Annotated in this window: 52 protein-coding genes (2 of these 52 running past the window's edge); 25 read left to right on the top strand and 27 right to left on the bottom strand. The window is 65.2% G+C overall.

The genetic code is table 11. The features are described from left to right. The 8 genes from ACM9HJ_RS05835 to ACM9HJ_RS05870 form a co-directional block, all read left to right on the top strand. Positions 1-1,181, top strand: the 3' portion of a protein-coding gene (locus ACM9HJ_RS05835) for a hypothetical protein (protein WP_416570762.1). 301 nt of this gene lie to the left of the window's left edge; the window shows 1,181 of its 1,482 coding nt (coding positions 302-1,482); its start codon lies off the left edge, out of view; the stop codon is at positions 1,179-1,181. A gap of 75 nt (positions 1,182-1,256) precedes the next feature. Beyond that, the gene (locus tag ACM9HJ_RS05840) at positions 1,257-2,942 is read left to right on the top strand and encodes a flavin-containing monooxygenase (RefSeq protein WP_416570763.1); all 1,686 of its coding nucleotides are present in this window, start codon (positions 1,257-1,259) and stop codon (positions 2,940-2,942) included. Then, positions 2,939-4,426 (top strand): aldehyde dehydrogenase family protein, encoded by a 1,488-nt coding sequence (locus tag ACM9HJ_RS05845; protein ID WP_416570764.1) that lies wholly within the window; start codon positions 2,939-2,941, stop codon positions 4,424-4,426. The genes ACM9HJ_RS05840 and ACM9HJ_RS05845 overlap by 4 nt, the downstream gene beginning before the upstream one ends. Continuing rightward, positions 4,419-6,509, top strand: a complete 2,091-nt coding sequence (locus ACM9HJ_RS05850; protein ID WP_416570765.1) for a PQQ-dependent dehydrogenase, methanol/ethanol family — start codon at positions 4,419-4,421, stop codon at positions 6,507-6,509. Before ACM9HJ_RS05845 ends, ACM9HJ_RS05850 begins: the two co-directional genes overlap by 8 nt. 2 nt (positions 6,510-6,511) lie before the next feature. Further along, positions 6,512-7,438, top strand: a complete 927-nt coding sequence (locus tag ACM9HJ_RS05855; protein WP_416570766.1) for an alpha/beta hydrolase — start codon at positions 6,512-6,514, stop codon at positions 7,436-7,438. A 151-nt stretch (positions 7,439-7,589) separates the two neighbouring features. Continuing rightward, positions 7,590-8,756, top strand: coding sequence for an acyl-CoA dehydrogenase family protein (locus ACM9HJ_RS05860; protein ID WP_416570767.1), 1,167 nt, complete (start codon positions 7,590-7,592; stop codon positions 8,754-8,756). A gap of 16 nt (positions 8,757-8,772) precedes the next feature. Beyond that, on the top strand, positions 8,773-10,035 hold the full coding sequence (locus tag ACM9HJ_RS05865; RefSeq protein WP_416570768.1) for a cytochrome P450: 1,263 nt from the start codon (positions 8,773-8,775) through the stop codon (positions 10,033-10,035). A gap of 223 nt (positions 10,036-10,258) precedes the next feature. Then, positions 10,259-11,521: a spinster family MFS transporter gene (locus ACM9HJ_RS05870; RefSeq protein WP_416570769.1), complete on the top strand. Its 1,263-nt coding sequence runs from the start codon at positions 10,259-10,261 to the stop codon at positions 11,519-11,521. A gap of 4 nt (positions 11,522-11,525) precedes the next feature. Here the strand turns inward: ACM9HJ_RS05870 and ACM9HJ_RS05875 are convergent, their stop codons facing one another. Continuing rightward, positions 11,526-12,638: an NADH:flavin oxidoreductase gene (locus tag ACM9HJ_RS05875; protein ID WP_416570770.1), complete on the bottom strand. Its 1,113-nt coding sequence runs from the start codon at positions 12,636-12,638 to the stop codon at positions 11,526-11,528. A gap of 58 nt (positions 12,639-12,696) precedes the next feature. Beyond that, positions 12,697-14,301 carry a class I adenylate-forming enzyme family protein gene (locus tag ACM9HJ_RS05880; RefSeq protein ID WP_416570771.1) on the bottom strand — a complete coding sequence of 535 codons (1,605 nt, stop codon included), beginning with the start codon at positions 14,299-14,301 and terminating at the stop codon, positions 12,697-12,699. Between the two features lie 167 nt (positions 14,302-14,468). Here ACM9HJ_RS05880 and ACM9HJ_RS05885 point away from each other — a divergent pair, with 167 nt between their 5' ends. Next, the gene (locus tag ACM9HJ_RS05885) at positions 14,469-15,254 is read left to right on the top strand and encodes a nuclear transport factor 2 family protein (protein ID WP_416570772.1); all 786 of its coding nucleotides are present in this window, start codon (positions 14,469-14,471) and stop codon (positions 15,252-15,254) included. 36 nt (positions 15,255-15,290) lie between these two features. On the opposite strand, the gene ACM9HJ_RS05890 is transcribed toward ACM9HJ_RS05885, so the two are convergent. Genes ACM9HJ_RS05890 through ACM9HJ_RS05900 form a run of 3 tightly spaced genes read right to left on the bottom strand, consistent with a single transcriptional unit; the run spans position 15,291 to position 19,366 of the window. Next, a complete protein-coding gene (locus ACM9HJ_RS05890; RefSeq protein WP_416570773.1) occupies positions 15,291-17,666 on the bottom strand; it encodes a beta-glucosidase family protein in 2,376 nt (791 codons plus the stop codon). A 33-nt stretch (positions 17,667-17,699) separates the two neighbouring features. After that, positions 17,700-18,260: an NADPH-dependent FMN reductase gene (locus ACM9HJ_RS05895; RefSeq protein ID WP_416570774.1), complete on the bottom strand. Its 561-nt coding sequence runs from the start codon at positions 18,258-18,260 to the stop codon at positions 17,700-17,702. Beyond that, complete coding sequence (locus tag ACM9HJ_RS05900; protein ID WP_416570775.1) at positions 18,257-19,366, bottom strand: LLM class flavin-dependent oxidoreductase; 1,110 nt, start codon at positions 19,364-19,366, stop codon at positions 18,257-18,259. The genes ACM9HJ_RS05895 and ACM9HJ_RS05900 overlap by 4 nt, the downstream gene beginning before the upstream one ends. Before the next feature lie 282 nt (positions 19,367-19,648). Here ACM9HJ_RS05900 and ACM9HJ_RS05905 point away from each other — a divergent pair, with 282 nt between their 5' ends. From ACM9HJ_RS05905 to ACM9HJ_RS05915, 3 genes are all read left to right on the top strand, one after another. Then, on the top strand, positions 19,649-20,884 hold the full coding sequence (locus ACM9HJ_RS05905) for an MFS transporter (protein ID WP_416570776.1): 1,236 nt from the start codon (positions 19,649-19,651) through the stop codon (positions 20,882-20,884). A 111-nt stretch (positions 20,885-20,995) separates the two neighbouring features. Then, positions 20,996-21,763: a hydroxypyruvate isomerase family protein gene (locus ACM9HJ_RS05910; RefSeq protein ID WP_416570777.1), complete on the top strand. Its 768-nt coding sequence runs from the start codon at positions 20,996-20,998 to the stop codon at positions 21,761-21,763. 21 nt (positions 21,764-21,784) lie between these two features. Then, a complete protein-coding gene (locus ACM9HJ_RS05915; RefSeq protein WP_416570778.1) occupies positions 21,785-23,104 on the top strand; it encodes an MFS transporter in 1,320 nt (439 codons plus the stop codon). A 109-nt stretch (positions 23,105-23,213) separates the two neighbouring features. Here ACM9HJ_RS05915 and ACM9HJ_RS05920 read toward each other — a convergent pair whose 3' ends face one another. The 7 genes from ACM9HJ_RS05920 to ACM9HJ_RS05950 form a co-directional block, all read right to left on the bottom strand. Continuing rightward, the gene (locus tag ACM9HJ_RS05920; protein ID WP_416570779.1) at positions 23,214-23,675 is read right to left on the bottom strand and encodes a spore coat protein U domain-containing protein; all 462 of its coding nucleotides are present in this window, start codon (positions 23,673-23,675) and stop codon (positions 23,214-23,216) included. A gap of 353 nt (positions 23,676-24,028) precedes the next feature. Further along, positions 24,029-24,421, bottom strand: a complete 393-nt coding sequence (locus tag ACM9HJ_RS05925) for a C-glycoside deglycosidase beta subunit domain-containing protein (protein WP_416570780.1) — start codon at positions 24,419-24,421, stop codon at positions 24,029-24,031. Between the two features lie 11 nt (positions 24,422-24,432). Then, a complete protein-coding gene (locus tag ACM9HJ_RS05930; protein ID WP_416570781.1) occupies positions 24,433-25,437 on the bottom strand; it encodes a sugar phosphate isomerase/epimerase family protein in 1,005 nt (334 codons plus the stop codon). A gap of 350 nt (positions 25,438-25,787) precedes the next feature. Next, positions 25,788-26,840: a sugar phosphate isomerase/epimerase family protein gene (locus ACM9HJ_RS05935; RefSeq protein ID WP_416570782.1), complete on the bottom strand. Its 1,053-nt coding sequence runs from the start codon at positions 26,838-26,840 to the stop codon at positions 25,788-25,790. A gap of 22 nt (positions 26,841-26,862) precedes the next feature. Further along, complete coding sequence (locus ACM9HJ_RS05940; RefSeq protein ID WP_416570783.1) at positions 26,863-28,008, bottom strand: Gfo/Idh/MocA family protein; 1,146 nt, start codon at positions 28,006-28,008, stop codon at positions 26,863-26,865. 18 nt (positions 28,009-28,026) lie between these two features. Next, a complete protein-coding gene (locus ACM9HJ_RS05945) occupies positions 28,027-29,493 on the bottom strand; it encodes an MFS transporter (RefSeq protein ID WP_416570784.1) in 1,467 nt (488 codons plus the stop codon). Positions 29,494-29,586: 93 nt separating this feature from the next. Continuing rightward, positions 29,587-30,261 carry a TetR/AcrR family transcriptional regulator gene (locus ACM9HJ_RS05950; RefSeq protein WP_416570785.1) on the bottom strand — a complete coding sequence of 225 codons (675 nt, stop codon included), beginning with the start codon at positions 30,259-30,261 and terminating at the stop codon, positions 29,587-29,589. Positions 30,262-30,561: 300 nt separating this feature from the next. Here ACM9HJ_RS05950 and ACM9HJ_RS05955 point away from each other — a divergent pair, with 300 nt between their 5' ends. The 4 genes from ACM9HJ_RS05955 (at position 30,562) to ACM9HJ_RS05970 (ending at position 36,804) form a co-directional block, all read left to right on the top strand. Then, the gene (locus tag ACM9HJ_RS05955; protein WP_416570786.1) at positions 30,562-32,847 is read left to right on the top strand and encodes a TonB-dependent receptor; all 2,286 of its coding nucleotides are present in this window, start codon (positions 30,562-30,564) and stop codon (positions 32,845-32,847) included. A gap of 79 nt (positions 32,848-32,926) precedes the next feature. Continuing rightward, positions 32,927-34,486, top strand: a complete 1,560-nt coding sequence (locus tag ACM9HJ_RS05960; protein ID WP_416570787.1) for a carboxylesterase/lipase family protein — start codon at positions 32,927-32,929, stop codon at positions 34,484-34,486. Positions 34,487-34,513: 27 nt separating this feature from the next. Next, a complete protein-coding gene (locus ACM9HJ_RS05965; RefSeq protein ID WP_416570788.1) occupies positions 34,514-35,128 on the top strand; it encodes a gluconate 2-dehydrogenase subunit 3 family protein in 615 nt (204 codons plus the stop codon). Continuing rightward, a complete protein-coding gene (locus tag ACM9HJ_RS05970) occupies positions 35,125-36,804 on the top strand; it encodes a GMC oxidoreductase (RefSeq protein WP_416570789.1) in 1,680 nt (559 codons plus the stop codon). Before ACM9HJ_RS05965 ends, ACM9HJ_RS05970 begins: the two co-directional genes overlap by 4 nt. A gap of 19 nt (positions 36,805-36,823) precedes the next feature. Here ACM9HJ_RS05970 and ACM9HJ_RS05975 read toward each other — a convergent pair whose 3' ends face one another. After that, positions 36,824-37,537, bottom strand: a complete 714-nt coding sequence (locus ACM9HJ_RS05975; RefSeq protein WP_416570790.1) for a cyclic nucleotide-binding domain-containing protein — start codon at positions 37,535-37,537, stop codon at positions 36,824-36,826. Between the two features lie 141 nt (positions 37,538-37,678). Then, the gene (locus tag ACM9HJ_RS05980; protein WP_416570791.1) at positions 37,679-37,915 is read right to left on the bottom strand and encodes a hypothetical protein; all 237 of its coding nucleotides are present in this window, start codon (positions 37,913-37,915) and stop codon (positions 37,679-37,681) included. A gap of 384 nt (positions 37,916-38,299) precedes the next feature. Here ACM9HJ_RS05980 and napE point away from each other — a divergent pair, with 384 nt between their 5' ends. From napE to ACM9HJ_RS06020, 8 genes are read left to right on the top strand one after another with little or no spacing between them, the layout of a single operon-like run. Continuing rightward, positions 38,300-38,458, top strand: coding sequence for a periplasmic nitrate reductase, NapE protein (gene napE / locus ACM9HJ_RS05985; RefSeq protein ID WP_416570792.1), 159 nt, complete (start codon positions 38,300-38,302; stop codon positions 38,456-38,458). Positions 38,459-38,471: 13 nt separating this feature from the next. Continuing rightward, positions 38,472-38,780: a 4Fe-4S dicluster domain-containing protein gene (locus tag ACM9HJ_RS05990; RefSeq protein ID WP_416570793.1), complete on the top strand. Its 309-nt coding sequence runs from the start codon at positions 38,472-38,474 to the stop codon at positions 38,778-38,780. After that, positions 38,770-39,042, top strand: a complete 273-nt coding sequence (locus tag ACM9HJ_RS05995; protein WP_416570794.1) for a chaperone NapD — start codon at positions 38,770-38,772, stop codon at positions 39,040-39,042. The genes ACM9HJ_RS05990 and ACM9HJ_RS05995 overlap by 11 nt, the downstream gene beginning before the upstream one ends. Continuing rightward, positions 39,039-41,540 carry a nitrate reductase catalytic subunit NapA gene (gene napA / locus ACM9HJ_RS06000; protein WP_416570795.1) on the top strand — a complete coding sequence of 834 codons (2,502 nt, stop codon included), beginning with the start codon at positions 39,039-39,041 and terminating at the stop codon, positions 41,538-41,540. The genes ACM9HJ_RS05995 and napA overlap by 4 nt, the downstream gene beginning before the upstream one ends. A gap of 2 nt (positions 41,541-41,542) precedes the next feature. Further along, entirely contained in the window at positions 41,543-42,064 is a 522-nt protein-coding gene (locus ACM9HJ_RS06005) for a nitrate reductase cytochrome c-type subunit (RefSeq protein ID WP_416570796.1), read from the top strand. Then, the gene (locus ACM9HJ_RS06010) at positions 42,064-42,699 is read left to right on the top strand and encodes a NapC/NirT family cytochrome c (protein WP_416570920.1); all 636 of its coding nucleotides are present in this window, start codon (positions 42,064-42,066) and stop codon (positions 42,697-42,699) included. Before ACM9HJ_RS06005 ends, ACM9HJ_RS06010 begins: the two co-directional genes overlap by 1 nt. 7 nt (positions 42,700-42,706) lie before the next feature. Then, on the top strand, positions 42,707-43,450 hold the full coding sequence (gene gluP / locus ACM9HJ_RS06015; RefSeq protein ID WP_416570797.1) for a glucose/galactose MFS transporter: 744 nt from the start codon (positions 42,707-42,709) through the stop codon (positions 43,448-43,450). Between the two features lie 11 nt (positions 43,451-43,461). Continuing rightward, positions 43,462-44,058: an aspartyl/asparaginyl beta-hydroxylase domain-containing protein gene (locus tag ACM9HJ_RS06020; RefSeq protein WP_416570798.1), complete on the top strand. Its 597-nt coding sequence runs from the start codon at positions 43,462-43,464 to the stop codon at positions 44,056-44,058. Between the two features lie 11 nt (positions 44,059-44,069). Here the strand turns inward: ACM9HJ_RS06020 and ACM9HJ_RS06025 are convergent, their stop codons facing one another. The 8 genes from ACM9HJ_RS06025 to ACM9HJ_RS06060 form a co-directional block, all read right to left on the bottom strand. Next, positions 44,070-44,597: a winged helix-turn-helix transcriptional regulator gene (locus tag ACM9HJ_RS06025; protein WP_416570799.1), complete on the bottom strand. Its 528-nt coding sequence runs from the start codon at positions 44,595-44,597 to the stop codon at positions 44,070-44,072. A gap of 82 nt (positions 44,598-44,679) precedes the next feature. Further along, positions 44,680-46,389, bottom strand: a complete 1,710-nt coding sequence (locus ACM9HJ_RS06030; RefSeq protein ID WP_416570800.1) for a class I adenylate-forming enzyme family protein — start codon at positions 46,387-46,389, stop codon at positions 44,680-44,682. A 71-nt stretch (positions 46,390-46,460) separates the two neighbouring features. Then, positions 46,461-47,351, bottom strand: coding sequence for an alpha/beta hydrolase (locus ACM9HJ_RS06035; RefSeq protein WP_416570801.1), 891 nt, complete (start codon positions 47,349-47,351; stop codon positions 46,461-46,463). 6 nt (positions 47,352-47,357) lie between these two features. Beyond that, complete coding sequence (locus ACM9HJ_RS06040; protein ID WP_416570802.1) at positions 47,358-48,323, bottom strand: enoyl-CoA hydratase/isomerase family protein; 966 nt, start codon at positions 48,321-48,323, stop codon at positions 47,358-47,360. Between the two features lie 109 nt (positions 48,324-48,432). Next, positions 48,433-49,314: a LysR family transcriptional regulator gene (locus tag ACM9HJ_RS06045; protein ID WP_416570803.1), complete on the bottom strand. Its 882-nt coding sequence runs from the start codon at positions 49,312-49,314 to the stop codon at positions 48,433-48,435. Between the two features lie 4 nt (positions 49,315-49,318). Beyond that, positions 49,319-49,717 carry a tautomerase family protein gene (locus tag ACM9HJ_RS06050; RefSeq protein WP_416570804.1) on the bottom strand — a complete coding sequence of 133 codons (399 nt, stop codon included), beginning with the start codon at positions 49,715-49,717 and terminating at the stop codon, positions 49,319-49,321. 20 nt (positions 49,718-49,737) lie between these two features. Then, positions 49,738-50,205 (bottom strand): hypothetical protein, encoded by a 468-nt coding sequence (locus ACM9HJ_RS06055; protein WP_416570805.1) that lies wholly within the window; start codon positions 50,203-50,205, stop codon positions 49,738-49,740. Between the two features lie 110 nt (positions 50,206-50,315). After that, positions 50,316-50,912, bottom strand: coding sequence for a 2-hydroxychromene-2-carboxylate isomerase (locus tag ACM9HJ_RS06060; RefSeq protein WP_416570806.1), 597 nt, complete (start codon positions 50,910-50,912; stop codon positions 50,316-50,318). Between the two features lie 97 nt (positions 50,913-51,009). Between ACM9HJ_RS06060 and ACM9HJ_RS06065 the strand changes: the two genes are divergently transcribed. Next, the gene (locus ACM9HJ_RS06065; protein WP_416570807.1) at positions 51,010-51,747 is read left to right on the top strand and encodes an SDR family oxidoreductase; all 738 of its coding nucleotides are present in this window, start codon (positions 51,010-51,012) and stop codon (positions 51,745-51,747) included. 106 nt (positions 51,748-51,853) lie between these two features. On the opposite strand, the gene ACM9HJ_RS06070 is transcribed toward ACM9HJ_RS06065, so the two are convergent. The 5 genes from ACM9HJ_RS06070 to iolD all read right to left on the bottom strand — a co-directional run. Next, positions 51,854-53,173: a phytase gene (locus ACM9HJ_RS06070; protein ID WP_416570808.1), complete on the bottom strand. Its 1,320-nt coding sequence runs from the start codon at positions 53,171-53,173 to the stop codon at positions 51,854-51,856. 84 nt (positions 53,174-53,257) lie between these two features. Then, positions 53,258-54,769 carry a CoA-acylating methylmalonate-semialdehyde dehydrogenase gene (locus ACM9HJ_RS06075; protein WP_416570809.1) on the bottom strand — a complete coding sequence of 504 codons (1,512 nt, stop codon included), beginning with the start codon at positions 54,767-54,769 and terminating at the stop codon, positions 53,258-53,260. Between the two features lie 103 nt (positions 54,770-54,872). Continuing rightward, positions 54,873-55,676, bottom strand: a complete 804-nt coding sequence (iolB, locus tag ACM9HJ_RS06080; protein WP_416570810.1) for a 5-deoxy-glucuronate isomerase — start codon at positions 55,674-55,676, stop codon at positions 54,873-54,875. Then, positions 55,673-56,581, bottom strand: coding sequence for a myo-inosose-2 dehydratase (iolE, locus tag ACM9HJ_RS06085; protein WP_416570811.1), 909 nt, complete (start codon positions 56,579-56,581; stop codon positions 55,673-55,675). Before iolE ends, iolB begins: the two co-directional genes overlap by 4 nt. A gap of 2 nt (positions 56,582-56,583) precedes the next feature. Continuing rightward, a protein-coding gene (iolD, locus tag ACM9HJ_RS06090; RefSeq protein ID WP_416570812.1) for a 3D-(3,5/4)-trihydroxycyclohexane-1,2-dione acylhydrolase (decyclizing) crosses the window boundary here: on the bottom strand, positions 56,584-56,982 show its final stretch. 1,449 nt of this gene lie beyond the right edge of the window; the window shows 399 of its 1,848 coding nt (coding positions 1,450-1,848); its start codon lies off the right edge, out of view; it ends in the stop codon at positions 56,584-56,586.

Raw genomic sequence — 56,982 nt, forward strand, 5'->3', positions numbered from 1 at the left:
CCGCCAACGCCATCGGCCGGGGAGAGGTGCGCATCGCAGCCATCACCGGCGGGGAGGCCCTGCGCACCGCCGCCAAACGCGCAACGGGCGGAGGCATGGCCAACGCCCTGGCGGCAGCGGCCGAAGCCGGCGCCACGCCCCTTGCCCGCCGCTATGGCCTCGTCACCCCCGCCGATGTCTATCCGCTGTACGAGAACGCCACCCGCGCCGCTTGGCGGCAAAGTCTGGCCGAGGCGCAGACGGAGACCGCCGAAATCTGGTCCGGCCTGTCGAAGACAGCCGCCGAAAACCCTAACGCCTGGCTGCGCGCGCCGCTGACCCCGTCCGATATCCTGGCCGAGGGTCCGGCCAACCGCATGATCAGCTTCCCCTATACCAAGCTGATGGTCGCCAACAGCGCCGTCAACCAGGGTGCGGCCCTGATCCTGGCCAGCCTGGAGACGGCCCTATCCCTGGGCATCCCGCGCGACCGGCTGGTGTTCGTCGGCGCCGGGGCGGCCGCGCACGAGCCGGCGGATTTCCTGCGCCGTGACGGATTCACGGGGTCGGCCAGCCTGAATGCCAGCATCGACAGGACCCTGGCCCTGAACGGCTTGGTCACCGGCGCGCTGGACCATGTCGAGTTTTACAGCTGTTTTCCCTGCGTGCCCAAGATGGCGCGCCGCCGCCTGGGCTGGCCGGCGGATCGCCCGGCCAGTGTCTATGGCGGCCTGACCTTCGGCGGCGGTCCCATCGGCAATTGCATGACCCATGCGGCAGCCGCAATGGTGGAAAAGCTGCGGATGGGGCCGGGCAACGGCCTGATCGTCGCCAATGGCGGCTATGCCACCCATAACCACGCCATCGTCCTGACCAGTCAGGCACCGGGCATCAATCCCTTCCCCCAGGATTTCGACGTCCAGGCCACGGCCGACGCGCTGCGCGGCCCCATCCCGGCGCTGCTGGACGATCATACGGGGCCGGGCACGGTGGAGAGCTTCACCATGCCCTATGGGCGCGAGGGGCGGCCCCTGGGCGCCACCATCGTGGCCCGCACCCAGGACGGCGCCCGCTTCCTGGCAGCCGTGCCGGTGGAGGATGCGCAAACGCTGGCCTGGCTGGCGGGGGTTGATCCGGTGGGCAGCGCCGGCAGCGCGGAACCCATGGTGGATGGTCGCCGCCGGTGGGTCAGGGGCGTTTGACCCTATCCCCGGACAGGCGCCTGTGCCCAGCCCCTGCCCCATGATCTGAAAAAAGAACGGAACAGGGAGGAAGTGATGACGGCCGGCAATACCCGGACTCCGTCCGCCCCGGATGGCACCATCCTGGACGCGATCATCATCGGTGCCGGCTTCGGCGGCCTTTACATGCTGCACCGGCTGCGCCAGTCAGGCCTGAAGGCACATGTGTTCGAGGCAGGCGCCGATGTCGGCGGCACCTGGTACTGGAACCGCTATCCGGGTGCGCGCTGCGACGTGGAAAGCGTGGCCTATTGCTATTCCTTCTCGCCCGAGATCACGGCTGAATGGAACTGGTCGGAGAAGTTCGCGACCCAGCCGGAAATCCTGGACTATCTCCGCTTCGCCGCCGACCGGCTGGATTTGCGCCGTGACATCAGCTTCAACGCCCGTGTCACCGCCGCCCATTATGATGAGGGGGCGAACCTCTGGCGCGTCACCACCGCCAGCGGGCGGACGGTTTCGGCGCGCTACTGCATCGCCGCCACCGGCTGCCTGTCGGCCAGCCGCCTGCCCGACATTCCCGGCATCGATCGGTTCAAGGGTCAGGTGATCCAGTCCGCCAACTGGCCCGAACAGCCCATGGACTTCAAAGGCAAGCGCGTCGGCATCATCGGCACCGGCTCCACCGGCATCCAGATCATCCCCGTGGTCGCGGCCCAGGCCGGTCACACCAGTATCTTCCAGCGCACGCCGGCCTACAGCGTGCCGGCCCGCAACGCCCTGCTGTCGGATCATTACCGCAAGGCGGTGAAGGAACAGGCCCCCGACCTGACCCGCCAACTGCGCGCCGGCCTGATCCATGGCAACAGCGACCTGCGTCTGCGGGATGAGGAGCCTCTGCCCCCGCCGCTGACGGCGTCACAGATGACGACGGTTGAGCAACAGGCGGAACTGGAGCGGCGCTGGCAGCGGGGCGGCGCCTGGTTCATGTTCACCTTCGCCGACCAGGTGTTCGACAGACAAGCCAACGAAGTGGCGGCGGAGTTCATCCGCACCAAGATCCGCCAGATCGTGCGCGACCGCGCCGTGGCGGAGAAACTGTGCCCCGGTTCCTACGCCATCGGGGCAAAGCGCATCTGCGTCGATACCGATTACTACGCCACCTACAACCGCCCCAACGTCACCCTGCTGGACCATGGCACCGCCCCGATCCTGGAGGTGACGGAAGCCGGCATCCGTACCGGTGCCGGCGATGTCGATCTGGACATCATCATTTTCGCCACCGGCTTCGACGCCATGACCGGGGCGCTCCTGTCCATGGACATTCGTGGACGGAATGGGATGCCGCTGGCGGAGAAATGGCGGACTGGCCCGCGCACCTATCTGGGGCTGGGTATGGCGGGGTTCCCCAACCTGTTCACCATCACCGGGCCGGGCAGCCCGTCGGTGTTCAGCAATGTCGTCGTCTCCATCGAACAGCATGTCGAATGGATCGGCGACTGCCTGGACCATCTGCGCGCGCATGGAATGATAAGCATGGAGCCCACCGAACATGCTGAGGACGAATGGGTCAGGCATGTGGGAGAGGTGGCCGGCGCCACCCTGATCCCCACTGCCCGGTCCTGGTATGTCGGGGCCAACATTCCCGGCAAGCCCAATGTCTTCATGATCTATGTGGGTGGTGTCGGCGCCTATCGCGACATCTGCGACAAGGTGGCGGCCGACGGCTATGCCGGCTTCACCCTGCTGCCTACTGACCAGAACCGGGAGGAAGTGGCATGAGCATCATGAACGAGACGGGCGACCGCTTCCTCAAAAAACAGCACCGCCACTTGATTGGCGGGCAATGGGTGGAACCGGCGTCGGGCGGCATGTTCGACGTGCTGGACCCCGCCACCGGGCAGATCATCGCCCAGGCACCCGATGGTGACGCCAGCGATATCGACCGCGCCGTCGCCGCCGCCCGCAAGGCGCATGAAAGTGTGGCTTGGCGCGGCCTAACCGCCGATGCCCGCGCCCGCATCCTGTGGCGCTATGCCGAGCTGATCGAGGCGAACGGCGAGGAGTTGGCCTGGCTGGAGGTTCGCAATAACGGCATGCCGCTGGGCTTCGCCCAATGGGCCATCGGCGCCAGCGCCTCCTGGCTGCGCCATTATGCCGGGCTGACCGGCAACATCATCGGCCAGAACGCATCCGGCCCCGTGTCGGGTGGCGGCGCGCATATCCATGCCTACACAACGCGACAACCGGTGGGCGTGGCGGGCCTGATCCTGCCCTGGAACGGCCCCATCGGCACCTTCATCATCAAGGTCGCCCCCGCGCTCGCCGCCGGATGCTGCCTGGTGGTTAAGCCGGCGGAGAACACGCCGCTGACCGCGCTGCGCCTGGGCGAGCTGGCGATGGAGGCGGGCATACCAGCCGGCGTGTTGAACATCGTCAACGGGCCGGGCGGGGTGGTGGGTGCGGCTTTGGCCAACCATCCCGGCGTCGACAAGGTCTCCTTCACCGGATCGACGGCCGTCGGGCGCCAGATCGTGGCGGCCTCGGCCGGCAATCTGAAACGCGTGACCCTGGAACTGGGCGGCAAGTCGCCCTGCATCGTGCTGGATGATGCCGACATGGACCGCGCCATTCCCGGTGCCGCCATGGCCATCTTCGCCAATAGCGGCCAGGTCTGCTTCGCCGGATCGCGCCTGTTCGTGCAGCGCCGGTCGTTCGACAAGGTGGTGTCCGGCATCGCCGACATCATCAAGAATATGAAGGTCGGTTCCGGCCTGGAGCCCGACACGGCCATCGGCCCCCTGATCTCTGCCAAGCAACGCGAGCGGGTGCGGTCCTATATCGACAATGGCCGCGCCCAAGGGGCGGAAATCCTGGCCGGCGGCGGGGTGCCCGATAATGGCGGCTATTTCCTGCAACCGACCCTGTTCGCCAATGTCCAGGCCGACATGCGCATCGTGCGGGAGGAGATTTTCGGTCCCGTCCTGGTCGCCACCCCCTTCGATGATCTGGACGAGGTGGTCACGGCCGCCAATGACACCCGCTATGGCCTGGGCGCGGGCATCTTCACCAGCAATGTCAACAACGCCCATCTGCTGGCCGACCGGATCGAGGCCGGCAATGTCTGGGTCAATTGCTATGGGGTGATGCACCCGACCATGCCGTTCGGTGGGTTCAAGGAATCCGGCTGGGGCCGGGAGATGGGGGTGGACGGGATGAACGCCTTCCTGGAGACCAAATCCGTCTATGTGCAGCTCCATGGTTAGGCCGCTGCTGCCCCTGCTGCTGGCCGGCGCCCTGCTGGCCGGCGGCCCCGCCGCCGCCAATGACCGCATCAAAGGCGCGGAGGCGGAACCGCAGAACTGGCTGAGCCATGGCCGCACCTATGGCGAACAGCGCTTCTCCCCCCTGGACCAGATCAACCCCGCCAGCATCGGACGGCTGAAACTGGCCTGGTATCACGAGCTGGATACCAACCGGGGACAGGAGGGCACGCCGCTGGTCGTGGATGGGGTGCTGTACGCGACCACGGCCTGGAGCAAGGTCGTGGCCGTGGATGCCGCCACCGGCAAGAAGCTCTGGTCACATGACCCGGAAGTCCCCGGCCGCGCCGCCTTCAACGGCTGCTGCGACGTGGTCAACCGCGGACCGGCCTTCGCCGATGGCAAGCTGTTCCTGGGCACGCTGGACGGGCGGTTGCAGGCGTTGGACGCGAAGACCGGCACGCTGCTCTGGTCGGTGCAGACCACCGATCCCGACCAGCCCTATACCATCACCGGCGCCCCGCGCGTGGCCAAGAGCAAGGTGTTCATCGGCAATGGCGGGGCCGAGTACGGCGTGCGCGGCTATGTCAGCGCCTATGACAGCACCAATGGCAAGCTGGCCTGGCGCTTCTACACCGTCCCCGGCGATCCCGCCCGCAAGGATGGCGCCGCATCCGACGCCATCCTGGAAAAGCTGGGCCGGGCTAGCTGGAGCGGGGAAGATTACTGGAAGAAATATGGCGGCGGCGGGGGCACCGTCTGGGATGCCATCGTCTATGATCCCGACCTGGACCAGCTTTATATCGGGGTGGGCAATGGCTCCCCCCTGAACCATGTCATCCGGTCGGACGGCAAGGGCGACAACCTGTTCCTGTCCTCCATCGTGGCGCTGGACCCCGATACCGGCGCCTATAAATGGCATTATCAGGAGGTGCCGGGCGAAAGCTGGGATTACACCGCCTCGCAGCAGATCATGCTGGCCGATCTGCCCATCGAGGGCGGCAAGCGCAAGGTGATCCTGCACGCGCCCAAGAACGGTTTCTTCTATATCATCGACCGCCAGACGGGAAAGCCGATCTCGGCGGAGAAATACGCCCCCACCAACTGGGCCACGCATATCGACCTGGCCACCGGCCGGCCGGCGATCACGGAAGAGGCGCGGTATCTGGAAAAGCCGTTCGTGGCCACGGTCGGCTCGGCCGGTGCCCATAGCTGGCACCCGATGGCCTTCAGCCCGCAAACGGGTCTGGTCTATATCCCTGTGCAGCTCATCCCCGGCTATTACCACCGCGACCGGGCCTTCACCTATCGCAAGGGCCGCTGGAACCTGGGTTACGACCTGATGCGCCTGCCCATCCCCCGAGACGCGGGTGGACGTAAGGCGATGGAGGACAGCCTGCAGGGCTGGCTTTCCGCCTGGGACCCGGTGACGCAGAAGGAGGTCTGGCGGGCCGATCATGGCATGCCGTGGAATGGCGGCGTGCTGGCCACCGGCGGCGGGCTGGTCTTCCAGGGCACGTTCGGCGGCCGGTTCCAGGCCTATGACGCCCGCACCGGCAAGGAACTCTGGAGCTTTACCGCCCAGACCGGCGTGATGGCCGGCCCCGTCAGCTACAGCGTCAATGGCAGGCAATTCGTGGCCGTGCTGGCCGGCACCGGCGGCGGTGTGCCGCTGGCCCTGCCCAGCTTCGGGGGGCCCCGCGCCCAGCCCAATGGCCGCATCCTGGCCTTCGCCCTGGACGGTACCGCCGCGCTGCCACCGCTGGACGGGATCGTGCCGCCGCCCAGCAAGGCCAGCGTGCCGGCCCCGGCCGAACGGATCGAACAGGGCCGCGTGCTCTATGCCGATAATTGCGGCGGCTGCCACGGCATGGGCACCCTGTCTGGCGGCATCCTGCCCGACCTGCGCCGGTCGCTGGTGCTGGAGGATGCGGATGCCTGGGGCCAGGTGGTGATCGAAGGCGCCTTTCAGGATCGCGGCATGATCAGCTTCCGCCAGTTCCTGAGCACCGACGAGGCCGAAGCCATCCGCGCCTATGTCGCCGATGAAGCGGCCCATCTGCGCCGCGAAGCCAAGGAGCCGTAACCATGGCACTCGACCCCGACGCCCGACGCCTGCTGGACATGGCAGCCTCCATGGGTGCCCCGCCCCTGGATGCCATGTCCGTACCCGAGGCCCGCGCCGCCGTGCAGGCCATGACGGCGATGCTCCAGCCCCCGCCGGTAGCACACCGGATGCGGGCGATCGACCTGGGCGGCGTGCCGGCCCGGATCTACCGCCCGGCGGACGCGGAAAACGCGGCGATCCTGCCCGCTTATATCCACCTGCATGGCGGCGGCTGGGTGCTGGGCGACCTGGATGGATGCCACTCCTTCTGTGCGGAGATCGCGGCGACGGCCGGTATCGCCGTCATCGCCATCGATTACCGGCTGGCCCCGGAACATCCCTTCCCCGCCGGGCTGACGGATAGTCTTACCGCCGTGCGGGTGGTGGTGGAACAGGCCGCAAGCCTAGGGATCGCCCCTTCCCGCCTGTCCATCGGTGGTGACAGTGCCGGCGGCAATCTGGCTGCCGTCACCTGCCTGAGCTTGCGCGATGAAGGCGGGCCGGCATTGCGGGCGCAGGTTCTGCTCTACCCCGTCACCGACCTGCGCATGCAAACCGCCTCCTACGCCATGCCCGATGGCGATGGATTGCTGACCGCCGGCATGATGCGCTGGTTTAGCGACCTTTATGCTGGCGATGCGGCCGACTGGCGTGTCTCCCCGCTTCTGGCCGACAGCAATGCCGGCCTGCCCCCGGCCTATGTCATCACCTGCGGCTTCGATCCGCTGCGTGACGAGGGCCGGGCCTATGCCGCTGCACTGGTACAGGCGGGCGGCGCCGTCACCCATGTCCCCTATCCGGACCAGTTCCACGGCTTCCTGTTCATGGGCGCCGCCATCAGCGCTGCGGGGCCGGCGATCGCGGATGTGGCGGGGTACTTGCGCAGAGTTCTGTGCACCGAGGTTTAGCCCAAACCCCACCGTCACCCCGGCGGACGCCGGGGCCCAGGTCGTAGAGCGAGGCGCTTGTCACTTGGGCCCCGGCCGCAGCATGGGTGACGGTAGTGAGAGTGGCACCGAAAGTGCCCAAGAGCCCCCCAACCCCAACCGGACTTTCCCCATGCTCACCTTCGACGATTGGCGCGCCCGCTCGCCCTTCTATGATGAAACCCACGATGCCGTGGCCCGCTCCGTCGCCAAGTTCGTGGAACGCGAGATCACCCCCCATATCGACCGCTGGGAGGCGGAGGGGGAGCTGCCGCGCGAGCTGCACCGCAAGGCGGCCGCCGCCGGCATCCTGGGCCTGGGCTTTCCGGAGGAATATGGTGGCCTGTCGGAAGGGTTCGACATCTTCCATACGCTTACCCAGGCCGAGGAACTGGCCAAACCCGGTGCCGGCGGCCTGCATGCCTCGCTGATGACCCATTCCATGGCGCTGCTGCCCGTCCTGCAACTGGGGTCGGAGGAGATGAAACGCCGCGTCGCCCCCGCCGTCCTGGCGGGAGACAAGCTGATCGCGCTGGCCATCAGCGAACCATCGGGTGGGTCCGACGTCGCCAACCTGAAGACCACGGCCAAGCGCGTGGGCGACCGCTATGTGGTAAACGGGTCGAAGACCTTCATCACCTCGGGCATGCGATCCGACTATTTCATGACCGCCGTGCGCACCGGCGGGCCGGGCATGGGCGGCATCTCGCTGCTGCTGCTGGAAGCCGACATGCCCGGCTTCGCCCGCACCAAGCTGGACAAGATGGGCTGGCGCTGTTCGGACACCGCCACGCTCTATTTCGACAATGTCGAGGTGCCGGCGGAAAACCTGATCGGGCCCGAGAACCAGGGTTTCCAACGCATCGTGCGCAATTTCAACGATGAACGTCTGCTGATGTCCATGCAGTGCTGTGCCCATTCGCGCGTCTGCCTGCGTGAAGCATCAGAATGGGCGCTGGTGCGGGAGACGTTCGGCAAGCGGCTGGTCGACCACCAGACCATCCGCGTCAAGCTGGCCAATATCGCCCTGATGATCGAGGGCACCCAGGCCTGGGTCGACCAATGCGCCTGGATGCACCGGGAGGGCAAGCTGGCGCCCGCCAGTGCCGCAATGCTGAAGGTGCAGGCCACCCGCACCCTGGAACTGGCGGCGCGCGAGGCGGCCCAGGTGCTGGGCGGTGCCTCCTACATCACCGGATCGAAGGTGGAGCGCATCTATCGCGAGGTGCGGGTCAATGCCATCGGCGGCGGGTCGGAGGAGATCATGCTGGATCTCGCCGGCCGGCAATTGTTCCGCTGAACGGAGGGACCACGCCATGCCGGAAGCCGTCCCCTGCCCCCATGGGCATAGCGTCCTGGATTTCACCGACCGGGACCCGTTCGGCTTCTACACCGAACTCTCATCCCTGCCGTCGCCCGTCTGGGATGAGAAGGCCGAGGCCTGGCTGGTGCATGATTTCCGGCAATGCCTGGATTGCCAGCGCAACGAGCAGCGCTTCGCCAACATGTACATGGATGCCGACCCGATCACCGTGGCCATCAAGGGCGGCGGCGCCAACATCACGCTGAGCCAGGGCGAAGACCATCTGAAGCTCCGCCGGTTTCATTTCCGCCTGCTGTCAGTCGCCAATGTCGAACGGTACCGGAGCGAGCATATCGGGCCGGTCATCGACGGGCTGCTGGACCGGCTGCCCGCCACCAGCCCCGTGGATTTGGCTGCCGATTACGCGGCCCAGATCCCGCCGCGCGTCATCTGCGCCCTGCTGGGCATGCCCACCGACGATGCGACCGTGACTGAAATCCTGGACGCCAACGAGGCCATCGTACGCTTCATCGCGTCCGGATACCGCGACATGGGCCTGCGCGACCTGGCCCTGGCGGCGTCTAAGCGCCTGAACGAGATGCTGCTGCCCTATGTCCACGCCCGGCGCGACAACCCCACCGGCGATTTCATCAGCCGCATCTGGCAGGAGGCGCCGACAGAGGGCATTAATCTGGACGAGGCCGGGGTGATGGGCATCTGCCGGGAAATCTTCTTCGCCGGGTCGGACACGTCGGTGCATGGCATCGCCAACGCGCTGTACCTGATCCTGGCCGAACCGGCGCTCAAGGCCCGCGTGATGGCCGATCAGGACAAGGCACTGTCTTCCCTGGTGGAGGAATCGTTGCGCCTGATGAATGTCGTGCAGTTCCGCCATCGCCGCTGTCTGGCCGATACCCAGATCGGTGACGTCACCGTGCGCCAGGGCCATGTAATCATCCTGCTGCACGCCGCCGCCAACCGCGATGCCGCCCGCTTCCCCTGCCCCAACGCGGTCGATCTGGACCGGCCGGACCCGACGGCACACCTGGCCTTCGGTAAGGGCGTCCGGTCCTGCGTGGGGGCGCAGCTGGCCAGGGTGGAAACGCAGGAGGCATTGGCCCGATTGCTGGCGCGGTATCCGGACGTGGCGCTGAGTGCCGAGGGACCGGCGCCTTACTTCCGGGCGCTGTATATGCGGTCCATGGGGCCGCTGTGGGTGGCGTTGAACTCACCCCTTCCCGCCTCCCAGACTTTTCCGCAAACGTCTGGGCTGTAAGGGTTTTCATCCCCTCTACCGTCACCCCGGCGAAAGCCGGGGCCCAAGTGACAGGCGTTTCGCTCTACGATCTGGGCCCCGGCTTTCGCCGGGGTGACGGTAGAGAGGGTGGGAATGAAAGTGCCCAACATTTTCGCAAGCCCTCGCAAAAGCAACATCGACACAAGCAATTCCAAAGAGTTGACCAAACAACCCCCACCAGCAGTTGGAAGGAAACACCCCCATGGCCCCCACCCCGCATGCCGGCCGATTGCGGCGCTATACCGTCGCCATGATCATGGTCGTGGCCTTCCTTTCCTATGTGGACCGCCAGATCATCACCATCCTGATCCAGTCGATCAAAGCCGACCTGGGCCTCAGCGACACGCAGATCGGCATGCTGACCGGCGTGTTCTTCTCCTTCTTCTACATGGCGGCCGGCGTGCCGCTGGCCCGCATCTCCGACCGGGGCAATCGCCGCAGCCTGATCGCCGCCTGTGTGGGGTTCTGGAGTGCGATGACCATGTTCTGCGGCATGGTCGGCAGCTATGTGCAACTGGCCATCGGCCGCATGCTGGTGGCAACCGGCGAGGCCGGCAGCGCGCCCGCCAGCTATTCCATGCTGGCCGACCTGTTCCCGCCGCAACAGCGCACCCGCGTCATCGCCCTGATGAGTTGCGGCAGCGCGTTCGGCATCGCGTTCGGCATCTATCTGGGCGGCACCTTGAACGAAGTGCTGGGCTGGCGGGCCACCTTCCTGATCGTGGGGGCGCCCGGCATCCTAGTGGCGCTGCTATTCTGGCTGAGCGTGCCGGAACCGGCCCGGCCGGACGCCGGTGGTGGCGCGGCACCGCCCCAGCCCCTGATCGCCAGCATGCTGTCCTTCCTGGGCCTTAAGACCTATCGCGCCCTGATATTCATCGCCATCCTGGCATCCATTTCCGCCTTCGCCATGCTGTCCTGGATGCCGGCCTTCCTGATCCGGGTGCATGGCATGTCCACGGCCGATGTCGGGCTGAAGATGGGTACCGCGTTGGCGCTGGGCCTGCTGCTGGGCAATCTCTGCTGCGGCACCATGGCCGACAAGCTGGGGGCGCGCGATCCGCGCTGGCTGATCTGGACCACGGGCATCGGCTTGCTGGCCTGCGTGCCCACCGGGCTGCTGTCGCTGGGCTGGCCGGGAACGGATGGGGCCATCGGCTGGTATGGGCTGTTCACCTTCTTCCTGGGCTTCTGGGCGCCGCCGGTGATCAGCATCGTCATGGGCCTGGTCGTCCCCCGCTCCCGCGCACTGGCCGCCTCCACCATCCCCATCCTGCAAAGCGTGGGCGGGGCCTTGGGTCCGCTGGCTGTGGGGATGATGAGCGATGCGCTGGCGCCCGACCATGGGGTGGTGGCGCTGCGCTATGCGATGGCGGTGTCGCTGGTCGGGTGCTTGTTGGGCGGGATCGCAGCACTGCTGGGCGGACGGTTGCTGGTGAGGGAGTATCGGGTGCCCCCCTCCTGATCCCTCAGATCAGCGTATCCAGCGCCTCCTTGGTGAAGGGCTTCAGTTCCCCCAGCCGTCCCTCGCGCAGCTTGGCGGCCCATTCCGGATCGGCCAGCAGCGAGCGGCCGACCGCCACCAGGTCGAATTCCCCCGCCTCCAGCCGGGCCAGCAAGGGCGACAGGTCCGTCGACACCTCCGCCCGTTCCCCGACATCGGTGACCGACATCGGGCCCGACATGCCGACGCTGCCCACGGTGATGGTGGGTTTGTTCAGCAGTTGGCGTATCCAGCCGGCCAGGTTCATCGCCGATCCCGGGAATTCCGGTTCCCAATAGCGGCGCTGGGAACAATGGAAGATGTCCACCCCGGCATCGGCGATGGGCTGGAAGATGGCTTTCAGCAATTCCGGCGTATCGGCCAGCCTTGCCCCGTAATGCTGCTGCTTCCATTGCGAGATGCGCAGGATGACGGGGAAATCCGGCCCCACGGCGGCGCGCACCGCCGATACCACCTCCACCGCGAAGCGGGTGCGGGCCACCGCATCACCGCCATATTCATCATCGCGGATGTTCAACCCGTCCCACAGGAAGGCGTCCAGGATATAGCCATGGGCGCCATGAATCTCGACCCCGTCGAACCCCAACGCGCGGGCATCGGCTGCCGCGCGGGCGAAGCTGTCCACGACCTCCGTGATCTCCCCCTTTGTCAGCGGTTCCGACGCCTGCTTTCCCCCCGGCCGGAACAGGCCGGACGGGCTGGAATTGGGTAGATGGCGGTTGGGATAATCGTTGCTGGGGTGACGCATGGCGCCGACATGCCATATCTGCGGCACGATCTTCCCGCCCGCCTCATGCACCCCATCCACCACCCGCCGCCACCCCTCCAGCGCCGCCCCATGGAACGCCGGCACGCGGACGGAATAGGAGGAGGTTGGATGATCGATCGTCGTCCCCTCCGTCACGATCAGGCCCACCCCGTTTTCCGCCCGGCGGCGGTAATAGGCGGCGACATCAGGACCAGGGAACTGGTCTGGCGATTTCCAGCGCGTCATCGGCGCCATGACGATCCGGTTGGCCAGATGCAGCCCGCCCAGGTCGAACGGCCGGAACAAGGCGTCGTAAGTCGTCATCATCATCCCACTGTCAATTGGAAAACATGTTCACCAGCAGACCATGGAACCGGCACCACCGCCCCTATCGGACGGCAGAGGGACGGTAGCGTTCCGGCAGCCATTCGCGCAGGCGGAATTTCTGCACCTTGGTCGACGACATCGGCCATTCGCTGACGAACACCACATCGCGCGGAATCTTCCACCGTGCCAGTTCGCCCTGGCACATGGCGCACAGCGCCTCGGCGGTCACGGTGCCGCCCGGCACCCGTTCTACAAAGGCCACCGGCACCTCGCCCATCTTCACGTCTGGTGCACCGATCACCTGCACCATCTTCACCTCCGGGTGCCGGGTCAGGAAAAATTCGATCTCGGTGGCGGCGACATTCTCCCCACCGACCTTCAGCATGTCCTTCAACCGCCCGGCATAATGCAGCCAGCCATCTTCATCGATGCGGCCGCGATCGCCGGTACGCACCCAGCCGCCGGGCAGGATGGTGGCGGCCGTAGCGTCGGGATCGCGGTAATAATGCAGAAAGGCCCCGCCACCGCGGAACTGGATCTCCCCCACCGCATCCGGTGGGCAGACCGCACCGGTTTCCGGGTCGGCGATGCGCACCTGCGTATGGGCAGGCGGCTTGCCGCTGGTGATGGCGCGCAGATCGCGGGGGGTGTCGGCGGGGGTAAAGGTGACGATGCCCGCCCCCTCCGTCATGCCGAACAGGTTCAGCAGCACGGCCCCCGGCGGCAGCAGGTTCTGCACCGTCTGCTGCGTGGCCGGCGGCCCGACATTCAGCATCGACCGCACGAAGCCGAAGGTGTCCGGCGAATAGGTCGGGTGCTGCAGCACCGTCAGCGACATTTGCGGAAAGCCGGAATAGAGGTGGGTGACACGGTGCCGGCGGATCAGCGCTACCGCCGCCTCCGGTTCGAAATGCGGCTGGGTCATGAAGGCGGCACCGCGCGACAGCACGGCCGTCATCGGCCCCACCCCGCCGGTGTGGAAGAACGGCATCGGCATCCATACCCGGTCTTCCGCCGTCAAATCCACCACGTCGGCGAACGTGTACCAGCTGCGCTGGATGCCGGCATGCGACAGGGCGCAGCCCTTGGGGGCGGATGTGGTGCCCGACGTATAGATGATGACCGCCGCATCTTCCGTTCCCACGCCCCGCCACGCCGCCTCCAAAGCCGCGTCGCTTACGCCGGCCCCGGCAGCGACCAGATCGGTCTCCGACAGGTATCCCGCTTCCCGCCGCCTTCCCATCAACACCGCATGGCGCAGGTCGGGCGCACCCTCATCGCCACCCGCTGTCAGGCCCGGCAGGGTGTGGCGCAGCAGGTCGACGAAATCCACGTGATCATTGATGGCATCGGTGGTCAGCAGCAGTCCGGCCTGGCAATGGGCGATGGCATAGGCCAGTTCCTGGCGCTTGTAACGCGCGTTCAGCGCCACTACCACCGCCCCGGCATAGAGTGCCCCGAAGAAGGCGGGCAGCCAATCGGCGCAATTGGGCATCAAGGTCGCCACATGCGCGCCGGGCCGGATGCCCAGCGCGACCAGGCCCTTGGCCATGGCCCGCGCCCGCCGGTCCAGGGTGCCATAGGTGACCTCGCCATCCGGGAAGATGGCGAAGACCGCGTCCGGCGCCGCCGCCGCCCGGGCCGCGAACAGGCCTGCAATTGTCACCTCCCCTGCTTGCGGGCGATTGTTCCCTGGTGTCATTCTACGGTCCTTCCCTGGCGCTCCTTCCGCCTTGGTACCGGGCCCCGGCACTGTCGACACCCATCCAAGGTTAGGTGACGCGGGCATATTTGCGGCCTAGACCAGCATGCCCAGCCATGGAAGAGCCGACAATGGACGCGAACCTGACCCTGATCCGCCGCTATGTGACCGACTTCGTGAACCGGCACGATTTCTCCGTGATCACGCAGATCATGGCGGCGGATTACACGCTGGACACAGGCGGCCTGCTCATCGCGGGTCGGGACGACGCCTACCGGTCGGCAGTGGCACGGCAGCTCCAGCAATTCCCCGGTCTGGTCTTCACCCCGCATGAGGTGATGCATGCCGGCGACCATATCGCCCTTCGCTTCACCGAACATGGCGCCTCGTACAGGCATGGCGGACAGCCCGCCGCCTGGGAAAGCATCGGCATCTACAGGCTGCGTGACGGCAGGATGGCCGGGTGCGCCATCGAACAGGATTATTTCTCAAGGCGGCGGCAATTGGAGGAAGGCCAACCCATGCCGGTGGACCATGCGGCCATCGCTCCCTGGGACAGCACCCACGAGCCGCCCAGCCCCACAGCCGAAGCCCTGGCCCGGGATTGGCTGGCCTCGGGCAGGTGGACGGATCAGCCCGGCGTGGAGATCGATGACCAGCGCGCCACGGGCCGCTGCGACAGGATCATCGCCCAGTCATCGATCGACATCACCACGCTGGTCTCCGCCGGAAACCGCGTCGCTTTCCATGCCGTGCAGCGTGGGGAACTGGCGATGGATTTCAGCGATGGCAAGGTGGGAATACCCGCCTGGATGCACTGCGCGGGCATCATCACCCTCCAGGACGGCACCGTCAAAGCCGGACATGTCCTGCGGGACAGGTGGGGTTTGTGGCGTCGTCTGGCGCGACAAAAGTGATTGGACAGAAGCCACCGCGGTCCGGAAACCGGATGTTCAGCCGCCGATCACAAAACCGACAGGCAGATCGCTGCTGTTCCAGCCGACCAGCACATGCTGCACACCCGGCGCGATACACCAACCATCCTGCCAATGCTGGAAGGCTCGGGGTCCGATATCCAGGGTGAAGGCGGCACGCCCGCCCGCTGGTATGGACAGGCTGGTGAAGGCCCGCAGGTGGCGGATACCATCGGGGCCGGCGACATAGGCCTGCGGCACGGCCTTGCCGGTGCGGTCGGACAGGTTGTGGATGCTGCCTGAAAGGGTGACGCCGGTCGCCACATCTCCCGCCAGTGTCACATCGGCCAGTTCCAGCCTTGCATAGCCGAAGCCGGAACCGAAAGCGTGCAATGGAGTGGTCGCCGCCGCCTGCATGCCCTTGTAGCCGATCATATGGCCTTCCCGGTAAGGGACATCGCCATTCAGTTCCGGCTTCAGATCGAAGGTCGGATAGTCGGCATCGTGGGCGGCTATGGACACGGGCAGGCGACCGCCCGGCTCTCGCTCCCCGACCAGCACATCGGCCAGCGCCGGGCCATATTGCTCCCCCGGATACCAGGTGACCATCAAGCCCTTGACCTTGTCCTGCCAGGACAGGTCGAAGGCATGGGCGACGTTGCAGATGGCAACGATATTGGTGTTCACATGCCGCACACGGGCGATCAGGTCGATCTGGGCGGCCGGCAAATCCGTCCCCTTGCGGTCCTTGCTCTCCACCCCGGCATCCGCCGTCTCACCCAGCATCAGCAGCACAAGATCGGCCTTGGCAGCGGCGGCAACCGCGCGCTCCAACATGGCTTCCGGCAGGTCCGGCCCCCGGACCCCGTACCACAGACCATGGGCACGGGCGGGGGTATAAGCCAGCTCAAAACACAGCAGCACGGGGGTACCCGCCATCAGGTCCAGCATGATCGACTGGCTGTCCCCACCCTTCAGGATGCCCATCAGGTCCGACGGTGCCACCGGCCCACCGCCCTTGAACACCTCAACGCCATCAGCGGATATGCGCACTTCGCCGGTGCCGCCGACATGCAGGCGATGGGGGCCGGAACGCTCCGGGCTGAACCAGCCGCTGGCCCGGATGCGCCCGGCCTGCTTCAGCGCGTCGGTGCCGGGCAGGCCCACGAACCAGGTCAGCGAATTGGTGTCGCGCGTCTCGGCGAAGACCGGCTCACCACCTTCCCCATGACCTTCGAACCATTCCATGGTCATGCCGCGCACGGCCCCGTCGCCCAGGTCACGGGCCGGCGTGGCGGACAAGGGCGGCAGGCGGTATTCCGGCTCCACGCCCTCCTCGTAGGTCACCTCGCAGACCGCCCCGAACCGGTCACGGATAGCCTGCAAAGGCGTCACGAAATCCGGCCGCACGGCGATCTTGGCAAAGGTGCCGCCCTGCAGGCAAGGGGTGGCGGCATTGGGGCCAATCACGGCGATGCGCCGTACCCGTTTGGGCGCGATGGGCAGGACATCGCATTCATTCTTCAAGAGCACGAAGCTGGCCGCCGCCGCATCCCTTAGTGTTGCATCCACATCCGCAACAGGTTCCCGGCGGGGCAGACTGTCGATGATATGGACAGCCTTGGCCACCCGGGCGGTGGCATCGGCCAGCCGTTCCACCGGCACAGCACCCTCGGCCACCGCCGCCGCAAACTTGGTGCCCAGCACCCGGTCCGGCCCTGGCATGTCCAGATCCAGCCCTGCCTGGGCGGAGCGCAGCGTGTCACGCCCGCCGAACCAGTCCGACACGATGAAGCCGGGGAAGGCCCAGTCGCCCTTGACGATATCGGTCAGCAACGGGCGGTTCTCGACGCAATAATCGCCATTCAGGCGGTTATAGGCGGCCAGCATGCCCACGCAGCCTGCCGCCGCCGCCATTTCGAACGGCAGCAGGTAGCATTCCCGCAGCGCCCGGTCGCTGGCCACGGCATTCATGCTGTCGCGGTCGGTCTCGCTGTCATTGCAGACCAGATGCTTGGCGACCGACCCCACGCCCTGGCCCTGCAATCCCGCGACCCAGGCCGCCCCCAGGCTGCCCGCCAGATACGGGTCCTCCCCGAACAGTTCGAACCCCCGGCCGCAGAGCGGGCTGCGCTGCAGGTTCAGGTTGGGGGCCAAAACGGCATCCACACCCAACCGCCGTGCCTCCATGCCCACGATGGCGCCGACCTGCGTCACCAGACCGGCATCCCAGGTGGCACCCAGCGCCGTGCCACAGGGCGTCAGCACCGCCACGTCGCGTTCATCGACCCGGCCCGACGCGATGCCCATGGGGCCATCGGCCATCTTGATGGACCGGATGCCCGGCAGCTCGGCGGTCGACCACATGTCGCGGCCGCTGGTCAGCGGGGCAAGGGCGAGGATGTCGGTAGACATGGGACTTCTTCCCTGGAGTTTGTTGTTGTGTTCTTAACGCCGTGCCAGCGCCATCACCTGTGCGGCCTGGGCCTTCACCTGGGTGGCGATCTCCGGATCGATCAGGTTGCCATCGGCATCGAACGGCTTCTGGACAATGGTGTTGACGGCGATGCCCAGCGGCGTGGGCCAGCCGCGCATGGCGTGGGTGATGCCGCGCAGCGCGGTCAGCGTCACGCCACCCGCCTGCCAGCCCGCCGCCGTCACCACCAGCCCCACGGCGCGGCCATCGAAATAGACACGGGCGTCGGCGCGCAGGTCTTCCAGCAGGTCAATGGCGTTCTTCACCAGGCCCGACACCCCGCCATGATAGCCGGGGGAGCCGATGACGATGCCATCGGCCTTGCGGATCGCCTCGACGAATTCCACCTGTTCGGGCGTGCGTTCCGGGTTTTCGGGCGTGAAGTGCGGCAGACAAGCCAGGGCCGCCCCGCCGAACAGGCGGGTTTCAGCCCCAAGCTCCGCCGTGGCGGCCAGAACGGCGGCCACCATCTTCTCCCCCGAAGAGCCCGGCCGCGTCGTGCCACCGAACCCGACGATCAGCGGCCGGCTCACGCTGCACCGCCCTTCAGCGCCGGGATGACGTGGCGGGCCATCAGATCCATGGTCTGGTTGGCATAGGCCTCGCGCTTCTCGGTCAGCGGACCGGTCAGCAAGCCGCACAGGATGTTGCCGATACCCAGCTCCTGATAGGGCTTCAGATGTTCGATCACCGTTTCGGGGCTACCATAGAGGCACCAGGTGCCGATCCAGTCCTCGGTCAGGGCGTGGTGGTTCTTGTCGGTCTTCTTGTTGGCTTCGGTCTGTTCCGCCTTGGCGTTGAAGGCGGCCTCACGATCCACGGCGGCCTGATAGTCGGTCAGGATATCCTCAAGCTCCTTGCGGGCTTGTTCATCCGTCTCGGCGATATGGACGCACTGATAGGTGTGGGTGGACCAGGAGAGGGCATCGGCCACCACTTTCGGGGCATGGCCGGCGGCCAGCAGCATGTCGCGGTAGATGGTGAAGTATTTGCGCACATGCAGCATCGGTTCCGTCCCGCCGATCTTGGGCGGGGTGAAGGCCGGGATGAAGGCCGGCCAGCCATTCTCGGCTGCCCGGCGCGCACTGGTCTCCTTCATCGCCACCGGCATCAGCTTGGCATGGCCCGGCGTATAGGCGATGGGGGCGATGCGCTGCACCACCTCCCCCTTATAGTGACCGGTCTCGAATACCACCGGTTCGTCATGCGCCTGCTTGGCCCAGAGCTGTTCGGCGATGGCCAGGTTCTCGTCGGCGATGCGGGTGGCATCCTTGTAGTTGACGCCGAAGCCGATCATTTCTTCCGGCGTCGTGCCGCTGCCGATGCCGACCAGAACACGACCTTCAGTCAACTGGTCCAGGATGTTGATGCGCTCCACGAACCGCACCGGGTTGTGCAGCGGCACCGTGGTGACGGAGAAGCCGAAATGCATCCGCTTCACCTTCGCCGCCAGGTATGAGGCGAACATGAACGGATCCGACGCCATGGGCATATAGCCGGTGAAATGATGGTCGGGCAGGAACACGGCATCGAAACCGGCGGCCTCGGCCCGCTCGGTATGCGCGATCATGCGCAGCATGACGTCACGGTCCTGCTCCGGCCCCATGGAGCGGGCGTTCAGAAAGGTCGAGAAGCGCAAGGTTTCCTCCATTGGCCGCCCTGGTCCGTCCCCGTCACCGGCGCATCATCGCCCGTCGACACTCGGCCATGGCTTTCGAATTAGAATTGCTATTCTGAATAGCTAGCGGAGCAATCGGCCCGGTGTCAACCGAAACCGATGGGTGGGCGATGTATTTCCAAACCGCATGATATGGTCGACAGAGAGCCGCTTTCCCGCATTGACAAAACCATTCGCCCACCCGCATCATTATTAGAATAAGAATTCTGTTATGGTGCCGTGGCACCTTTGGGGAGGACATCCATGGCGGATCAAGCCATCGCGGCACCGATGGGCGGTGACGTGCGCAAGGCCGGCCTGGCCCAGGGCATCATCCTGGTGATCAGCGGCTTCCTGCCGATCCTGGCGATCGTGTCGCTGACGCCGGCCGTTCCGACGATTCTCGACCATTTCCGCGATGTGGCCAACGCGTCGCTGCTGGTGCCCGTTCTGGTCTCCGCCCCCGGTCTGGCCATCGCCATCCTGGCGCCGTTCGCCGGCATCCTGGTCGACAGGTTCGGCCGCCGGCCGCTGCTGGTCTGGGCGACGCTGCTCTATGCCATCGCCGGCTCGCTGCCCTATTTCCTGGACAGTTTGCACGCCGTGATTGCCTCGCGCCTGCTGCTGGGCGTGGCGGAAGCCGCCATCCTGACCATCGTCAACACCCTGATCGCCGATTATTACGACGCGGCCGGGCGGCGTAAGTGGCTGATGATCCAGGGGCTGGCCGGTCCTGTCATGGCCACATCGGTGATCGCGCTGGCCGGCGTGCTGACGGAGCTGTCCTGGAACGGCGTGTTCCTGATTTATCTGATCGCCCTACCCATCTTTGTGGGCATGCAGTTCATGATCTTCGAACCGGGTAAGGCCACCGCCCCGCAGCCGACCCAGCCGTTGGCGGAAGAGGAGGCTTCCACCCCCTTCCCCGTGCGCGCCGTCGCACTCTATGGCGCCGTCACCCTGTTCGCCTCCACGCTTTACTACGTGTTCATCATCCAGGGCGGTCTGGCCTTCCGCGAGGTCGGCGTGGACAGTCCGGCCCGCGTCGGTGCCCTGATCTCCATGGCCAGCCTGGCCGTGCCGGTGGGTGCCCTGCTGTTCGGCTATCTGGGCAAGCGGGCCACCGCCTTGCAGATCTTCGGCTTCTTCGCGCTGCTGGGCACCGGTCTGGCCGGCATCGGCTTGGCACCGGACCATAAGTGGATGCTGGGCCTGCTGCTGCTTCAGCAGATGGGGGCCGGCATGACCGTGCCGACCCTGATCGCCTGGGCACAAAGCAAGCTGCCGTTTGCCCATCGTGGCCGCGGCATGGGCATCTGGGCGTCCTGCTTCTTCCTGGGCCAGTTCACCAGCCCGTTCTTCGTGGCCGGCGCCAAGTCGCTGACCGATGGGCGGGTGCAAAGCGCCTTCCTGGTCATGGGCATCGCCGCCCTGATTGGTGCCGCCGTTGCGCTGATCGCCTTGTTCAAGGCCAAGCCCAGCACCGACAAGCAGTATTGATCGATCCTCACGGGTTTCAGCGCTTCGGCGCTAGGTCGGCCATCGCCGGCCGCCGGGGGCCATCATCTAGGGTGGCCCCCGGTCTGACATGTCCCCTCCGGGAGACCCAGCATGTATCTCGCCGCCTGCATCGAGTGGCTGTTCGCCGCCGAGCATCCGACCTTCACCGACCGTATCCGCGCCGCCAAGGCGGCCGGGCTGACCTCCGTCGAATTCCATCTCTGGCGTGACAAGCCGCTGGCGGACATCCGCCGGACGCTGGATGAGACCGGGGTCAAACTGGCCAGCTTCGTCGTCGAACCGCGCCGTTCCATCGTCGATCCCGCGCAGCATGGCGAATTCCTGGCCGCCGTCCGCGACAGCCTGAATGCCGCCAAGGAAGCCGGTTCCCCCGCACTGGTCGTGGCATCCGGCTTCGCCCGCCCGGATGTGCCGCGCCAGGACCATTTCGACGCTGCCGTCACAGCCCTGCGCCAGGCCGCGACGCTGGCGGAAGAAGCCGGCATCCTGCTGCTGCTGGAGCCGCTGAACGACCGGGTCGAACATCCCGGCATGTATCTGGTCAGCACGACCGAAGGGCTGGACATGGTGGAGGCCGTGAACAGCCCCAACCTGCGCCTGCTTTACGACATGTATCATTCCACGGTGATGGGGGAGGACCCGGCCCAGGTGCTGGACGGCCGCTTCCATCTGGTCGGTCATGTGCAGGTCGCCGACGTGCCGGGCCGGCACCAGCCGGGCAGCGCCACCATCGACTGGTCCCGCTATGTCGGCCTGCTGCGCAACCTGGGTTATCAGGGTGCCATCGGCCTGGAATACAAGCCCACCGGACCGACACTGGAAGGGCTTGAGACAGCGCGCAAGACGCTGGGTCTTTAAGACAAACGGGAGGAAGCGGTGATGTCGACGAACCTAGAAGGGGGCGGCATCGCCGCTCCCGCCCTGTCCTGGCGCGCTAAGTTCAGCTATGGCGCCGGCGATTTCGGTTTCGGCCTGTCCTGGAACATGGTCGGGGCCTTTCTGCTGTATTTCTATACCGATGTGGCGCTGCTGCCGGTCGGATTGGTAGGCACGCTGTTCCTGCTGTCGCGGCTGCTGGATGCCGGGTTCGACCCGCTAGTCGGGCTAGCCGTGGACCGCACGCGCAGCCGCTGGGGCCGGGTGCGGCCCTATTTCCTGTTCGGGGCGATCCCGTTCGGCCTGTTCTGCGTGGCCTGCTTCTACGTGCCGCCGCTGGACCCGACGGGCAAGCTGATCTGGGCCTGTGTCAGCTTCGTCATCCTGGGTCTGCTCTATTCCATCGTGAACATCCCCTATTGCGCCCTGATGCCGATGATGACGGCACGACAGGATGAACGGGTGCAGCTGGGCAGCCTGCGTTCCGCTGGCACCGCCCTGTCGGTCATCGTCGCCACAGCGGCGACCATGCCCCTGGTCCAGGCGCTGGGCGGCGGGGATCAGGCGAAGGGCTTCCTGTGGGTGGCGATCATCGTGGCCGCCATTTCCGTGTTGCTGACGCTGAACCTGTTCTTCCAGTGCCGGGAGGCGATCCGGCCAGCGGCGGATGCCCCGCGCCCCAGCCTGTCGGCGGTGCGCGACATGTTCCGCAACCGCGCCTGGCTGGTGGTGTTCCTGTTCGCCAGCCTGAATTTCATCCGCTTCGGCGCCGTGCTGTCGGTCACGGCCTATTTCGCCATCAATATCCTGCACCAGCCCTGGATGATCTCCATCCTGCTGCCGGCCGTGTCGGGCACATTGCTGATCGGATCGGCCCTGGCCCCGCCCTATTTCAAACGGCTGGGCATCCGCACCGGCAACCGGCTGGCGCTGGCGGCTTCGCTGGTCCTGTATGCGGTGCTGCCCTTCGGGGAAGGCACACCCTGGCTGTTCCTGACAATCTACATCCTGTCCTCGGTGATGATCAGCGTCACCATGACCTGCATCTTCGCCATGGCGGCGGAGGTGGTGGATCATCACGAGGCGCAGTTCGGCACCCGCAACGAAGGGCTGCTGTCGGCCGGGGTCAGTCTGGCCGTCAAGATCGGCATGGCGCTGGGCGGGGCGATCATCGCCTTCGGCCTGGCCCAGGCGGGATACGATCCGGCCAATGTCAACGATGAAGCCCGGCAGATGGTGCATGTGCTGTATTACGCGCCTGCCATGCTGGCCATCCTGTTGCAGATCATCTGCATCGGGTTCTGGCCGGAACGGCGGGGGTGAGTTTCCAGCTTCCCGAAATGAAAAAGCCCCCGCCCGGTTGCCCGGACGGGGGAGCAGGCTTGAACTGCCTGACGGAAGTCGCTTTGGCGTAGTGCCAGCCGTCCTACACTTATTTGGCGGCGATGGTCACGGTGACGGTGTCGGCGTAATCGCCGGCGATGTACTGGTCGGAGGCGCCGACGGTAACCTTCAGGTCGGACTTCTTGTTGAACTGGGCATTGGCGCGGTCGACAACGGCCTGGCTGGTCAGCGCACCGGTGAAGCTGTCATAGTTCACCTGATAGTCGATGGTGAAGTTGCCGGACTTCAGCTTGCCGGCGTTGGCGGAGGCCAACGTGATCTTGTAGCCGGTGCCGGAGTTGCAGTTCTCGGTGACGGAGCCGACGGTCTTGTTGCTCTCACCGGCCTTCAGGGACAGGGACTGGCCCAAATCCTGGACGGCGATGGTGCAGGACAGCGCGACGTTACCCTTCAGCTGGATGGTGCCGGAAGCGTTCTGAGCCATGGCGGGGGCGGCGATGGCGGCGACGATCAGGGCGGCAGCGGCGGTCTTGGCGAGGAACTTGGTCATGATGTCTACTCCGTCGGTTCGTTCCGGTGAGGCGTTGTCGCCTTCATGGGAACCGAGGATTGCAGGCCGGATGCCAAGTGCGGACTGAGCCTAAAAGTTGAGGGATTCCGCGGCCCTCGGGGCATGTTTACGCCCCATTGACATATTGCATAGTGCAAAATAACCAATGTGATAATGCGTAATGCAAAATAAATTGCATAGTGCAACGAAATAGCCATTTTACGCTACAACCTAACCGGAAGGTTAGGTTGTGCTTGGGTGCTTGGATAAGCCCACTCTTCGAAAAAGAAAAAGGGCATGGCGTCGATCGCCATGCCCCAAGGTCACCGAACCTGAGGGAGATTAGGGGAAATTCAGGCCGGGATTTCGAGTTCCTTCGCATCGCGCGTCGTCGGCACGAAGGGCAGATAGGAGACGCGGACGCGTTCGGAAAGCTGGAGCTTGTGCAGGCCTGGTCTCAGGCCGCCATCACGCAGCACCGTCACCGTCGCCTTCTCGGCAAAGTTCCAGCGGTCGGTATATTCGGTTTCCATCTCGTCCAGCGTCCAGGTACGGCCGCGAACGGAGAAGCGGATATCCTGACGGGGGACCGGCTCGCCATCGATGATCACACCGATATCCTCGACCATCGACAGGCCGATGCCCCGGTAATAGGGCAGGCGCGCCTGGAAGGCGAAGCCCACCGTGCGGTCGCCATCCTTGACGTTGCCGAAGCCGTCTTCGCAGATCATGTATTTGTCGAACATCGGGCGGCTCCTTAAGCGGCGGTGACGGCGGGCTCGCCGATCAGCTTCTTGAACATTTCCTGCTGGCGACGGACCTGCTCGATGCTGTCCACCGGAAAGGCGTCCTGGATCCAGCGGTTGCCCTCATATTCGGAGCAGATATAGCCCTTGTAGCCGCCCTTCTTCAGGACGCGGATGATCTCGTCATAGGGGATGCAGGGCTCCACCAGATCCTCGTCCATCTGGTAGAACTTGGCATGGATGTTCCAGATGCGGTCCATATGGTCCAGCATGCGCCTGGGCTCGAACGCCGCATTGTGGCGAAGCGTGGTGGCCATGCCGATGGCAGGGCCGACGCCGCCCATCTTCTCCACTTCCAGGATCACATATTCGCTCAGCGTCCGGTCCTCGTACGCCTTGCAGATATAGTCGGCGATATGCTGGGGCACGCCGTCGCGGATGAACTTCGCCTTCCACACGGGCGGGAACTTGAACAGGAACATGCCCATATCGGGCAGGAAGCCCAGGTACTTCGACCCCGACTTCTCGAACGCCTCGGCATGGCGGATGATCCAGGGGTGGTCGAAATGCAGCGGCGCATGCACCTCGATCAGGATGCGGACATTCTTGCTTTCCGCATAATCGGCGCAGGCGACCAACACATCGGGATCGATCGATACCAGCGCGCGGGTATAGGGGCAGCCCAGGCGGGCGGCATGGTCGATATCGACCTTGCAGCTGGCCACCTGCTCCTCGAACGGCATAGGCCGGTTCTTGTACTTCTTATAATCCAGCATGAAATCGTGGCAGACCGGCGTGGTGCCGTATTTGGCCATCAGCGCATGCCAGTTGTCATAGACGGACTGGTTGAGCGGGTTGGGATAATCGGGGAAGGTCTGCTCGCTGATCAGCTCAATTCCCTTGGCACCCATCTCGGCGGAGACCTTGATCAGGTCCTCCAGCGACTTGGTGCCCAGGAAATATTCCTCCTGGTAGCTGTAGAGGCTTACACCCCTTTTGATATCGTAGTTCGACATGGAACCTATCCTGTGCTTGTCAGGGGCGGCCCCGCCGGGAGCCGGTAGGTTGCGGCGGTTTCAGGCTGTGCCCGATGGCGGGAAATGGCATCGGCTGGGACTGTATACGTCCACACAGCCAGGCGCCGATCAATTCAGTATTAGAATTATCATTCTTTTATTTGGAAATCAATCGGGCACGGAAGGGTTTGCCTTCAAATATCACCCAATTTCCCGTCATCCCGGCGAAAGCCGGGCCCCAGGGGCCACAAGATCCACCTCGACGCCGCGTCAATCAACGCCATCGACAGATCGAGCGCATTGCCCCTGGGTCCCGGCTTTCGCCGGGATGACGGATAGGAGCAGAGATTTCACAACCCCAACAGCCGCCGGTTCAGCCCCGCATCCACGCCGGCATCGGCGAAATCGTCGAAGGCGCGTTCGGTGACGCGGATGATGTGATCACGGATGAAGGGGGCCCCTTCCCGCGCGCCATCCTCCGGATGCTTCAGGGCGCATTCCCATTCGAGCACGGCCCAGCCCTCATAATCATAGGCGGCCAGTTTGGAGAAGATGCCCTTGAAGTCCACCTGCCCGTCGCCCAGCGACCGGAAACGGCCCGGCCGGTCGACCCAGCCCTGATAGCCGCCATAGACGCCCGACTTGCCATTGGGCCGGAACTCCGCGTCCTTCACATGGAAGGCGCGGATACGGGAATGGTAATGGTCGATGAAGGCCAGATAATCCAGCTGCTGGAGCACGAAATGGCTGGGATCGAACAGGATGTTGGCGCGGGGATGGCCGCCCACCAAATCCAGGAACCGTTCGAACGTCACCCCGTCATGCAGATCCTCACCGGGATGCAGTTCGAAGCAGACATCCACGCCCACCTCCTCGAACGCGTCCAGGATCGAGTGCCAGCGGCGGCCCAGCTCGGCAAACGCCTCATCGATCAGACCGGCGGGACGCTGCGGCCAGGGATAGACATAGGGCCAGGCGAGAGCGCCGGAGAAGCTGGCATGCGCCTTCAGCCCCATATTGGCGCTGGCACGGGCGGCAAACCGCAGCTGCTCCACCGCCCATTCCTGGCGCGCCTTGGGATTGCCGCGCACCGATTCGGCCGCAAATCCGTCGAACAAGGCGTCATAGGCGGGGTGGACAGCCACCAACTGGCCTTGCAGATGCGTGGACAGTTCGGTCACCGCCAACCCCTTGGCCGCCAGCTTGCCCGTCACCTCCTGCGCGTAATCCCGGCTTTCGGCGGCTTGGCGCAGGTCGAACAGGCGCCCGTCCCAGCTGGGGATCTGGATACCCTTGTAGCCCAGGCCGGCGGCCCAATCGGCGATGGCGTCGAGATTGTTGAATGGGGCCTCATCGCCCGCGAACTGCGCCAGGAAGATGCCCGGCCCCTTGATCGTGCGCATACTTTCCTCCCGGATTATTGGTTCAGACGTCCAGCCGCACCCAGCCAGCGCGTGCAGCACTATTGGCCACCGCCGTCTCGATGAACGCCATGCCGCGCAAACCCGCCTCAACACCCGGCAGGTCCGCCGGCATGGCACCGGCATGGATGGCGGCGGCGAAATCGCGATAGAGGTTGGCGAAGGCCTCGATATAGCCCTCCGGATGCCCGGTCGGCAGGCGGGTCGCGGCGCGCGCCGCCGCACCCAGATTACCGGCGCCGGCGTGCAGCATTTCCGTCCGACCATCCAGCCCGTTGATGGTGAGCGTATTCGGTGTTTCCTGCGACCAGTCGATCCCGGATTCCGTCCCGAACACCCGCAGGCGCAGGCCGTTGCGATCACCCGCCGCGATCTGGGAGGCGTGCAGAACCCCCGGCACACCGCGTTCCGACCCATCTTCGAACCGCAGCAGGATGTTGCAATCATCATCCAGCCGTCGTCCCGGCACCATGATCGACAGGTCGGCGCACAGCTCGCGCACTGCCGCCCCGCTGACGAATTCCGCCAGGTTGAAGGCGTGCACGCCGATATCGCCGATGCAGCCGCCCACACCCGACCGCGCCGGATCGGTCCGCCATCCGGCCTGTTTGCTGTCGGTCTGTTCCAGGGCGGTGGACAGCCAGCCCTGGCTGTATTCCACCACCACCTTGCGCAGCTTACCGATGCGGCCGGCAGCCACCAGAGCCCGCGCCTCCCGCACCAGCGGATAGCCCGTATAGGTGTGGGTCAGGGCATAAAGCCCCTTGGCACCCGCCGCCACGCCGGCCAATCCCTTCATCTCCGTCAGCGAAATCGCCGCCGGCTTGTCACACATCACATGCAGCCCGGCCTTCAGCGCGTCGATGCTGGCCGGGACATGCAGATGGTTGGGTGTGACGATGGCTACCATGTCGATGCCGTCGGCCCGTGACGCCTCCGCCGCGATCATCGCCTGATGGCTGGCATAGGCGCGGGTCGGGTCGATGCCATAGCCGGCACCGGCCTGGCGCGAGCGGTCGGCATCGCTGCTGAAGGCACCGGCGACCAGACGGATACGGCCGTCCAGTTCGGCCGCCATGCGATGGACGGGGCCGATGAAGCTGCCCGGACCGCCGCCGATCATGCCCAGACGCAGAATGGGTTCGCCCATCGTTTCCTCCTGACAGGTTTATTTCTTGAACAGGCGCAGGTCACGCGGCAGGCGCGTCACCAGAAAACCGACCACCAGCAGCATGCAGGCCAGCAGCGGCAAGGTCACCAGAAACGCATTGCGTGCCGCTTCCGGCGACAGGCCACCGGCAAGCGTGAAGTAGAGCCCACCGATGAGGGCGGCACCGGACGCCGCCCCCAATTGCTGCACGGCCTTCATCGTGCCCGACGCCGATCCGGCATGGATCAGATCGACGTCCGACAAGGTCACCGGCCCCAGCGGGCCGCCAACCAGCCCCATGCCCAGACCCATCAGCAGCAGGGCAGCCCCCAGCCCCACTAGCCCGCCATCGGTCCAGATCAGCACACCCAGCACCGCCAACCCCGACAGCATCACCGCAACGCCCAGGAACAGCAGCTTCAGGCCGATGCGCGGCAATGCCTTGCGGGCGATATTGCCGATGGCAACCGACGCGCCCACCGCATAGGGCACATGGACCAGGGCGGTTTCCAGCGGCGTGCAGCCTAACCCATATTGCAGGGTCAGGGTCAGGATGAACAGCAGACCCGTCGTCGTCGCCTGGAAACAGACCGATATGGACAGGCCGATGCTGAAGCCCCGGTTGGCGAACAGCACCGGATCGACCAGGCCCGTGCCCGTCCCTGCCCGGCGCTTGATATGACGGATGAACAGCAGGCCCAGCAGCGGGGCCGATGCCAGCAGGATCAGGCACCAGAGCGGCCACCCCGCCTCCCGCCCCTGCAAAAGCGGCAGCATCAGCGCCAGCAAGGTCGCGGCGATCAACGCCGTACCCGGCAGATCGACCGACCCGTCATGGCCGGACTTTCCCGGCGGCAGCAGGCGCCAGGCGGCGATCAGGCCGACAATGCCCAGCGGCCCGTTGATCAGGAAGATCGGCCGCCAGCCCAGGCCGAACAGGTCGGCCTCGATCAGCAAACCACCGATAATCGGCCCCAGCACGGCGGCGACGCCGCCCAGCACGCCGAACACCGCCAGCGCCCCGATACGTTCGGCCGGCGGATACATCACCTGGATCAATGACATGACCTGCGGCAGCATCAGCGCCGCCGTGGCCCCCTGGGCCAACCGCGCCACCACCAGCATTTCCGCGCTGACCGCCACGCCGCAGAGAAGAGAGGTCAGGGTGAAGCCCACCATGCCGGTCATGAACAGCCGGCGATAGCCTTGGGTATCGCCCAGCCGTCCGCCGGTGATCAGCAGGATGGCGAAAGCGACGGCATACCCGGCCACCATCCACTGCATCGCGGCGGTGTCGGCGCCCAGGTCGCGCTGGATCGACGGCAGCGCCACATTGACGATGGTCAGGTCGATCAAATCCATCATGAAGGCGCCGGCCACCACGACCAGGGCACGCTGGCGCCGTTTCGGCATCATGGCGGCGGCATGGTCGCTGGCGGACAAGGGCTGCCCCCGCATGCCCGTGGGGCTGGCGGCGGATGCCATGGGGATGTGCCTTTCCGTTGGGTCCGAACGGCACGCCGATTCGGATCAGAATTGTAATTCTATTTATAAACGGAAAGGCGGCCCGTCAACGATTCATCGATTGCCGTTGCGCAGATATGTCGAACACATCACCCCGACCTCGGTCTTCAGGTTCTTCCAGTCGGCCTTGGTGCCTGTATCGCCGGTCATGCCGAAACCAAGATAGCGGGCGATGGCGGAATAGGCGACGCGCAACGTCATCTCGCAGGCCAGTTCGGGCAATTCATGGCCGATCTCGTCGCGCCGGGACAGCAGGGTCGCCATCACCTTTTCCACCAGATCATCATAGCCGCGCCGGCCCATGGCCCGCACCACGGGATCGGCGGAGGCACGCAGCATCATGGGGCGTAGCACGGGCGCATTGCGCTTCAGGAATTCTGCCAGTTCCTCCACGAAATCACGGACAAGACGGTCCAGATTGGTGGATTTCTCCGCCAGACGGGCGACCATTTCCGCCTCTTCCTCGGCCATCTTCTCCATGAAACGGCGCTGCACGGCCTGGATCAGGTCATCTTTGCTGTCGAATCGGCAATAGATCGACCCAATGGAAACTTTGCCGCGCTTGGCCACGTCGGTCAGGGCGAAATCATCATTGCCGCGTTCGATCAGCAGGTCGGTCGCCGCCGCCAGCATGCGCTCGAACGAGGCCCGGCTGCGGCCCTGCTTGGGCTCGCGTCCCGCCGGGTTCAGCAACGGTTCGGCTTCCTGACCTTCATCCACCATCGACATGGACTTCCCCACTTCCCCAACGCCTGTGGCCCGAAGGCCACTTATCTGAAAACAAAGTACTGATTCTATATGGCTTACCATAAGGAACCTGGCCAGGGACCGCCAGTGCCAAAAGCCCGGGAACCATTTCTTCACCGCCAGCCGCATACAATCGTCGCAAGGTACGTCACAGAATGGCTTGACGCCCGAATGATCCTCGGCTTACATAGTTTTCAGAATTAGGGTTCTAGTTTTAGAAAAAGAACCCAGAGCCAGGCCGGCCCTAGATCGGCGCCGGCTTCATCGGGAGGAAGAAAGAGAATGCGTATCCGTTCGATGCTCCTGCTTGCCGCAGGGGCCGTAGCACTGCATGCCGGTACTGCCGCCGCCCAGACGACCGCCGCCGACAATGCGCTGGTGCTGGAAGAGATCGTGGTGACGGCCACCAAACGCGCCACCAACCTTCAGGACACGCCCATCGCCATCCGGGCGTTCGGTTCTGAAGACCTGCGGAAATCCGGCGTGTCGGATATCAACGGCCTGACCCGCCTGGCGCCGGACCTGAGCATCACCAACGACACGATCTTCACCAAGATCAGCGTGCGCGGCGTGTCCAGCCAGGACGTGTCGGAAGCGGCCGATCCGGCCCTGACCATCGGCATCGACGGCGAATATATCAACCGCCCCGTCGCCCTGAATGCCAGCTTCTTCGATCTGGAACGGATCGAGGTGCTGCGCGGTCCGCAGGGCACGCTCTATGGCCGCAACGCCACCGCTGGCGCCATCAACATCATCGCCGCCAAGCCGCAGCAGGGCCGTCTCACCGGCTTCGCCACCGTCGGCTATGGTAATTACAATGCCAAGCGGGCGGAGGGTGCGGTCAACGTTCCCGTCACCGATACGCTGGCCGTGCGTGTCTCCGGCATGCATACCGACCATGACGGCTATCGCAAGCATGGCGCCGTGGGCCGTGGCGAGAACCAGAATGTCGACGCCGCCCGCATCAGCGCCGGGTGGGAACCGACGGACAATTTCCGCGCCTATATCGCCGGTGAATATGTGAATGTCGACCAGTTGCCGCCGTCGCAGTTCGGCATCCTGGTGGCGCAGAACGGCGTGCTGACCAATGCCGCCTATGCCGCCGGCATCATCGACGCCATTCCGTCCACGACCGTGCGGGAGAATGGCGGCATTCCGTCCAACCTGACCTTCAGCGGCATCGACAAGGACAATTTCCCGCTGGGCGACCTGGGCAATTTCAACAGCGAGCAATATGCCCTGCGCGGCCGGATCGAGGTTGATTTCGACCTGGGTACGCTGGCCTATCTGGGCGGTTATCGCGACAACAAGACCAACAGCGCCCTGCCGCTGAACGGTTACCTGCCCGCGACCTTCACCTTCCGCAACAACAAGCTGAATTCGGAAACGCAGAGCCATGAAGTCCGCCTGTCCAAGACGCTGGACAGCGGCCTGTTCTATCAGGCCGGCGCCTTCTATTTCCGGGAAAAGGTCGACCTGTCGCGCGGCCTGTATCTGGAGCTGCCCCGCGCCTTCCTGAACTATTTCTACCGCCCGGACATCCTGTCCACGTCCAAGGCCGCCTTCGGTCAGGTCACGGTGCCGCTGGCAGGGCCAGACCTGTCCGTCACCGGCGGCCTGCGTTATACCGACGACGCCAAGAGCGCCACCTTCTATAATTATGCTGCCCGCTTCGGGCGTGGCGAGGGCACGACGCCGCCGGCCTTCGGGTCGCCCGGCGCCACCATCCTGAACCCGCGCTCCTCCTCCGACCAGATCACCGGCAATATCGGCATCGACTGGAAGCCGGCACCCGACAGCCTGGTCTATGGCAAGGTCAGCACCGGTTATAAGAGCGGTGGTTTCGACAGCGTCGGCGACTATGATCCCGAAGAACTGACCGCCTATGAGGTCGGCACCAAGAACCGTTTCGACGGTGGCCGCATCCAGTTCAACGCCTCGGCCTTCTATTACGACTACAAGGATCAGCAGATTCAAGTGTTCGTCGATAATAATGTCGGTGCGCGCACGCTGAACGCCGGCAAGTCGCGGGTCTGGGGTGTGGAGACCGATACCAGCCTGCTGCTGACCGCCAATGACGAACTGTCCTTCACTGTCAATTACCTGGACGCCAAGGTACAGGATTTCGCCACTTCGCTGAGCGGTGTGGATGGCAATGCGATCAATGACAGCGATCCCGCCACGCCCGGCGCCCAGCCCTTCAACCTGAAGGGCAACCGTCCGCCGCAGGCCCCGAAATGGACCCTGTCCGCCGGCTACAGCCACACGTTCGACCTGTCGAACGATGCGAACATCGTGGCGTCGGTCTTCAGCCGCTACAAGGGCACACACTACTTGTCGGTCACCAACTGGGCCGGCACGCGTCAGAAGGGTTACGTGATGACCGACCTGTCGCTGGAATATAATACCGGCGATGGCGACTTCTCGGTCCAGGCCTATGTCCGCAATGTCGAGAACAAGCAGCCCCTGGCGTTCGCGAACTTCAACGCCGCCGCCGGCGCGCTGATCTATAACAGCATCTATGGCCCGCCGCGCACGTTCGGTGCCCAGGTCACGTACCGGTTCTGATACCGGGGATCACGGATGCCGGCACTCACCCGCCGGCATCCGTTCTTTGGTACTTGCGGTTCAGATGTTGAGGGTCGAGATGAAACGGAACTTCGCCGTTCTGCGTGTCGTGGCATCGCTGCTGGCCCTGGGTGGGGCGGCCTCTGCCGCACAGGCTGCACCGGAGGTCACGACCGAAGCCGGCCGTGTCGCCGGCAAAAGCGCCAACAAGGTGGACAGTTTCCTGGGCGTCCCCTATGGCGGGGATACCGGCGGGCGGAACCGCTGGCGCGCCCCGCAGCCGGCCGCGACATGGACGGGCGTGCGCGATGCCACGCAGTTCGGTGCCGATTGCCAGCAGGACCCGCCCCATTCGCCGCCCGGCGGATCCCCCTGGTCGCCGGAATATTTCCCGACGCAGCGGATGAGCGAGGATTGCCTGTTCGTCAATGTCTGGACCCCGTCCGGCCCGCGCGATGCGAAGCGGCCGGTGATGGTCTGGATCCATGGCGGCGGGTTCGGCGGCGGTTCCGGCTCCGTCCCGCTCTATGATGGCGAAAAGCTGGCCAGTCAGGGCATCGTCGTCGTCAGCCTGAATTACCGCGTCAGCGTCTATGGCTTCCTGGCCCACCCCGCGCTGACGGCGGAGGCCGGATCGTCGGGCAATTACGGCCTGATGGATCAGGTCGCCGCCTTGCGCTGGATACAGAAGAACATCGCTTCCTTCGGCGGTGATCCCAAACAGGTGACCATCGCCGGCCAGTCCGCCGGTGCCGCCTCCGTCCATGCCCTGATGTCCTCCCCCTCTGCCGAAGGGCTGTTCATCCGCGCCATCGCCCAGAGCGGTTCCGGCATGGGCATGCCCGGCCTTACCCTGGCCGAAGCCGAAGCACGGGGTGAAAAGGTCGTGGCCGCCGCCAGTGTTGCCGGCATCGACGCATTGCGCAAGCTGCCGGTGGACCAGTTGGCCAAGGCCGCCAGGGACCCGTCCGTGGCCCCGCCGGGCATCCGCTATTTCCCCATCGTCGAAAAGGCCGTGCTGCCCGACCCTGCGCGCCAGCGCCAGGACATCCCTGTCCTGACCGGCCTGACCACTGATGAGAGCAGCGCCGGCCCCGACTGGAAGCTGACCACCAGTGCCAAACTGGACGAATTGGTCACCAAGCGTTTCGCCGCCAGTGCCACAACCTTCCGCCCCTATTACCAGGGCGATGATGGCCCGGCGGCGTCCGGTGCCGCCCAGGCGCTGCTGCGTGAACAGGCCATAGCGTCGATGATGAACTGGGCCGATGCGCGCAAGGACGGGGCCGCCCCCGTCTATGCCTATCTGTTTCAGCATCCGCAGCCCGGCACCGATGCGGCGCGGTTCGGCACCTTCCATTCCGCCGAACTGCCCTATGTCTTCGCCACGCTGGATAAGTCGACACGGCCCTTCACGAAGGCCGACCATGACATCGCCGCCACCTTCGGCGGCTACTGGGTCAATTTCGTGAAAACCGGCAACCCCAACGGCACCGGGCTGGCGCCCTGGCCGGCGGTCACCCGCGGCAAGATTATGTCCCTGGGTGACAAGGTCGGGCTCATGGAACCGATGGCTGCCGACAAGCTGAAATCCTATAAGGATTTCGTCGCCAATGGCGGGAAACTCGGGCTGTTCTGAGCCAAACCTGGAAGCAGGATGCATCACATGCACGACGCGCCAACCCATGTCACCCCCAACCGTCGCGGCGTGCTGCTGTCCGGCCTGGCCCTGGCGGTAACACCGGCCCAGGTCTGGGCACAGATGGCCGGCGGTGCCAAGGCCCCCCTGCCCACCCGGCAGCAGACCCTGCTGGACCAAGTGGCGGACCTGACCATTCCGGACACCGACACGCCCGGCGCGCTGAAGGCCGGCGTTCCCGCCTTCGTCTCCCTGGCCATGGCCCATGGTGTCTCAGGTTCAAACGTCCCTGTGCCCCCCGCCTTGTTCACGGGTGGCACGGGGCCGGAGGGGGCAAGTGCTTTGGACTGGCTGGGCTTTGAGCTGGACCTGAAGGCGGGGGGCAAGTTCCTGTCCGCCAAGCCGGATGTGCAGTTCAAGGCCCTGGCCGACCTAGACGCCCAATCCTTCACCAAGGGCAATGAGAAATCGCCCTGGCGCATGCTGAAGGGCCTGATCCTGACGGGTTATTACACGTCGGAAATCGGGGCCAGCCAGGAACTGCAATATGAACTGGTGCCGGGCCGCTGGGACCCGGACGTGCCCGTCGGCCCCAAGGAACGGGCCTGGTCAAGCGACTGGACAGCGGTGGATTTCGGATGAAGACAGATTTCGACGCGATCGTCGTCGGCTCCGGCATCACCGGCGGCTGGGCGGCAAAGGAACTGACCGAAAAGGGCCTGAAGGTCCTGATGGTCGAACGCGGCCGCACCATCGAACATGGCAGCGACTATGTCACCGAAACGCTGGCGCCGTGGGAGCTGCCGTTTCGCGGCCATGGCGATCCGGAACTGTACGCGAAGGATTTCGCCATCCAGTCGAAGAACCGGCATTTCACCGAGTTCACCCAGAACCATTTCGTCAATGACCGGGAAAACCCCTATTCGGTGGCGGAAGGCAAGGAATTCAACTGGTGGCGCAGCTATCAGCTGGGTGGCCGGTCTCTGACCTGGGGCCGCCAATCCTATCGCATGAGCGACCATGATTTCGGGGCCAACAAGAAGGATGGCTTCGGTGTCGACTGGCCCATCCGCTATGGGGATCTGAAGCCCTGGTACGACCATGTCGAACGGTTCATCGGCGTGTCGGGCCAGACCGAGGGTCTGTCATCCCTGCCCGATGGCATCTATCTGCCGCCCATGGCCCTGAACGTCCTGGAAAAGCACACCAAATCTGTGATCGAAAGCCAGTGGCCCGACCGCCGCCTGACCATCGGCCGCACCGCCAACCTGACGGTGGAGAAGGATGGGCGCGGTCCCTGCCAGTACCGCTCCATCTGTCAGCGCGGCTGTTCCTATGGCGCCTATTTCAGCACGCAGAGTTCCACCCTGCCCGCCGCCCAGGCCACGGGCAACCTGACGCTGCTGACCGATACGGTGGTGGAACAGGTGGATTATGACGTGAAGAAGAAGCGTGCCACCGGCGTGTCTGTCCTGAACGTCAAGACCGGGGTGCGAAGCCGCTATACCGCCCGCATCATCTTCATGAATGCCGGCGCCTTCAACACCAACCACGTCCTGCTGCGTTCCGCCGCGGCGGCCAACGGCCTGGGCAATTCCAGCGGGCGGCTGGGTACCCATATCATGGACCATGCCACGACCCTGGGCGGTGTCGCCCTGTTCGATCGGTTCCAGGACCGCACCACCTATGGCAACCGGCCCACGGGCGTGGTCATTCCCCGCTTCCGCAATCTGGGCGACCAGGCGGAGGGCGATTTCGTCCGCGGCTACAGTTTCCAGGGCGGGGCGCTGCGCAGCGGCTGGAGCCGTGGCAAGCGCGAGGCCGGCATCGGCGCCGACTACAAGGACAATCTGCGCGGTCCCGGCGGCTGGCGCATGGTGCTGGTCAGCTTCGCCGAAAGCCTGCCGCGCGAGACCAACCGCCTGACGCTGGACACGGTGAAGACGGACCCGTTCGGGGCACCCCTGCTCCAGATCGACTTCACCCATGGCGAGAATGAGCGCAGGGCCCTGGCCGATGCATCCAAGGAAGCCAGCGCCATGCTGACCGCCGCCGGCGGCAAGGTCATCATGTCCTTCGACCGGCCCGGCATCGGCGGCAGCGCCATTCATGAGATGGGTGGGGCCATGATGGGCCGCGACCCGCGCACATCGGTCACCAATCGTTTCAACCAGTTGCATGACGTGCCCAACGTCTTCGTGACGGATGGTGCCGCCATGGCCTCATCGGCCTGCCAGAACCCGTCGCTGACCTATATGGCGCTGACGGCGCGGGCCTGCGATGCGGCCGTCGGCATGTTGAAGGAAGGCAAAATCTGAAGCACATGCGCCCCCGAGATCATTCGATCTCTATCGACAATGCTCCTTCATCCACATCGATCAACGGGTCGGGATGGGAAAAGGCCGTCAGCATTTCCCGATCCGACACTAAAAGCCGGCTGCCCTGCACGACCAGCCCATGGTCGCGCAGGGTGGAGAAGGCGCGCGACAGGTTCTCCGCCGTCATGCCCAGGCGTGAGGCCAGTGTACGCTTGTCCAGCGACAGGGTGATCTCCCCATCCTCCCCCGCCAGTCCCAGCACATAGCAGCCCAGGCGCTGTGCCCCGGTACGCAGCTTCAGGTCCTTGACCTGCCGAACCATGCGGCGAAAGTGCCCCGCCAGCTCCGCCATCACAATGGCGGCAAGGCCGGGATCGATGGCGACGGCCCGGCGCAGCATCCGTGCATCCAGCATCAGGATACGCGAAGGCTGCAACGTCCGCGCCGACATCAGATAGGGGGCACCGGTCAGGGCCGCCGCCAGGATGAAGCTGTCAACCGGGAACAATATCTCCACCACGGCCTCATGGCGGTCATGGTTGCGGGCAAACAACTCCACCGCCCCTTCCAGCAGCACCATCAGGAAATCCGCCCGCTGCCCTTCATCGAACAGCAGGGTTCCACGCGGAAACCGCTGCATGTAGCTGCGCGACAGCAGATCGGCAGCCTGGGCTTCCGTCAGGTTGCTGAAAAAGGGAAGGCTGTGCACCAGCGCCAGGTCTTCGGAATTCATCGCAACGCCACGAACAAGGATATGGATTGGATTTCAGAATAATTCGTCGATAAAATCAAATAATCAACGAATGATATTCCCCATAATCCAAAATGTTGCGCGTGGGCAACCCGCATGTTCACCGTGCGCGCGCACCCCACCTCACCCCCCACAACTACCGCCGCAGCAACCGCCATCGCGCACGGGCAGATCGGCGAAAGCCACGCGGAGAACATCCGGCGTGGGGAACAGCTCGCGCAACCGCTCCGGCGGCACCGCATCGGGACAATCATCGATCGCACAGACGATGGAACCATCCTGCTGCGGTCCCAGGACGGCGTCAGCCGGCGCCATGTGATGTGCAGCGTCGCGGCGGAATTGGACGATCCGGGTTTGCATGTTCTTCATCTCCATAGAGGCCGAGATGGCCCCACGGATAAAAGCGCCCTCGCCCCCCGCCCGTCTTTGCGCGAGAGCAAGCTTTGCGCCCATACCATCCAGAATATAGTCGGAAATCGCGAGGGTCGTAATATCTGAATGTATATCTCGCCGTGGCCGCAGAAAAGACAGATGCCCCTGGAAAAGGCCAAAAAAACTAAGTCTTGATAAATATCAAATGCAGGAACGAATATTATTAATTGATATTCATTATCAATTTAACAAATACAAAATAAAACTACGTCGACAGAATTATTCCATATACATCTGTTGACCCCGATCAATGTTGGAACGATCCTGTCCGTTATCATGGTTCGGATAGAAAACAATATCAGGCAGGTTGTCATGGACATCACCCCCATTCCTGACAGCAGACGGTCCGAAATCCTGAAGTTCCTGTTCCTGGCCTTTGTGCTGATTCCCGTCCTGTCGGTCGGGGTGGTCGCTGCCTATGGCTTCTCCGTCTGGATGTACCAGCTGGTTGCCGGTCCGCCGACCATGTGACGGAAGCACCAAAATGACGACCACGCTCTCCCGCCGCGCCTTCTTCGGCCGCGCCACCGCACCATCCGAACCAGCCGAACGGTCGGCTGCCCCCATGCTTGCCGCTATCGCCGACACCTGTCTGGCGGAGAACGGCGCCTATTGCCGGACCTGCGGCGATGCCTGCGCACAGGATGCCATCCGCTTCCGCCTGATGCCGCGCGGCCGGTCACGGGTGGATGTGGATGCGGATCGCTGTACCGGCTGCGGCGATTGCCTGGCTCCCTGTCCCGCCGGCGCCATCAGCCTGGCCCCAGCCAAGGAGACGCCCCATGAGTCATGAGGAAATCCACATTTCCAGCATCGTCGTCCATGCGAGACCGGAACGGGTCGAGGCGGTGAAGGCCCAGATCCTGCGCCTGGATTGCGAGATCGCGCCGACCGACGGCGATGCCAGCCGGCTGGTCGTCGTCGTTGAACGCCCGCGCGAACGCCAGATCGCCGATGTGCTGGACGCCATCAACCTCATCCCAGGCGTGTTCAGCGCCCTTCTCGTCTATCACCACGCCGAACCGGCGGCTTCCCTTGCGGAGTTGATGCCATGACCCTGACCCGACGCGACTACCTTAAGGCCCAGGCCGCGGTCGCCGCCGCCACCGCCGCCGACATCACGCTGCAGGCCCAGGCCAATCCGCTGCTGACCGGTCCCGACGCCAGGATGAAATGGTCCAAGGCGCCTTGCCGCTTCTGCGGCACGGGTTGTGGCGTCATGGTCGGCGTAAAGGACAACATGGTCGTTGCCACCCATGGCGACCAGAAGGCCGAGGTCAACCGCGGCCTGAATTGCGTGAAGGGCTATTTCCTGTCCAAGATCATGTATGGCCAGGACCGGCTGACCACGCCACTGTTGCGCATGAAGGACGGCAAGTTCCACAAGGATGGCGACTTCGCGCCCGTCACCTGGGACCAGGCCTTTGACATCATGGCGGAGAAATGGAAGGCGACGCTGAAGGCCAAGGGGCCGGGAGCGATCGGCATGTTCGGGTCCGGCCAATGGACAGTGCACGAGGGCTATGCCGCGTCCAAGCTGATGAAGGCCGGCTTCCGGTCCAACAATATCGACCCCAACGCCCGCCATTGCATGGCGTCAGCCGTGGCCGGCTTCATGCGCACCTTCGGCATCGACGAGCCGATGGGATGCTATGATGACATGGAGGCGGCCGATGCCTTCGTGCTGTGGGGCAGCAACATGGCGGAGATGCACCCGGTCCTGTGGACCCGCGTCACCGACCGCCGCCTGTCGAACGAGCATGTGAAGGTGGCGGTGCTGTCCACCTACGAACATCGCTCGTTCGAGCTGGCGGACATCCCCATGGTATTCACGCCACAGACCGATCTGGCCATCCTGAACTACATCGCCAACCACATCATCAAGACGGGCCGGGTCAACAAGGCGTTCGTGGACAGGCACACGACGTTCGTGAAAGGCCGCACCGATATCGGCTATGGCCTGCGCCCCGACAATCCGCTGGAAAAGGCGGCGAAGAACGCCGCGACAGCCAACGATTCCGACCCGATGAGCTTTGACGAGTTCGCGGCCTTCGTCGCCCCTTATACGGCGGAGAAGGTGGCGGCGCAGTCGGGCGTGCCGGTATCACGTCTGAAGGCGCTGGCGGAGCTTTACGCCGATCCCAAGGTCAAGGTGATGAGCTTCTGGACCATGGGGTTCAACCAGCATACGCGCGGCGTCTGGGCCAACAACCTGCTCTACAATATCCACCTGCTGACGGGGAAGATCTCCGAGGCCGGCAACAGCCCCTTCTCCCTGACCGGGCAGCCCAGCGCCTGCGGCACGGCACGCGAGGTGGGGACCTTCTCCCACCGCCTGCCGGCCGACATGGTGGTGACCAACCCCGAACACCGCGCCCATACCGAACGTCTGTGGAAGCTGCCGGACGGCACCGTCCCGGCCAAGCCCGGCTTCCACGCCGTGCAGCAGGACCGCATGCTGAAGGATGGCAAGCTGAACTGCTATTGGGTGCAGGTGAACAACAATATGCAGGCAGCACCCAATATCGCCAACGAGACCTGGCCCGGCTATCGCAATCCCGACAATTTCATCGTCGTTTCCGACGCCTATCCCACCGTCACCACCCAGGCCGCCGACCTGATCCTGCCCGCCGCCATGTGGGTGGAAAAGGAAGGCGCCTACGGCAATGCCGAACGCCGCACCCAGGTCTGGCACCAGCTGGTGAACGCGCCGGGCGAGGCGCGGTCGGATCTCTGGCAGCTTGTGGAATTCTCCAAGCGCTTCAAGGTGGAGGAGGTGTGGCCGGCCGACCTGCTGGCCAAGGCGCCGGAATTCAGGGGCAAGACGCTCTACGACATCCTCTACCGTAACGGCCAGGTGGACCGATTCCCCGTGACGGAGTGCGACCCGGCCTATGAGAACCGCGAGGCCAAGGCCTTCGGCTTCTACATCCAGAAAGGCCTGTTCGAGGAATATGCCAGCTTCGGGCGCGGCCATGGTCACGATCTGGCCCCCTATGACACCTACCATGCCGAGCGGGGTCTGCGCTGGCCGGTGGTGGAGGGCAAGGAGACGCGCTGGCGCTTCCGCGAGGGCAGCGATCCCTATGTGCCGGCCGGTGAGGGCATGCGCTTCTACGGCCACAAGGATGGCAAAGCCCGCATCTATGCCCTGCCGTTCGAGCCCGCGGCCGAAAGCCCGGACAAGGATTACCCGTTCTGGCTCAGCACCGGCCGCGTGCTGGAACATTGGCATTCCGGTTCCATGACGCGACGTGTACCGGAACTGTACAAGGCCGTACCGCAAGCGCTCTGCTACATGCATCCCGACGATGCCCAGTCGCTGAAGGTCCGGCGTGGGCAGGAGGTGGTGGTGGCCTCGCGCCGCGGCGAGGTGCGGGTGCGGGTGGAAACACGTGGGCGCAACAAGCCGCCGCGCGGTCTGGTGTTCGTGCCCTGGTTCGATGCCGATGTGCTGATCAACCGCGTCACGCTGGACGCCACCGACCCGATCTCCAAACAGACCGATTTCAAGAAATGCGCCGTGAAGATCACGCCGGTACAGGGGGTCTGATCATGAGCAGAAACCTGCGTACACCATTGTTCCTGGCCGCACTGGCCGCCTTGACGATCTTGTCGGTGCCTTTGGGCCAGAAGGCCCTGGCCACCGACAAGGCCCCACCAGCCACCGTCCGCGACGTGGTCGGCAGCGGCCGGCCCGCCTTCACCGGTGCCGACGGGCTGAACGTGCAGGAGGCGGTGCCCATCCCCAAGGACGCCACCGACGACCGCCGCCGCCAGCGCAACTATCCCGAACAGCCGCCGGTGATCCCCCACACCATCGTCGGCTACCAGTTGGACATGAAGGTCAACAAGTGCCTGACCTGCCATGCCCGCGAATTCACCGGTGACAGCCAGGCCCCCATGGTCTCCGTCACCCATTTCCAGGACCGTGACGGACAGGTGCTGGCGGGTGTGTCCACCCGGCGCTATTTCTGCCTGCAATGCCATGTGCCGCAATCGGACGTGCAGCCGCGCGTGCCCAATATTTTCCGCGACATGGACAGCATGTCCACCCGCCCCGCGGGGGCCAAATGATGGGTATCGTGCGCAAGGCCATGGGTCTGGCCAGGGCGGCCTGGGCGGCCTTCAACCGCCCCGCCGCGCATTTGGGCATCGGCTTCCTGACCATCGGCGGCTTCGTCGCCGGCGTCCTGTGGTGGGGCGGCTTCAACACCGCCCTGGAGGTGACAAATCGGGAGGCGTTCTGCATCGGCTGTCACGAAATGAAGGACAACCCCTATGCCGACCTGAAACAGACCATCCACTATTCCAACCGGTCCGGCGTGCGCGCCAGTTGCCCGGACTGTCACGTTCCCCATAACTGGACGGACAAGATCGCCCGCAAGATGCAGGCATCCAAGGAGGTCTGGGGCAAGATTTTCGGCACGATCAACACGCCGGAGAAATTCGAGGACAAGCGCAAGGAACTGGCCAGCCACGAATGGGCACGCCTGAAGGCCAACAACTCCCTGGAATGCCGCAACTGCCACAGCATGGAATCCATGGACATCACCCGCCAGGGAGCGCGTGGCGCCGAGGCGCACCAGCGCTTCCTGTTCACCGGCCAGGCGACATGCATCGACTGTCACAAGGGCATCGCCCATCGGCTGCCCGACATGACCGGCGTACCCATCTGGACCATGCCGGCCGCCGTCAATATGGGGCATTGAGGGGTGGTTGCTCGATGCCCGTCTGCGCTTGGGCCTGACCCGGTGCGGGAACCCGCCGCCCGACCAGCGTATAGATGGCGGGCAGCAGCAGCAGGGTCAGCAGACCGCCATCCTGGCCCTGCTGGCCTTTGGCGTCCTGCGCTCCCCCCTGCCCGACCTGCGGGCGGAGGAGGATCGGGGCGGCGACGGCGACTGGCGCGGGCTGCTGGGCTTCCGTCACCTGTGGCTGGGCGCCGTCGCCCTGTTCCTTTATGTCGGGGTGGAGGTGATGGCCGGCGATGCCATCGGCATCTATGGCATGGCGTTCGGTTTGCCGTTCGAGCAGACGGCCTATTTCACATCCCTGACGCTTGCAGGCATGATGCTGGGCTATGTCGTCGGGCTGGTCCTGATCCCGCGCGTGGTCAGCCAGGAACGCTACCTTGCACTGTCCGCCCTGCTGGGTGCGGCGGCGGTGGCGGGGGCCTGGGCGACGCAGGGCTACGTCTCCGTGGGTTTCGTGGCGGCGCTGGGCTTCGCCAACGCCATGATGTGGCCCGCCATATTCCCCTTGGCCATCCAGGGGCTGGGGCGGCATACGGGCACCGGGTCCGCCATCCTGGTCATGGCCATTTCCGGCGGCGCCGTCGTGCCGCAGCTTTTCGCGCTGCTGAAGGAGGTGGCGGATTTCCAGTGGGTGTTCCTGGCGCTGATGGCGCCATCCTACCTGTTCATCTGGTATTTCGCCGTGCGCGGCAGCCGGCCCGCCTGAGGAGGAACATCATGTATTTCGACGGGGAATACCGTCTCATCGGCCATGCCGACCCTTCCCCCGCCCAGGCCGCCGTGACCGCGATGGGCGAGGATGCCTGGGGGGCGGAGACGGGGCGCCAGCAGGTCTATCGCGCCCATGCGCAGACGGAGACGGTGGGCTTGATCTTCGATCCGGACATGCGGCACACGGACGCCACCACCCAACCGGCCTTCGCACGGTTCCAGCCGTTGCTGGCACCGGTCATGGACATCATCCGGGATTTCTACGCCCGCAATCCGCCGCCGGGTGCGTCCGGCCCCGGCTATTTCCAGCGCATCATCCTGGTTCGGCTGGCGGCGGGGGGCTCCATCGGCTCCCACCGCGACAACGGTGCCTCGCTGTCACGCGCCCACCGCATCCATTTCCCCATCGTCACGGCACCGGGCGTGGATTTCGCCATCGCCGGGGTGATCCGCCATCTGGCGGCAGGCGAGATTTGGGAGATCAACAACCGCAAGCCCCATGCCGTGCGCAACCAGAGCGACCGGGCGCGCATCCACGCCATCCTGGACTACGTCCTGCCCGGCGAGGTCGTGGAGGACCCCGACGGACAGCTGGTGGCTTGATCGCTCCCGCTTTATGTATTCACCGGCGCGTGCCGTAACATTTGATCACTGGGCATGCCCGGCCCCATCTCGACATTGGTGTGACGGGGATCGAGTGCCTCGCCACATTCCGAGCAGACCAGTTTCGCGTCGAAATGCTTGCCGCATCCCTTGTGCCGATACAGCAGCGGGCGCCCTTCGGCACCGAGGCGGTGCGTATTGCTCCAGGTCACCATGGCCATGATGACGGGATAAAGGTCCATGCCGGATGGCGTCAGGCGATACTCGTACCGCGTGCGCCCCTCATGATAGGGAGCGCGGCGCAGGATGTCCGCCGCGACGAGGCCCCGCAACCGGTCCGCCAGAACATGGCGCGTGATGCCGAGCCTTGCCTGGAAATCCTCGAACCGCCGCACGCCCATGAAACAGTCGCGCAGCAGCATCAGGTTCCAACGGTCCCCAATCACCGCCACGCAGCGGGCGACCGGGCAAGCCTCCTGATCCAGTTCGTCCCAGCGCATATCGGCATGTCCGTCGGGTTCCATTCTGAAACCCAACATGCCGTGTCCGGATGGGACTGCCAATGCCGATAATGGGGTGGCGCACCCGACGGGCGGCATACCCACCGATATCCGGCGGTCGTTAAATTCTTCTCAGCGCCCAGCCGGCGGCGTTTTCGGCGGCGGTCGATGCCGGCAGCGTGGGGCCAATGATCAGTTCCAGCCGGCAATGGGCACGCAGCGACAGCTTGTCGATCTTTTCCGAACCCAGCCGTGGCAGCGGCATCGGGCTGCTCCACGTCGCCTGCGGCACCTTGAAGGCGGCGATATGGGGTGCCAGGAAATCCCGCATCTCCTGCGCCGACCCTGATTTTCCCGACCGGAAATGGATGACGCAAGCGGGGATTTCGCCCAGCCGTTCGTCGGGCAGGCCGAAGACCACGCACTCCACCACGTCCGGATGCCGGTAGATCGCCGCCTCAACCTCCTGGCAGGCGATATTCTCCCCGCCGCGGATGATGATGTCCTTCTTGCGGTCGATGATGAACAGATATCCGTCGTCATCCAGATAGCCGATATCACCGGTGCGCAGGAAACCGTCGGCGGTGAAGGCGGCGGCCGTGGCGGCCGGGTCGCGCCAATATTCCCGGAAATTGCACACCGACCGCATGGCGACCTCTCCCCGCGTTCCGCGCGGCAGGTGGCGCCCGGCTTCGTCCAGCAGGATCAGTTCGACCAGCGGCAGGGCGGCGCGGCCGGCGCTGTCCGGCTTGGCCAGGTAGTTGGAGCGGACATTGACGCTGCCGATGCCGTTGCTCTCCGTCAGGCCATAGCCGATCAGGGGCTTGCCCTCCAGTTCCGCATGCATGCGGATCACATGCCCGGGCGGGCGCGGTGCACCACCGGCGACAAAGTCGGTGACCGTGGAAAGGTCGTACAGCCCGCGTCGCCGATGGGTCAGAATCTCATAACTCATCAGCGGCACACCGACGAAATAGGTGACCTGCTCCGCCTGGATCAGGCGCATCGCCTCCTCCGCGTCCCATTTGGGCATGATCACCAGCTTGCGGCCGATGGCCATGCTCAGGAGGAAGACGGGGATTTCCCCGGTAACATGAAACAGCGGCATGCATAGCAGCGTGGCGGGCGGGCGGTTCACGTCGATCCCGTCCTCCATCGATACCTGCTGCATGACCAGCGTCTGGGCCAGATAGTTGAAGATACATTGGGTCACGGCGCGGTGGTCGGACAAGGCACCCTTCGACCGGCCGGTGGAACCGCTGGTGAACAGGATCGTCGCCCAGTCGTCCGGCACCATCCGCGGCAGTTCGGTGCGGACCGAAGCGCCTTGCAGCAGCGCGGTGACGATGTCGGGCAAGGGCTGCGCATCATCGATCACCACGATGCGCGCCTTGGCCCCGGCCAGCCGCGCGGCGCGGGGCGCATCGGCAAAGACCAGCCGGCAATCCACATCGCCTACGGCGTCAAGCAGTTCGTCGCGTTGCCACCAGCCATTGAGCAGGGTGGCCACGCCGCCGGCCATCAGAATGGCCATGTAGAAGATGATCCAGGCCGGCGAATTGCACATGGCGATGCCCACCCGGTCGCCCTGCACCACCCCGAACCGGTCGACCAGCCCGCGGGCCAGCGACTGGGCCGCGGTATAGGTGTCGCCGAAGCTGAGCCGCTCCGTACCCGATACCAGGAAGGTCTTGGCCGCATGCTCCCGACAGAAATGCCCGAAATAGGCGGGCAGCGTCGGCGGCACGCCGGCGATGACGGGAACGGTGCGGCCATCACGGTTGATGGAGCCGAGCGGCAGCGGACCGCCCGGCCCAGTGATCCGGGTCATGATCGCATCCATGCGCCGGTCCAGGTCCGTCATCATCGCTTGTTCGTCCTTCTTTTGCGGCGGTTCGGGGATCAGGTGCCGGCGGGTGCCGGCATGCGGCGCTTCAGGAAGGCCAGCTGCAGGGCGACGTTCGCTTCGAATTCCGCGTCGTAGTAGGGCGCGAAATGATTGCAGGGCAGCGTGTGGAATTCGCAGTCCCTGATGCGGTTGGCGGTGCGGCGTGCGGCAGCGGCCGGCGTGACGCTGTCGTCCGCCCCGACTACGATCAGGGCCGGTACCTTGATCTTGTGCGCGTGACGCAGCGGGCTGTACCAGGGCAGTTCCAGGAAGACGCGGGCCCGCACGGTATTGGCCCAGTTCGCATTCTTCGCAAACAGCCGCAGGTACCCGTCCCAGCATTCCGCGGTGCTGAGGGCCGCGACATCGCCGGGCCGCCCGACGATGGGAAGGTAATGCGGAAAGCCGAACCACCCGCCGACAAGGTCGCGCAACCCGGCCAGGACCAGCCGAACCGCCACATGCGGCAGCACCTCGGCCGTGCTGGCGAAACCGCTGGTGTGCGGCACCTGGGCGATGACGGCATCGACCATCCTGTTGAGGGCCGCCGTCTGCAGCACATGCCCCCCGCCGAACGAGCTGCCCCAGACCACAAGCGGCACGCCCGCGACCTCCGGCAATGCCCGCACATGGTGCACGGCGGCGTCCCAATCCTGCAAGTGCCGGCGCGGGCTGGCCCAATGGCGCGGGCTGCCTTCGCTGTCGCCGAAGGTGCGGTAGTCGAACAGGAACACGGCATAACCGGCGCGCAGGAACTTCTCCGCGAACGGGTACAGGCCTGCCGCCCGGATGGCACCGAACCCGTGCGCCATGACGATCATGGCGGCTGGCTTCGCCTCGGGCAGCAGCAGGGTGCCGGCGCAATTCGTTCCCCGGCTGACGAAGGGCTTTTCAATGGTCTTCACGGGACATCATCCTCCATGGCGCGGAAAGGAACCTTCCGCCAGCGCCCGGGCATAGGATCGGGGGGTGTAAAGGGGCAGTTCCCCATCGCGTTCGGTCGCGGCCACATAGCCGGTCATCAGCGACTGCGCCTCGCGCCTTGTCAGCAGCGACAGGAATTCCGCCCGCTCATGGCGCAGCCCGTCCTTCAACGGCAGGCGGGCGGCGACATGGACGCAGCGCTTGATCGCCGCCACCGCGTCACGCGGCCTGAGGCCCAGATAGGTGCCCAGCGCCACCGCCCTTTCCAGCAATTGCGGGGGCGGCACCAGTTCATCGACCAGGCCGATCTCCAGCGCCTCACGCGGATGGACGGGCCGCCCCTCCAGCATCACCCGCAATGCACGCTGCGGCCCCATCAGCCGCGCCATCCGCTGCGTGCCGCCGCCGCCGGGGTTGAAGCCGATCAGCACCTCGAACTGGCCGATGAAGAAGCGCGCATCGTCGGCCATGACGCGCACGTCGCAGGCCTGGACCAGCTCGCTGCCGATCCCCTGGGCCGACCCGTTCAGTGCCGCGACGAAGATCACGCTGCTGCGGTTCATGCGCAGGAACGTGGCATGCAGCCTGTCCAACTGCACCGCCCCGGCGAAGGGCAACCAGGAGATCAGCGGCCAGATGCCGGGGATTCGGCGCAGCACACCGGCGACCCGGGCCAGCAGCATGCTCCCGGCCCGGCCGACCGGAAAACCGCTCCGGCCGCCGTCATTCAGCCAGGGAATGGTGGCGTGGCTGACGAACCGTCCGGAATGGGTACCCGTCAGCACCACGACCCGCACGGTCGGATCGGTGTCCGCCCGCTTCACCAGCCCCGCCAGCGCATCCGCGATCTCCGGCCCGAATTCGGCCAGCTTCCCGCCATCGATGCGGGCGATCAGCACCGGCCCCCGTCTTTCGACATCCACGCGCCCCTTCGGCGCCTTCGGTTTCGTCATCCTGCCCTCCCCGGGGCCGAGCGGCATCCTTGCCGGGCACCCTGTCGGCACCTGGTTCGCATCCGCGTCCTTCACGTTGTTGGATCGTTTCCGTCTCGCCCGGTCGCGCTTAACCGGAGCTTTGCTTGAAGATCGCCAGCAGGTTGACGATGGCCGGCAGATGCAGGGATTCGACCCGTGTCACGAAACGGGCCGACCAGGGAATGGAGGTGCGGACCGGCAGCTTGGCCAGCACCCCGTCCGCCAGCTCGCGGGCGAACAGCCGCTCCGGCCCGCCGGTGATGAAATCCGACGCCATCACCAAGGACTTGGAGGTCGCGTAATTGTCGCAGGTGATCTGCGGCACGATCTCCACCCCCCTGGCACCCAGCCTGTGGACCCAATGGGCGGGGATATGGGGCCCGATGGATGGATAGGCTGTCAGGTCGCCGGCCCCCAGGCTGTCCCGGCCGGCCAGCGGGTGGCCGCAGCGTACGACCAGCACCATCTCCTCCTCCGGCAGGGCCTCGGCATGGAACGGCGCCAGCCCGGCCACGTCATCGCCGAAGGGACCGGCGGCGGCGTCCAGTTCGCCGTTGATGAGCCAAGCCATCAACTGCTCCGCCGACCCCGTTCGCACCGACAGGCGGATGCCGGGGAAGCGGCGATGATAATCCAGCAGCACGCAAGGCAGGTGGATCTGCTCGACGATGGGACCGACGCCCAGGGAAAGCCGCCCTTCCCGCACCGTGGCCATCAGCTCGATATGGCGCTCGATCACCTGAATCTGCCGGAACAGCGGCTCGCCGGCCCCGATGATATAGGTCGCGGCCTCCGTCGCGATCATGCCGCTGTTGGAACGGTGGAACAGCGCGATGCCGAAATGCCGCTCCAGCCGGGCCAGACGCTTGCTCAGCGTCGGCTGCGACATGTTCAGCCGTTCCGACGCCTGGCTGATGCTGCCCAGTTCAGCGATCAGCTTGATATGGCGGATATCGTCGATATCGAACATGGACTCACGCCGACTTGGCCCAGGTCAGTTTGGTCCGCCGCATCCATTCCTCCTCCTCGCCGACCTCGGGCACGATTTCACCATATTCCATGATCCATTTGGGGTTCATCTCGAACAGTTCCACATCGACCGCCCGCTCCTCCACACCCAGCGACCGGCTCAAGGTGGAACAGAGGGAGGCGCGCAGCATCCTGTTCAACTCGCCGGTCCGGCCCTTGCGGACATTGCCGAACACGAACAGGGTCGAACCGCGGCGGATTGGGATGCCGTGTGAGAAGAAGACATGGACCAGGGCCGCGGGCGCGCCGGTGACGGAGCAATGGACCTGCGTGACGATGCCGGCCAGCTTCTGGCGCTGCTCCGCCGACAAAACAAGGTTGGTGGATAGGGTATAGGCCGGCACGTCCTCGTCTCCCCGTGATCTCAATGGGCCATGTTGACGCTGATCAGGGCATGGCCCCGCCGCAGGCGCGACCGCATGAAGCCGAAGACCATGCGCGCCAGACCGAAGAGGCGCATGGTGGGCCGATAACGGCGGCTCATCGCCCGGATCAGGTTGACGGTATAGGTATGATCGGTGGCGTTCAGCACGATCTCGCTGTTCCTGCATCGCGCCCGCTCCATCCACAGCGCCGTCACCTCACGCATGAAGGCATGCCGGATATCCAGGGCCAGACCATCGGCGACAGGCAGCACCACGGCGCTGGCCGTGGATTGGGCACCCGCCACGAAGGCCTGGCCCGGCGGCGCATACATCCAGTAGCCCTCAAGGCGATGCGGGCCGAAATACTTGATGTAGATATATCGAATTCCCGCCTCGATCCGCAGGATCTGATCGGCCGTGAAGGCATCCTGCTGGACGAGGCAGAGCATCCGCACCGTTTTGACCATGAGCCTCCCTCCCGGCTTGTTGAGGGAACGCTACGGGGTTCAGGGTCGGAAGTTAAATGAATTGATTTTCGATATGTACGTAAATTCTGGAATAACGGGCCAGCCCCCGATCAGGCCACCGCCAGTTCCCGATCGACGAAATCCAGCCGGTCCTGCCCGAAGAACATGGCATCGCCGACGAAGAAGGTCGGCGCGCCGAAGACCCCGCGCTCCGCCGCAGCCTCCGTCAGGTGCCGCAACCCATCCTTGGCCCCACCCTCATTGGCGGCGGCGAACAGGGCGGCCGGGTCGAAGCCCGCACCGGCCCAGACCTTCGCCACGATGTCGGGATCATTCATGTTCCGGCCATCGACCCACAGGGCCTTGAACACGGCATCCGAATAGGGCAGCAGCCGGCCTTCCCGCTGCGCGACCACGGCACCGCGCATCAGCATCAGGGTGTTGACGGGAAAGAAGCGGTTGAAGGCGAATGGCACCTGGTAATACGCGGCGTGCCGGATCAGGTCCTGAAGCATCCAGCGCCCCTTGGCCGGCACCTCCGCCGGTGGACGGTTGCCGACGATCTTGAACAGCCCGCCCAGCAGGATGGGCGTCCACACGATCTCCGCCCCGTGGCGCTCCGCAATGGCCGGAAGCAGCTTATAGGCCAGATAGCTGGCCGGGCTGCCGTAATCGAACAGGAACTCCACCTTTTTCGCACCCATCATGTTCCCCTCCCCTTGATATTGACCGTCGGATTTTAAGTTCCTTTTTAGAACTTAGCATGCCATCCTGTTTTCCGGAAGAGAGGGGCGGGAGGATGGAATGGACGGGGATGTGCTGCGGCCGACAGTGCTTGTCATCGGTGCCGGGGATGCCACGGGCGGTGCCATCGCCCGCCGCTTCGCGCGGGAAGGCTATGCGGTGTGCGTGACGCGGCGGGAGTTGAAACGCCTTGAAGGCCTGGTGCAGCAGATCCAGGCAGATGGCGGAACGGCCCACCCGTTCGGTTCCGACGCCCGGGACGAGCAGCAGGTGATCGACCTTTTCGCCACGATCGAACGGGATATCGGCCCGCTGGCGGCCGTGATCTTCAACATCGGCGCCAATGTGCGGTTCGGCATCCGGGAAACCACGGCACGGGTCTATCGCAAGGTGTGGGAGATGGCTTGCTTCGCCGGCTTCCTGGCCGGGCGGGAGGCCGCCACGCACATGGTGCCGCGCGGCAAGGGCAGCATATTGTTCACCGGTGCCACCGCCTCCCTGCGCGGGAGCGCCGGCTTCTCCGCCTTCGCCGGCGCCAAGCATGGATTGCGGGCGCTGGCGCAAAGCATGGCCAGGGAACTGGGGCCATCGGGCATCCATGTCGGGCACCTGATCATCGACGGCGCCATCGACACGGAATTCATCCGGGAGAATTTCCCCGAAAGGTACGCCCTGAAGGACCAGGACGGCATCCTGGAGCCTGCGCAGATCGCCGAGGCGTTCTGGCAGATGCACGCCCAGCACCGCACCGCCTGGACTTTCGAACAGGACCTCCGCCCCTGGATGGAGACCTGGTAGGCATCACCAGGCAAAAAGCCCCGGCAAGATTTCGATCTTGCCGGGGCTTCTGTATTGATGCCTGGATGCGGAGCGGAATTCACCGATGTTCTGACAGTCTATCCGCTCACCGCGGCGTCCAGCCGCCGGCCTTTACGGTGAGCTGCGGCAGAGCCGCGACGACGTCGGACCAGGAGACATACTTGAAGTTGGTGGCGTTGGGCTTGCCGCTCAAGCCGTTCAGGTCGTCATTATAGCCGTCCTGGACCATCAGCAGCCCCTGCGGATATCCCGGCAGCGGGATCGACACCAGCTCCGCCCCATCGCATTCCTGACCGGCATCGATGGGGCCGTTGGCGGTCAGCCGGAAGCTGCCCAGGTAACGGTTCTCCCCGCCCCGTTCGAAGATGGCAAAACTGTCATCCAAGCCGCCATTGTCGGAATGGCCGCCATCGCCATGCGCATCGCCCTGGCTGGACGCGATCAGATAGCCGGTGCCATCGGCTCCACGGTAAAGCGCCAGCCCCTCCACATCACGGGCGATCCTGCTGTCCTGGTTGTTGAACGGGCTCTTCACCGATCCGCGCGTCTCATAGAAGGGCCTGTCCTCGGCCTGGCCCGTCGTCAGGTTTACCCGCCACAGGCCCACATCCTCCTGCCCCGCGAACAGGGTGCCGGCCTCGGCATCGACCACCAGCCCCTCGAACTGCGGTGACCAGTCCTGCGCCGGATCGGTCTCGCTCTCCGCCCACAAATCCTGGCCCTTGTGGCTGGTGGGGAAGTCCCAGTGGCGGGTGCGCTCGTGGCCCACCGTGCCGTCGGCCTTCACCACCAGCCGCTGTTCGGCCAGGCGGGCCGCCTTGCGCTGCGCCACCACGGCGCGGACCTCGCCGGTGGCCTTGTCCTGCCACAGGGTCAGACCATAGGCGCTGACCTGATCGGCCACCGGATTGTCGATCTCGCTCTTGCCGTCGGGCGACAGGCGGGTGGGGAAGACCTGACCCTGGTTGGGGTCGGTGATATCGGTCAGAGGGCTGGTGGGGTTGGCCGGATCGATGGCCCAGACCATCAGCCGGTCGCGGCCACGGTCGCTGGCCACGGCGATGTCGAAGCTGCTGCCGTCGGGACGCTTCAGCCCATAGGCCACGTCGACATTGTTGTAGCGGCCATCGGGCTCGGCATCGATGCGCTGCACCAGATTGCCCTGAAGATCATAGACCCGCAGGCCCGATCCCTTCACCGCCGTGATCATCAGGCTCTTGCCCGGATCATCCGGGTGCAGCCAGAAGGACGGATCATCGGCGTCCCCCTTCTGCGCGCTGTCGGGCATGCCGGGCGCGGTCTCCGCCACAGGCTTGACCAACGGAAGCGGGGCATAGGCCATGGGCTGTTCCTTGCCGCAGGCGGTCAGAAGCAGCAGGGCCGCAATCGGGATCAGCGCACGCATGGTTTGGACCTCCCATTGTGTTTCTAAGGTTCTTCTCAGGGAAAGCGCCCCCCTGCCATGGGGGTTGTGTCATCGATACCGGTCTTACCGCATCGTCGGGATGACGAAGCTCTGGTCCACGACCGCACCCTGCCGGCGCGGCCAGCGCTGGGTGACGGTCTTGGTGCGGGTGAAGAAGCGGATGCCATCCACCCCATATTGGTTCAGATCGCCGAAGCCCGAGCGTTTCCAGCCACCGAAACTGTGATAGGCGACGGGAACCGGGATCGGCACATTGATGCCGACCATGCCGATTTCGACTTGATCGGCGAATTCGCGAGCGGCATCGCCATTGGCGGTGAAGATGGCCACGCCATTGCCATAGGCATGGCGGGTGGGCAGGCTGATGGCTTCGGCAAAGCTGTCGGCCCGCACGATCTGCAGCACGGGACCGAAAATCTCGTCACGATAGGCCTGCATGTCCGGCTTCACATGGTCGAACAGGGTCGGGCCCAGGAAGTACCCTTCCTCATGGCCCTGCAGGCTGAGGCCGCGCCCGTCGACCACCAGCTCCGCCCCCTCCTCCACGCCCAGCGCGATGTAGCGTTCGATGCGGGCCTTGTGCTGGGCGGTGACGACGGGGCCGTAATGGGCCTGTTCGTCGGTGGAGACGCCGACGCGCAACCCGCCGATGGCCGACACCAGCTTTTCCCGCAGCGCCAGGGCCGTGCGTTCACCCACCGGCACGACGACGGGCAGGGCCATGCAGCGCTCACCGGCCGAGCCATAGGCAGCGCCGATGATATCGGCCACGGCCTGGTCCAGGTCGGCGTCGGGCAGGATGATGCCATGGTTCTTGGCCCCGCCCATGCACTGCATGCGCTTGCCGGCGGCCGAGCCACGGTTATAGACGGCTTGGGCGATGTCGCTGGAACCCACGAAGCTGACGGCACGGATGCTGGGATGGTCCAGGATGCCCTCCACCGCCGACTTGTCGCCCTGCACGACATTGACGATGCCGGGCGGCAACCCCGCCTCCATCAGCAGTTCGGCCAGACGTACAGGCACCGACGGATCGCGTTCCGACGGTTTCAGGATGAAGGCATTGCCCGCCGCCACGGCCGGCCCCATCATCCACAGCGGGATCATGGCCGGGAAGTTGAACGGCGTGATGCCGGCCACCACACCCAGCGGCTGACGCATGGAATAGACATCGATGCCGGGGCCGGCCCCCTGGGTGTAATCGCCCTTCAGCAGATGCGGGATGCCGCAGACGAATTCGATCACCTCCAGCCCGCGCTGGATATCGCCCTTGGCGTCGGCGATGACCTTGCCATGTTCGCATGACAGCAGATGGGCCAGCTCGTCCAAGTGCTTTTCAAGCAGATGCTTGAAATTGAACATGACACGGGCCCGGCGCTGCGGGTTCAGGGCGGCCCAGGCCGGTTGGGCCCGGCTGGCCGATGCGATGGCCGTATCCAGTTCGCCGTCACTGGCCAGCGCCACACGGGCCTGCACCTGACCGGAATTGGGGTCGAACACGTCGGCATAGCGGCCGGACCGTCCAGGCACGCGCTGCCCGTCGATGAAATGCGAAATCTCGCGCATCGTTGGCATTCCTTGCGATGAAGACCGTAGGTCAGGTCGAGGCGTGAGCCGAGCCCTGACAGCATTGCTTTCAATCCGCTTCTGTCAGGGCTCGCCTGCGGCTCGACCTGACCTACGGCTTGATGATCCATTCATGGGCGGGGTCGTTGTGGAAGCGCCAGCGGCGCTCCGGTCCCGCCATCACGTTCAGGTAATAAAGATCGTATCCATGGGCCGCTCCCACCGGGTGGTATCCGCGCGGCACCATCACCACATCGCCATCCTCCACCGCGATGGTCTCGTCCAGCGAACGATCGTCGGTATAGACGCGCTGGAAGGCGAAACCCTGGGGCGGATGCAGGCGGTGGTAATAGGTTTCCTCCAGCAGGGTCTCATCATCTCCGCGCGCCGTGTCGTGCTTGTGCGGCGGGTAGCTGGACCAATGGCCACCGGGCGTGACCACCTCCACCACCAGCAGACTGTCGGCCCGCTCACCCTCGGGCAGGATGTTGCGGACATGGCGGGTATTGGTCCCCTGCCCCCGCACCTCCCGCCCCATGCGGGCCGGTGCGATCAGGCGGGCATCACCGCCGGGACGGCCAGGGGCGGAACAGATGGCCAGTTCCACCGGGCCCTCGGCTGTGACGCTGTAGGGCGTGCCGGCGGGGATGTAGGCGGCACCGGGGGCGGCGTCGACGAAGGGGCTTTCCCGGCCGCCGGTGATGCCCAGATCGGTGTCGCCAGCCGTGATGCGGGCGCTGCCAGCCACCAGCACCAGGCACAGTTCGCGGGTCGTCTCCAGCCCGTGTACGCTCTGGCCCGGCTTCAGCTGGTGCAGGGCGAAGCCGACATGGCCCCAGCCGGCACTTTCCGGCGTCACCGACAGGGTGCGGCCATCGGCGTCGGGCGTGGTGGGACGAACGCGAAGCTGGCTCATGACGCCCTCCCAACCACTGTCAGGCCGGCCGCCGCAGCGGCCTCGTTCAGGGTGCGGATACCAATGCGGCCATATTCGGCCGGCGGGGCGATGGCGGGATCCTGTTCGGCTTCCACGATCACCCAGCCCTGATAGCCGATCTCGGCCAGCACCTTCATCACGGCGGTGAAGTCGGTGCCGCCATCACCGGGCACGGTGAACATGCCGGCCAGCACCCCGTCCAGGAAGCTCATCCCCGTTTCCCGCACGCGGGCGAAGACATCCTTGCGGTAATCCTTGCAATGGACATGGGCCACGCGTTCGGGATGGTCGCGCAGCAAGGCCAGCGGATCGACCCCGCCCAGCACGGCATGGCCGGTATCGACGGTCAGACCGACGCTGGGTCCCGTATGGCGCAGGAACGCATCCAGATCGGCCGGCCGTTCCACCACCGTGCCCAGATGGTGGTGATAGGCCATGCGCATGCTCTGGCTTTTCAGGTAATCCGAGACCTCGGTCAGCCGGGTGCCGAACTGCTTCCACTCGGCTTCCGACAGCGACGGCGTGTCGTTCAGCGGGATTTCCTTGCGGCAATGGATGGCGTTGCTGGTCTCCGCGAACACGAACACGTTGGTGCCCAGCGCCTTCAGCAGGGCCAGGTGCGGTTGCAACGCCGCGATCTCCGCCGCCGCGTCCTGGGCCAGCAGGTTGCCGCTGTACCAGCCGCCGACCAGATCCAGATCGTAGCTGCCCAGCAGGTCGCGCAGGGCCGCCGGATCGCGGGGAAAGCGGCCCCCCAGCTCGATCCCGGTAAAGCCCAGGTCACGCGTGTCGGACAGCACCGTGGAGAGCGGCGTGTCGCCACCCAGTTCGGGCATGTCGTCATTGATCCAGGCGATGGGGCTGACACCGAAACGGATGCTCATGGTCACAGGCCTTCGTTGATCTTGGTTTCATAGGCGGCGCGCGCCTGGCGCACCTGCTCACGCGATGAGGTTTCCGGCACCGCCACGTCCCACCAGGCGCCACCGCCGGCGTCGCTGGGTCGCGGGTCCGTATCGATGACGATGACGCTGCTGCGGTCGGCGGCCCGCGCACGGGCCAGGGCCGCCTCCAGCTCCGCGATGCTCGCCACCTTCTCGCCCCGCGCGCCCAGGCTGGCGGCATGGGCGGCGAAATCGGTGTCGGGCATGGTGCGGTGGCGGGCGTCAGCCAGCAGATTGTTGAAGGGCGCACCGCCCGTGGCCGCCTGCAACCGGTTGATGCAGCCGAAACCGCGATTGTCCAGCAGGGTGACGATCAGCTTCGCCCCGAGCATGATCGACAC

Origin of the sequence: Niveispirillum sp. KHB5.9 (assembly GCF_048066115.1) — a bacterium.
Classification (GTDB): domain Bacteria; phylum Pseudomonadota; class Alphaproteobacteria; order Azospirillales; family Azospirillaceae; genus Niveispirillum.

Bases quoted from the DNA above. Each gene is read 5' to 3' on its own strand.
- ACM9HJ_RS06055 (WP_416570805.1), bottom strand. From the start codon at position 50,205: ATGGTCAAAACGGTGCGGATGCTCTGCCTCGTCCAGCAGGATGCCTTC.
- ACM9HJ_RS05990 (WP_416570793.1), top strand. From the start codon at position 38,472: ATGACGACCACGCTCTCCCGCCGCGCCTTCTTCGGCCGCGCCACCGCA.
- ACM9HJ_RS05850 (WP_416570765.1), top strand. From the start codon at position 4,419: ATGGTTAGGCCGCTGCTGCCCCTGCTGCTGGCCGGCGCCCTGCTGGCC.
- ACM9HJ_RS06040 (WP_416570802.1), bottom strand. From the start codon at position 48,323: ATGACGAAACCGAAGGCGCCGAAGGGGCGCGTGGATGTCGAAAGACGG.
- ACM9HJ_RS05945 (WP_416570784.1), bottom strand. From the start codon at position 29,493: ATGGCATCCGCCGCCAGCCCCACGGGCATGCGGGGGCAGCCCTTGTCC.
- ACM9HJ_RS05845 (WP_416570764.1), top strand. From the start codon at position 2,939: ATGAGCATCATGAACGAGACGGGCGACCGCTTCCTCAAAAAACAGCAC.
- ACM9HJ_RS05930 (WP_416570781.1), bottom strand. From the start codon at position 25,437: ATGTCGAACTACGATATCAAAAGGGGTGTAAGCCTCTACAGCTACCAG.
- ACM9HJ_RS05925 (WP_416570780.1), bottom strand. From the start codon at position 24,421: ATGTTCGACAAATACATGATCTGCGAAGACGGCTTCGGCAACGTCAAG.
- ACM9HJ_RS05950 (WP_416570785.1), bottom strand. From the start codon at position 30,261: ATGTCGATGGTGGATGAAGGTCAGGAAGCCGAACCGTTGCTGAACCCG.
- ACM9HJ_RS05905 (WP_416570776.1), top strand. From the start codon at position 19,649: ATGGCGGATCAAGCCATCGCGGCACCGATGGGCGGTGACGTGCGCAAG.
- ACM9HJ_RS05870 (WP_416570769.1), top strand. From the start codon at position 10,259: ATGGCCCCCACCCCGCATGCCGGCCGATTGCGGCGCTATACCGTCGCC.
- ACM9HJ_RS05955 (WP_416570786.1), top strand. From the start codon at position 30,562: ATGCGTATCCGTTCGATGCTCCTGCTTGCCGCAGGGGCCGTAGCACTG.
- ACM9HJ_RS06020 (WP_416570798.1), top strand. From the start codon at position 43,462: ATGTATTTCGACGGGGAATACCGTCTCATCGGCCATGCCGACCCTTCC.
- ACM9HJ_RS05860 (WP_416570767.1), top strand. From the start codon at position 7,590: ATGCTCACCTTCGACGATTGGCGCGCCCGCTCGCCCTTCTATGATGAA.
- ACM9HJ_RS05875 (WP_416570770.1), bottom strand. From the start codon at position 12,638: ATGATGATGACGACTTACGACGCCTTGTTCCGGCCGTTCGACCTGGGC.
- ACM9HJ_RS06045 (WP_416570803.1), bottom strand. From the start codon at position 49,314: ATGTTCGATATCGACGATATCCGCCATATCAAGCTGATCGCTGAACTG.
- ACM9HJ_RS05975 (WP_416570790.1), bottom strand. From the start codon at position 37,537: ATGAATTCCGAAGACCTGGCGCTGGTGCACAGCCTTCCCTTTTTCAGC.
- ACM9HJ_RS05890 (WP_416570773.1), bottom strand. From the start codon at position 17,666: ATGTCTACCGACATCCTCGCCCTTGCCCCGCTGACCAGCGGCCGCGAC.
- napA (WP_416570795.1), top strand. From the start codon at position 39,039: ATGACCCTGACCCGACGCGACTACCTTAAGGCCCAGGCCGCGGTCGCC.
- ACM9HJ_RS05865 (WP_416570768.1), top strand. From the start codon at position 8,773: ATGCCGGAAGCCGTCCCCTGCCCCCATGGGCATAGCGTCCTGGATTTC.
- ACM9HJ_RS05840 (WP_416570763.1), top strand. From the start codon at position 1,257: ATGACGGCCGGCAATACCCGGACTCCGTCCGCCCCGGATGGCACCATC.
- napE (WP_416570792.1), top strand. From the start codon at position 38,300: ATGGACATCACCCCCATTCCTGACAGCAGACGGTCCGAAATCCTGAAG.
- ACM9HJ_RS05935 (WP_416570782.1), bottom strand. From the start codon at position 26,840: ATGCGCACGATCAAGGGGCCGGGCATCTTCCTGGCGCAGTTCGCGGGC.
- ACM9HJ_RS05970 (WP_416570789.1), top strand. From the start codon at position 35,125: ATGAAGACAGATTTCGACGCGATCGTCGTCGGCTCCGGCATCACCGGC.
- ACM9HJ_RS05980 (WP_416570791.1), bottom strand. From the start codon at position 37,915: ATGCAAACCCGGATCGTCCAATTCCGCCGCGACGCTGCACATCACATG.
- iolE (WP_416570811.1), bottom strand. From the start codon at position 56,581: ATGAGCATCCGTTTCGGTGTCAGCCCCATCGCCTGGATCAATGACGAC.
- ACM9HJ_RS05940 (WP_416570783.1), bottom strand. From the start codon at position 28,008: ATGGGCGAACCCATTCTGCGTCTGGGCATGATCGGCGGCGGTCCGGGC.
- ACM9HJ_RS06030 (WP_416570800.1), bottom strand. From the start codon at position 46,389: ATGACCCGGATCACTGGGCCGGGCGGTCCGCTGCCGCTCGGCTCCATC.
- ACM9HJ_RS06070 (WP_416570808.1), bottom strand. From the start codon at position 53,173: ATGCGTGCGCTGATCCCGATTGCGGCCCTGCTGCTTCTGACCGCCTGC.
- ACM9HJ_RS05910 (WP_416570777.1), top strand. From the start codon at position 20,996: ATGTATCTCGCCGCCTGCATCGAGTGGCTGTTCGCCGCCGAGCATCCG.
- iolB (WP_416570810.1), bottom strand. From the start codon at position 55,676: ATGAGCCAGCTTCGCGTTCGTCCCACCACGCCCGACGCCGATGGCCGC.
- ACM9HJ_RS05915 (WP_416570778.1), top strand. From the start codon at position 21,785: ATGTCGACGAACCTAGAAGGGGGCGGCATCGCCGCTCCCGCCCTGTCC.
- ACM9HJ_RS06010 (WP_416570920.1), top strand. From the start codon at position 42,064: ATGGGTATCGTGCGCAAGGCCATGGGTCTGGCCAGGGCGGCCTGGGCG.
- ACM9HJ_RS06065 (WP_416570807.1), top strand. From the start codon at position 51,010: ATGGACGGGGATGTGCTGCGGCCGACAGTGCTTGTCATCGGTGCCGGG.
- ACM9HJ_RS05885 (WP_416570772.1), top strand. From the start codon at position 14,469: ATGGACGCGAACCTGACCCTGATCCGCCGCTATGTGACCGACTTCGTG.
- ACM9HJ_RS05995 (WP_416570794.1), top strand. From the start codon at position 38,770: ATGAGTCATGAGGAAATCCACATTTCCAGCATCGTCGTCCATGCGAGA.
- ACM9HJ_RS05855 (WP_416570766.1), top strand. From the start codon at position 6,512: ATGGCACTCGACCCCGACGCCCGACGCCTGCTGGACATGGCAGCCTCC.
- ACM9HJ_RS06075 (WP_416570809.1), bottom strand. From the start codon at position 54,769: ATGCCAACGATGCGCGAGATTTCGCATTTCATCGACGGGCAGCGCGTG.
- ACM9HJ_RS05920 (WP_416570779.1), bottom strand. From the start codon at position 23,675: ATGACCAAGTTCCTCGCCAAGACCGCCGCTGCCGCCCTGATCGTCGCC.
- ACM9HJ_RS06025 (WP_416570799.1), bottom strand. From the start codon at position 44,597: ATGTTGGGTTTCAGAATGGAACCCGACGGACATGCCGATATGCGCTGG.
- ACM9HJ_RS06060 (WP_416570806.1), bottom strand. From the start codon at position 50,912: ATGATGGGTGCGAAAAAGGTGGAGTTCCTGTTCGATTACGGCAGCCCG.
- ACM9HJ_RS06005 (WP_416570796.1), top strand. From the start codon at position 41,543: ATGAGCAGAAACCTGCGTACACCATTGTTCCTGGCCGCACTGGCCGCC.
- ACM9HJ_RS05960 (WP_416570787.1), top strand. From the start codon at position 32,927: ATGAAACGGAACTTCGCCGTTCTGCGTGTCGTGGCATCGCTGCTGGCC.
- ACM9HJ_RS05965 (WP_416570788.1), top strand. From the start codon at position 34,514: ATGCACGACGCGCCAACCCATGTCACCCCCAACCGTCGCGGCGTGCTG.